This window comes from Treponema sp. R80B11-R83G3 (assembly GCF_054786115.1).
Window position 1 is genome coordinate 1 of record NZ_BDHF01000030.1, and the last position, 57,671, is coordinate 57,671.

A 57,671-nucleotide genomic window follows, 5' to 3' on the forward strand; every position below is an offset into this window, starting at 1 on the left:
GCCCACATGGGGGCTTGATATTGCCGCAAGCAGATTTATAAAAGGAGAAATAGACGCGCTTCGCAAGAAAGGGGCGGCTATTATTTTAATTTCAACTAATTTGGACGAAATTATCGAACTTGCGGACAGAATAATTGTAATGTACAGGGGAAAGGCAACGGGGGAGTTTATCAATAATCAGAATAACGCTATTAAAGAATTAATTGGAAATTGCATGCAGGGACTTGGAGCGGCTTCATGAGAAAGAAAGTCTTTTTTTTATTTGCAATTTCTCTTTTAACCGTATTTTTACTGATATTCATTCTTAGCGATTCGCCCGTAAAAACCCTGTATTTCTTCTTTATCGGACCGTTCAGAAATTTATACAATTTTGGCAATCTGCTTAACGCAGCAATTCCAATGATTTTAGGAGCGTTAGGAATAATAATCGCCATGAAAGCCGGAAACCTCAACCTCGGCGGCGAGGGGCAGGTGTATTTGGGAGCCTTTACGACAACCGCCGCCGCTCTCTCTCTTGAGCGGTTTGGGGTAACGGGAGCGGTTGCCGCTGTGGCAGCAGGAGTCCTTGCCTCCGGCGTACTTTCGGCGTTCAGCGGCTTTTGTAAGGCAAAATGGAAAACTCCCGAAATTATTACAACCTTCCTTCTCTCATGCGCGGTTATCCCGATTATCAATTTTCTTGTTACAGGCCCTTTTCTTGACCCGGAAACGTCTCTCATATCGACAAAAAAAATTGCCGAAAATATGCGGTTTCCCCAAATTTTAAAACCGTCAAATTTAAGCTCAAGTATTTTTATCGCCATTATCTTTGTTTTTATAGTCAACTTTTTTCTTTACAAGACAAAAACAGGCTATGAATTCAGAATAGCGGGAAAAAATGAAATGTTCGCGCGTTACGGGGGGATAAATACAAAACTAAACACAGTCATTGTAATGGCAATGAGCGGCGCATTATACGGATTGGCGGGAAGCTTCGCTGTCCTTGGAACGCATTATGCCGTAATTAAGGAATTTTCCACGGGGCTAGGCTGGAGCGGCTTGACAGTAGCGTTAATCGCGAATTTTTCCCCCATTGCCGTGATACCTTGTTCGCTATTCCTTGCATGGACTGAAACAGGGGCAAGAATCGCGATGCAGAATACGGGAATAACCTATGAAATCTCATACATAATACAGGCTGTGATTTTCTTTTTATCAACAAGTTTAGTCGTTAAAAATATTTTTGATAGCAAGAGGAAAAAATAAAATGGCGATTTTCCCCGTTCTTAAAAGCACGTTAAATTTAATGATCCCGATATTTTTTGCGGCCTTTGGAGGGCTTTTCCCCGCTCTTGCCGGAACTTTAAACATCGCCCTTGAAGGATTATTGCTGTCAGGCGCGTTTTGTTCTTTGGCGGTATTTCACTTTTCAGGCAGCATAACCGCAGCCGTTTTGTCCGCTATTTTTACGGCAACTGTTTTATCGGCGTTACATTCGTTAGCTGTTTTTAAACTTCGCGCGGATTTGTTTATTTCAGGACTTGCGATAAATTTATTTTCAAGCGGGTTATGCGTAATTCTTTCCGATAAATTATTCGGTACGAAAGGAGTAATCACGGTAAATAACTCAGGCGGCTTGTTAATGTTGTATTCTGCTTTAGGTATTATTCTGCTTGTAATTTCACATATCGCTATTTATAAAACCCCCTTCGGTTACAGGCTTCGCGCCTGCGAAAGAAGCGCCGACTCGCTTGTAAGTCTTGGAATAAAACCCGTATTTTACCAAACGACCGCGTTTTTAATATCCGGTTTTTTCTGCGGCATAGGCGGTTCATTTTTAAGCCTCAATCTTGGCGCGTTTGTTCCCGGAATGTCCGCCGGCAAAGGCTGGATCGCCCTCGCCGTAATTTTCCTTGGCGTAAAAAAACCGGCAGGACTCCTTGCCGCCGCTTTTGTTTTCGCGCTCGCCGAATGTTTTTCTAACTACGCTCAGGGTTTTTGGAACATACCTGCCGGCTTTATCCTCGCGTTTCCATATATTTGTACGCTAATCGCCATGATAGCGGTCTCAGTGATTCCCTATAAAAAGGTGCAATAGTAATAATATTTTCACTGTAAAAAGGTGTGAATATGTTAATATATTCACTGTAAAAAGGTACAATAATACCAATATATTCCCTGTAAAAAGGTGTAAATATGTTAATATATTCACCATAAAAAGGTGCTATAATACCTATATATTACATATAAAAAAGTTAAATAATACTGATATATTCCCTATAAAAAGGTGCAAGTTTTTATATTTTATCCCTTGAAAAAGGTGCAAAAGTATAATACAATGCAAATATGCAAAGAAAAGTAATAAAATCCTTGCTGGAATGGAAAAATTCTCCTGACAGAAAACCGTTACTGCTGAAAGGAGCCAGGCAGACGGGTAAAACATGGCTGATGAAAGAATTCGGAAAAACCGCTTACAGGAATACGGCGTATATTGATTTTTTTAATAACCAACAAGCGCGAAATGTTTTTGAAGGCGATCTTAAACCGCTGCGCATTATAGAAGAATTGGGGTTTATCTCAGGCGAATCTATAAGCCCGGGGGAAACCCTTGTTATTTTTGATGAGATTCAGGAATGTAACAGGGCGCTTAATTCCCTTAAATATTTCTGCGAAGAAGCGCCTGAATATCACATAATGTCTGCGGGCAGTTTTCTTGGCATTGCGCTGCACAATGACGAATCTTTTCCTGTTGGGAAGACCGATAACATTACGCTATATCCGATGACATTTTCCGAATTTCTTGCCGCACTGAATGAACAACAGCTTTTAACCGCGCTAGAAAAACAAAAGCCGCGTTTTACAGCTTTAGTTAAAAACGATCTGTCAAAGTATCTTAAATATTATTTTTATGTAGGCGGCATGCCCGAAGTAGTGCTTGCTTTTACAAAAGAAAAAAATTTTAATACGATACGGTCGATTCAAAATAAAATCATCAGCGGTTATGAAGATGATTTTTCTAAACATATTGATATGAGATCCGCTGAAAAAGTTACTCGCCTGTGGAATTCTATTCCGCGCCAATTGGCAAGAGCGGCAAAAAAATTTATTTACAACGACGTAAAACCCAACGCTAAATCACGCGATTACCGTTCAGGGTTATTTTGGCTTACCAAATGCGCTCTGGCTTATGAGGTGAACCGTATCGCTCTGCCTCACTATCCGCTTGCAAGTTACGCTGAACCTGAACATTTTAAATTGTACATGCTTGATATAGGGCTTCTCTCCGCGATGGCTGGTCTTGACATTGGCGCTTTTCTTGAGCGCGATGCGGTGCTCTTTGATCATTTTTACGGGGCGCTTGCGGAACAATATATACTTGGAGAGTTAAAAGCGCTTTCCGGCATGCCTTTATATTATTGGGCGCGGGAAGGTTCCGCTAAAGCGGAATTAGATTTTATCATTCAGATTGGAAACAAAGTTATCCCTATCGAGGTAAAGGCGGAAAAAAATCTAAAGGCAAAAAGCTTAAAATTATTTATTGATACTTATCATCCCCAAATTGCGATTCGTTTTTCCATGTCTGATTTGGGGCAAAGTAATTATTCAGGATGCGTTATTTACGATATTCCATTGTATATGGTTGGCGAATTCCTCACGTTAATAGGCCGGTTTGAGTGATTTGTTTTCATTTGTGATCCGCGTATTGTTAAACATTAAGTTATTAATTTTAAAAAGGCCGGATTATTGTGTTACTTTAAGATAGTTCAGTTTTTATATATAAAAATACACGTCCGTTGGACGCGAATCCTCCGTTGGGGAAAAACGCCCTTGAGGGCAAATAGTAAATTTTTAAAAGGAGTTATCAAGATGAAAAAGTTACTTATCGTTGTCCTTTTCTGCTTGCTTTGCACGCCGCTGTTTGCCCAGGTGGGTATGGCAGGCGCAAAACCTGAAAGTGAACTTGCTTCTTCCGTGGATATTGAATTATTGCAGACCGCTTATACTTTGGCTAAATTCGGTTATAACGCCAAATCATCGTCTGCCCTTATTTGCGCTGCGGAAATCATAGCGCAAACGCAAACCCAGTCATTGGGCAGTAAGGGTATTGCAAAGGATGAAACGGGTGATGCCGATAAAAAAACTGGCAAACCTGAATATACCGTCGCTAATCTGCTTGCTGACGGCAAAAAATTTGCCGCAATGAACAAGAAAACGAAAAGAACCATGCTTGCATGGGCCGCATCAGTTAAAAAAACCATGAAAAGCAAAACCAAAGACGCTATAAGCGGTCCAAAATACCTATATGATAAAGTAGGCGCCGACGGTCAGATTACGTATAAGCTTGCGTTCGAGGCCAATAAACTTGCCGAGGTTCTTGTTTGCGGAGACGGAGACACCGATCTTGATCTTTATGTTTTTGATCAAAACAATGACCTTATTGTCTATGACGAAGGTTATTTTGATGATTGTTATGTCAAGTTTGTTCCAAAAAATACGATGAACTTCAATATTGTTGTAAAAAACAGGGGGGCATGTTTATAACAGGTTTGAATTATTGATTAATTAAAAAACGGTATAACAGGCAAATTTTAAAGGGCTTTCGTGTTTCGGAAACCCTTTAAGTTTGCCGTATTTTTGGACGGCGTTTGCAATGAGCAATTAGCAATTAGCAATGCACGGTCACTGAACTTGTCGATGTGACCAGAGAGCAAAGAGCAATTACCAAAGAGCGAAGTTAGCAATCATAGCGGCTTGCCAAAAGACTGCGCCCACAAACAACGAAATTGCTCATTGCTAAGCGAAGTTAGCAATCATAGCGGCTTGCCAAAAGACTGCGCCCACAAACAACGAAATTGCTCATTGCTAATTGTTCATTGCTCATTGAAACAACACTCCTTCATGATTTTCGTGAGAAACACTTTCGGTAAAATACACATTTTTTCAATATATGCCCCATTGAATTTCACAATATTTACTGATAAAATAAGCAAAAGCAAAAAAGAGAGGGTTTCATGCTGAACATCGGTCAAATTCACCGAAAAGAATATGATCTTGAAAAAGAAAACTCAACTCCTGTTGTTTTCGCGGAATCTCCGGGAAGAATTCATTTTTTAGGAGAGCAGGGCGAGTCAAAGTCGGGAATTTTCCTTTCCGCAGCCGTAGATCGGTATATTCATCTTGCCGTAAGCCCGAGAAAAGACAATTCTTTTCGTTTTTTTGCCGCTAATATTGATGAACGCAAAAGAACTACTGTCGCAGGCTTGAAATTCAAACGCGAAGACAGATGGGCTAACTACTTAAAGCCTGCAATTTACCTTTTTATTGAATTAGGTTGCCAGATGAAGGGGCTTAATTTCTCTTTTTACGGCAATATTCCCCAAAATATCGGACTTGCGTCCTCAATCGCGGTAGAAACAGCCGCCGCAACGGCGCTTAGAAGCCTTTTGCGCGTTCAGATAAACGATGAAGATTTTGCGCGTAAATTAAAAGAAGCGCATGAAAAAATTTTTGGAGGTTCCGCAGAGCTAGCGGATTATCTTGTCTGTTTTTTGACGCGCAAAGATCAATTTTTATTTTTTGATTCGTCAAAAAACGAAGTAAAACTGATAAAATCGCCGTTTGCCAATTTTCGCTTTATACTTGTGGATTCCCGCGTTCCCAGAATGGGCGCCCAGAAAGAAATTGCCTCCCGACAGGATGATATTTTAAAAGGGCTTGAGTTTCTTTCACAAAAACATGACGGCGCAGGCTTTAAAGATTACGCGTCAGGCGATCTTCTTGAAGTGCTTGGAAGTTTTCCCGAGCAGATCAGGCGCAGATGCATGCACATTGTCGAGGAAATACACAGGGTAAATGACGCGGCGGACGCGCTTGAACGCGCCGATCTGGCTTCATTCGCGAAAATAATATACCATTCCCATGAGAGCCTTAGGGATCTGTACGAAATAAGCTGTCCTGAAATTGACTGGCTTGTAAAGCGGGCGCAGGAGATAGAAGGGTCTGCAGGTTCGCGGATGATCGGTATTGGTTTTGGCGGATGCACGTATACCATTATCCGCCGTGAGCTTGTTGAAGAATTTAAGAGGCGGCTTGAAGATTACGAGCGTATTTTCGGGTTTAGGCCGGCGATTTACGAAGTTAAATTGGCTACAAGGGCAAGGGTAATCTCTGAGCCGGTTGTCGAAACTAGGCGCAGTATTGCGACTACAACCGGTTCCCGTACTGTACGCAAGAGGGTTTATGCGAATACTGCTAACAAATGACGATGGAATCTCTTCTCAAGGGATAAGACTGTTAGAGAAAGCTTTACGCAACGCGGGGCACAGGGTTTTTACTGTCGCTCCCCATCATAACCGTTCAGGCTGTTCCCATTCCATTGAATTTTTAAAGGGCCCTTTAAGGTTATCAGAGATAGAGGAAGACACTTGGTCGTGTTCAGGTACGCCCGTGGACTGCATTATAACCGCCCTTTTGGGAGGAATCCCCGAAATCTGCATTTCTACCGAAGGAACCGCGCTCAATATGGAAAGAGCGCCGGATCTCATCCTGTCCGGGATTAACGCGGGAGCGAATTTGGGGACTGATATTATCTATTCGGGAACCGCGTCCGCCGCAAGGCAGGGCAGTTTTTTCGGTATACCGTCCGTAGCGTTGTCTTTAGTCGAAAACGATCTTCCCTGGCAGTGGGATTCGGTCGTTTCTTATATTACGGAAAAACTTATTTTGATTATGGGTTACTGGAAAGCCGGCACCTTCGTGAATGTAAATTTTCCAAATATTGAAAAAAAACCCGCGATGCTTGTTCCTTCTTTTCCTTCTATGAGGTATTATAATGACAGGATAGTTACTTTCATTTCCCCGAGGGGAAGCAGGTATTGTTTCGCGAAACCGGGTAAGGTTGACAACGTGCCTGAGGAAGGTTCCGATTGGGATGAGGTTTTAAAAGGGAACGCCGCGTTTTGTGTGGTTATGTCTCAACCGGCAATCGCGGCGGGATAATGGGGGGAATCATGGCTGCTCAGGAAAGCGGCGTTGGCGAATTGTCTGAAGAAGAAGAAAAATCCGGCGCGGATGAAAAAATTCTTGAAGGAGTGCGCCTTTACAGGGAGAAAAACTGGGAGAAGGCTTTAAAAGAATTTTTGTCAAAGGACACTTCATCTTTCAGTTTTGAAGAAAAAATGGAACATGCCTATTACCTCGGATTGTGTTACACGAAACTTAAAAATTATGAAAAAGCTTTAGTTTCCCTTGAACAGGTTGTAACGTCGGAACGGCATATCTTGCGCGTATTTCAATGCAGAATGATGCTTGCGTATATTTATGTGATAACCAAGCGCGTTAAAATGGCGGAATATGAACTTCACAAACTGCAATCCAGCGGGCTTGAATCTCCGTTACTCTACAATACGCTTGCCTATGCCGCATGGGCGCAAAAACGCCATAAGAGCGCGATAGATCTTTACGAAAAAACCCTTGAAATTGATTCAAATAACGCGACAGCGATGAACAGCATGGGCTTTATTCTGGCCGATACGGGACTGGATATTATGCGCGCCCTCCGCCTGTGCAGAAAGGCGGTTGATTACAGGCCCCACAGCGCGGCATATCTTGACTCCCTTGGCTGGGCTTACTACAAAAGCGGCGAAGTTGTAGAAGCGCGCACATGGCTGCGCAGGGCGCTTGATATAGCCCCCAATGAAGAAGAAATAAAAAGGCACTTTAAAATAGTGACGGGAGAAAAGCTGTGAGAAACCCCTTTTTTTTTACGGCGTTTTTTCTTGTTGTATCAGTTTTGTACGCGCAGGACGACCCCATTATTCGTCAAAACCCTCCCCCCGGCGGAACAGGCCCCGCCGCTCTTGCCGCGGCGGAAGAGTTCAGGATTGGAGTGCAAGCCTACTACCGTTTTTCGTATAACGAAGCGATTTATTCTTTTGAACGCGCCCTTTCCTTCCTTCCTAATGCGCCGATGACTCTTGACTGGCTTGGAAAGGCGTACTACCGTTCAGGTTTTGAAGAAATCGCGCTAAGGCAATGGCGCGCCGCTCTTGATCTTTACGGCAGGAACTCAGGCGTTGGTATGTTGCTTAACGCCCGGATAGAGACAGTCGCCAACAGGCGTTTTCTTAAGTCCATTCCGGATGGCGATAAAATACGTTATGTGAACTCAGGGCGTTTTCCCGGGAAAATAGAAGATACGGTTCTTTACCGTCAGCCGACATCGATCTTGGCGAATAACGACGGCAGCGTATGGGTAGCCGCTTACGGCAGTAATGAAATTTTAAAAATAGACGTAAACGGGTTAATAAGGGATCGCAAACGCGGTCATTTTAACGGTTTCGACCGTCCCTATGATTTGGCTCGAGGGCTTGATGGCCGTATGTATGTGTCAGAATTCCGCGGCAGCAGGGTGAGTATTCTTAACAGTAACGGAGACTGGCAGGCGTATATCGGCTCAAGGGGATTGGGCGACGGCCAATTTGTCGGCCCCCAGCACCTAACGGTTGACGAAGACGGTTATCTGTATGTGGTCGATTACGGTAACAGCAGAATTTCAAAATTTGATCCTGACGGCGCGTTTATTCTTTCGTTTGGGAAAAAGAGCGCGGTTTTTCCCGGCTTGCTTTCACCTACAGGCATTGCCGCCTATAACAATAAAATTTATGTCGCCGAAAGCGCGGCAAAAGTAATTTATATGTTTGATCCCAACGGTAATTATCTGGGACGTTTGTCTGCGGAAGGCTTGAAAGGCCCTGAAAGCCTGAGGTTTCTTTCTGACGGCACCATACTTGCCGCAGATGGCAACAGAATTGTGCAGATAAACCCCGATTCCGCGATTGTCCGCGAGTTGGGGCTTGCCGGAGGGGAGCGTGTTCGCGTAACGTGCGCTGAAATGGACAGTAACGGCAGCATACTCACGGCAAATTTCAACGCGGGCGAAGTCAATGTAATGACCCGTTTTGACGATTTAGCTTCCGGTTTATTTGTGCAGATACGCAATATTGACGCTGGCAATTTCCCCAAAGTAATCGTGGAACTTACCGTAGAAGACAGACTGCGCCGCCCAATCATGGGTCTTGATAACAATAATTTCCTTCTTACGGAAAATGGCGTACCCACGGCGGAACAGATATTGTACGCGCCCGGCTACCGCTATCGCGGCGCTGATATTTCCCTCTTAGTGGAACGGTCTGACGCGACGGCGCGTATGCGTGACGATCTTGGCGCGGCCTCCCGTGACATAAACCGCGCCGTACAGGAAATGGGTAACACAAAAATAGTTTCGGTTATTTCCGCCGCAGAACAGCCCCGCAGAGAACAACACGCCAATTCCCTTGAAAACGCGGTACGGGGCGCGGCAGGCAATACCAGCAGATGGCGTTTTGATCTTGGCCTCCGCCTCGCCGCGACAGATCTTATGACAAATGTTCCAGCCGCCCCCAAAAGGTCGGTTGTATATATCGGCTCAGGCAATTTAGGCGATTTGGCGTATGAGCAAAACGGTCTTTCAGAAATGGCGGCCTTTCTTGCGAATAACGGCATAGTATTTAACGCCATAATAATCGGCGGCGGTCAAGTTTCCACGGCAATAGAGTACCTGTGCAATGAAACAGGCGGCAGGGCGATGCCCCTTTACCGACCCCAAGGCATTGGCGAGCTAATCAAAAGCACGGCGGATACCCCGTGCGGCCTTTACACTTTTACGTATAATTCACGCCTTCCCACGGACTTTGGAAGAGCATGGCTTCCTATTGAGGTTGAAGTCTATTTAATGGAAAGGTCGGGGCGTGATAATATTGGGTATTTCGCGCCGCTGGAATAGTGGAAGGAAGATTTTTTACCACGAACCAACACGAACAAAGAGCTATCTAAGCCTGAGCTTCACGATAAGATAACGGACAAAAACCCCACTCCCCATTCCCTACTCCCCACTCCCTATACTTTGTGATCTTAGTGTGAGTTCTTCGGAATAAAACATTGAATTATTATTAAAAACATGGTATATTATTGTATATTCGGAGAGTATACAATGAAAAAATTTGCGGTATTTATTACATTGACGTTTTTTCTCGCGGCGGGGCTTTTTGCTCAGCAAAAATTCGCTCTTGTTATCGGTAACGGGGCGTATACTAATATTACTAAGCTCAACAATCCTGTGAATGATGCCAATGACATGGCTGTCGCCCTTCAGGGGCTTGGCTTTACCGTGGAGAAGGTGTTGAACGGGAACCTGTCCCAAATGGAAAACGGGATAGTGAACCTTAAAAAAAGGTTGAAGGGGTCGAAAAATTCTTATGGCTTTTTCTTTTACGCGGGGCACGGGGTGCAGTCCAATGGAGAAAACTACCTGATACCCGTTGACGCTAATATTCAAAGTGAAAGTTTTCTCCGCAGGCAGTCGATTTCCGTGCAGGAAATGCTTGACGAACTGAACGACGCGGGAAACGATTTGAACGTTGTAGTCCTTGACGCTTGCAGAGACAACCCCTTCGCATGGAAGCGCTCCGGCAGCAGGGGCTTGCAAGTGGTGGGCAATCAGCCTGCGGACAGCATCATCGTGTTCGCGACAAGCGCGGGTTCCACCGCCTCTGACGGCACGGGCAGGAACGGTCTTTTTACCGGCCACTTGCTGGAACGCCTAAAAACCCCCGGCATTGAAGTAGCCGAAGTATTCCGTCTGACAATGGGCGACGTAGTCCGTGCCAGCGGCAGCCAACAGCGCCCCGCTGTCTATAACCAGTTTGCGGGTCAAGCCTATCTCGGCAGTAAGCCGCAAGTAGCGACAACGACGACAACCACACAACCGCAACAGACTGCTACGCAACCAGCGCAAACCATGCAGTCAACCACCAACCAGCAGTCTGCGTCCCTCCCCGCCGGCATGGTACGCATAAACGGTGGAACCTTCACAATGGGCAGTCCCGCAAATGAGCCAAGCCGTTCCAGTAATGAAGGTCCTCAGCATCAGGTGACGGTGAGCAGTTTTTACATGGGGAAGTACGAAGTAACGCAGAAGGAGTATCAGGAAGTGATGGGGACAAATCCCAGTAATTTTAAAGGGGACAATCTGCCTGTGGAACAAGTAAGCTGGTATGATGCGGTAGAGTACTGCAACAAGAGGAGCCAGAAAGAAGGATTAACTCCAGCGTATACCAGAAATGGTGATAACGTAACATGGAATAAGAACGCCAACGGCTACCGTCTGCCTACAGAAGCTGAATGGGAATACGCCTGCAGGGCGGGGACGACAACGCCGTTCAGTACCGGGAACAACGTCACAACAAGTCAGGCGAATTACGATGGAAACAATCCGTATAATAATAACGCGAAAGGGGAATACAGGCAAAAGACAATGGCAGTTGGGAGTTTTTCTCCAAACGCATTGGGTTTGTACGATATGCACGGGAACGTATGGGAATGGTGCTGGGACTGGTATGGAAATTATTCAAGCGGGTCGCAGACCGATCCTATTGGTACGTCCTCGGGGTCTTACCGTGTGGGGCGCGGCGGGAGTTGGTACAATTCGGCGGAGGACGTTCGTTCCGGTTATCGGTTCAACTACTACGCCCCCTACGACAGGGGCAGCGGCATCGGCTTCCGGCTGGTGCGCCCCTGAGTTCTGCATCAGCAATACAGGCGACATGCCCAAGCCGTAGCGACACGGAGTGGAGCGAAGGCGTGGGCATGGAGCGGGGAGTGCGAAAGAAGAAAGAAAAGTGAAGAAAGAAAAAAGGGAAGATTGTTGTTAGTGAGAACACGCAAACGTACCTGCTACCGCTTTTTCATAGTGCCGTTATGCGACATTTATACGCTAGGGACGGTGTAGTGGCGTAGCATACCTATTTAGTTTTAGGAAAATACCGAATACCAGGAAAGTCTTTGAAGTATTTATCACAAGAAAATATTATCGCTGAATAATGCAATGATGTTGCGTAAATAATACTATCAGCCATAGGCAGTTTATGTTTCCGGCTTATTTCTGCGGCAGAAAGGCTTATACCGGCATTAAGTTCAATTACAGTACCTGTCTGCATATATGAAACCACATCCAATGAGATATTCAAGCCAACAGGAAGAATCAACAACATTCATAAAACTCTATCAGCCTCTTCACGTATATCTGATGTATCAATCTTATGTAATGTTCCGCGCAAAGACGCTATAGAAGGTACAACCCGCTTTTGGGTACGGTTTTGCATAAATTCATAAAGGAGTGAGCTAATAGTCTGCTGCTCAACCATAGGTTTCAAGGTTTGATAGACAGCATCGTCAACAGTTATGGTTAATTCATGTAACATATTATTATTTTACTACGGAATTGTTCTTATGTCCAGTACCCGCTTTAACAAACAAAAACTAAAAGTACACGTAAACGTATCAGGTACCGCTTTTTCATACGCATAGCCCTCAGACAATAACCCTTTTGTGCTCTTTGTACCTTTGTGTTCTTAGTGTGAATTCCTTTCAAATAAACTTCCCATTTTCCATAACCGCCATTCTGTCGCAAAGGTACTCCACGGCATCCTTGTTATGCGAAATAAAAAGAATCGTGAGCCTCATGCTTTTGTGCAGTTCCCTGAAAAGGTTTAGTATCTGAGCGCCGGCTGATACGTCAAGGGAACTGATCGCTTCGTCGGCGATTAATAGGCGCGGGGAAGTCATCAGGGCGCGGGCGATGCAGATACGCTGTTTTTGACCGCCGCTTAACTCGTGAACACTGCGTGTTTTGTAGGACGGGTCAAGGCCGACGCGCAGTAACATTCTGTCGATTTTGCGCCTGCGTTCTTCTTTGTTTCCTATTCTGTGAATAATTAGCGGTTCTTCCATAAGCCAGCCGATGTTTTTGCAGGGATTTAAAGACGCGCCCGTCTCCTGAAAAACCATCTGAATCGGCGGCGGTTTTTCCTGCTCCTGCCCGTCAAGCAAAATTTCTCCCTCATAATCGATAAGTTTTAAAATACAACGCGCCAAAGTTGTTTTGCCGCAGCCTGATTTGCCCGTAAGGCCGAAAATTTCTCCCTGACGCAGTTCAAGATTTATGTTTTTAAGGACGGGCTTTATTTCTTTTTTTCCGAAAAGACCGAACCTTTTGCTGATATAGGCGCATGAGAGGTTACGGATTGAAAGCAGGGGAGTGTCAGGCATTAGGTTCTCCTGACGAGGGATAATAGCAGTGGACCTTCGCGCCGTTAATTTCTTTTTGAGGAGGGAAATTTTGCGAACAGATACTCTGGGCTTTCTCGCAACGGGGAGCGAAAGGGCAGCCGGAAAAACTGTCATATATCGAAGGAACTTTGCCGTGAATACTGTTCAGTTTTTTGCCGCGCTTTTCTTTTTCGGGAATTGCTTTTAATAGTGCGTTTGTATAAGGATGAAGCGGGGAGAAAAGAGCGCCTGATTGCCCTTCCTCAATGATTTTTCCCGCGTACATGACAAGGAAGCGGTTGCAAAATTGCCGTATTATCGAAAGATCGTGCGATATTATTAAAACGGAAGTTTTATATTTGCGGTTCATTTCAGCTAACAGGGAAAGAATGCGCTGTTGGCTTTCCATGTCAAGCGCGCTTGACGGCTCGTCAGCTAATAAGAGGCGGGGGCGGCGGATTACGGCGATTGCCGTCATTACGCGCTGGCACATTCCGCCTGAAAGCTGGTGAGGGAAAGCGTCGAATATTTTTTCAGGCTCATCAAAGCCCAGAGAGGCGAGCGTTTCAAGCGCTTGAGACTTGTTCGCTTCTTTGTCGGTACTGCCTGCAAGTTCAAGCATTTCCGTAATTTGCCCGCCTATCATCATCAGCGGATTAAGCGACTGCCTTATATCCTGAAAAATTACGGAGATTTCTTTTCCTCTTATGTAGCACAGTTCTTTTTCGCCCAGGGAAGTAAGCGGTATGTGATTGAGAATTATTTCGCCGCCTAGAATTTTTACAGGTTGGGGCAGAAGGTTTGGAATTGACAGGGCAGTCATGCTCTTGCCGCAGCCGGATTCTCCTGCAAGGCCGACAATTTCCCCTTCATCAATTGAAAAACTGACATCCTTCAGTATTTGAAAAATTTTGCCGTCCTTTTTTATTCCGGCGGCCAGGTTATTCACTTCCAATAAACGCGGCACGTTAGCCCCCGAACCTTTTGCGAATACCTTCGCCTAACAGGTGAAAAGCGATAACCGTAAGCATTATAAAAATGCCGGGGGCTATGGCGCACCACGGGGCGTTGAAAAACCATGCTTGCGCCTCAAACAACATACGCCCCCATGAAGGCTCAGGCGGCTGGATGCCCATTCCAAGGTAGCTCATTGCGGCTTCCGCGAGAATCGCGTTTGACAGCCCCAGTACCGAAGCGGAAAGGAGCGATGGGGCAAGATTAGGCAGAATATGAATGAACGTTATGCGAAAAAAACCAGCGCCGAGAATTTTTTCCGCATGTATAAAAGAAGCGTCTTTGTACTGCAATGCCCCTGTTCGCATAACGCGGGTGTAACTCGGCGTAAAAAGAATTAGCAGCGCGATAAAAAGGCTGAATTGGCTGTTGTCCATTACCGCGACTAGAAGGAGGGCAAGGACTATTCCGGGAAAAGAGTTAAGCGCGTCAATAATACGCATTATAATTTCGCCTGTAATTCCGCCAATGTAGCCCGCCAAAAGACCAAGCAAACTTCCCAAAGCTGCGGCTCCCGTTACGGTACATAATGCGAGGAGCAGGGAATTTCTCCCCCCCGCCATGATGCGCGAAAAAATATCCCTGCCAAAATTGTCAGTTCCAAGCAAATGCCCGGCGGACGGAGGCATAAGGCGTTTTGAATAATCCATTTGGTTGTAATTATACGGAACCCAGATAAGGCTAAGTAAAGACATTGTAACAATGACAACGCCGATAACTGCTCCGATTTTCAGATTAAATATATTCATCTGATATCCCTTGCCTCTCTGATCCTTGGGTCGATAATCATAATCGCAATGTCCGCAAGAGTGTTAGCTGTAATGATAATAAACGCTATGTAAACCATAAGGGATTGAATTAACGGGTAGTCTCTGGAACTGATTGCCGTAATTAAAAGTCTGCCGATTCCGGGAATTGTAAAGACCTGCTCAATGATGATGCTGCCTGAAAAAACTTCCGCGATTATCATGGCGAATATGGTGACGGCGGGAAGAAGAGCGTTTTTTAAAACGTGGCGGCGCAGAATATAAAGCCAGCTGGCGCCCTTGCTTCTTGCCGTTGTCACATAGTCGCTTCGCAGTTGCGCAAAGAGCGAGCCTCTTAAAAATTTGACAAGAATAGCGGCGTTTGGGAGAGCGATTGCAAGGGAGGGAAAGCAAAGACAGCGGATAAAGCCGAGAAAGTTTTCATTGTAACTTATATATTCGCCGGGAATAAAAAGTTTTAGGCCGAAACCGAAGAAAAAAATAAAAAGCAGCCCCATAAAAAAGTTAGGAGCGCTTAATCCGGCGGCGGTGAGAAAATTTACAACACTATCAAGTATGCCCCCTTCGCGGTTTACGGTTAAAAGCGAGACAGGTATGGAAATGAGCAAAATAAAAAAAAGCGAAAGCAGGGCTAAAGTTACTGTGACGGGAATGCGCTGTGAAATCAAAGTAGAAACCGCCTCTCCCCGGAAACTTAAAGATGTTCCCGCTTTGCCTGAAAGAAAGCCTGATAGCCAATCAAGATAGCGAATGACAACATTTCTGTTAAGCCCCATTTCTTCGCGTAATGCGGATAATTGTTCCTGTGAAGAATTAATTCCGGCAAGGAAACTAGCCGGATCACCGCGAATAACGCTAAAGGCGAGAAAGCATAAAATTGAAACAAGAAATACCGTAATTAAAGCAATAACGATTCTTCTAAAAATAAAATTCAATTATTAGGCATCCTGTAAATCGAAGAAAAGTCAACCACTAGTAACGGATAATTTTTCGCTCCCGCAAAAGCGCCTGCGCGGAAAACTTTATAGTAAAGAATATCCTGTATAAAGACGCTTGCGGCGTTTCCTGCAATTATTCCCTGCGCGCTTTTGTAAAGCTGTTTTCTTCTCGCTTCATTTGTTTCCGTAAGTATCGCATCATAAGTTTTGTCAAATTCTCCGTTTGAAAAATTAATAAAATTGCCGCTGTTATCTGATCTGTAACGCGCAAGGAAATTACGCGCGGAAACAACCGGGCTGTCCAGTGAAATAATAGTCGCCTGATAACTGCGTCCCCTGTAAACGTCAGAAAGCCATGTATTCCAGTCTACAAGTTTAACGGACGCGTCAATTCCAATTTTATCGAGCTGGTTTACAATTACCTGCGCGGTATCGACATGCATGGAGTACTCGGAAGCCACGGTAATTTCAAGCGAAGGTTTGCGCGTGTCATTGAAACCCGCCTCAGCAAGAAGCGTTTGCGCCGTTTGCGGATCATACGGGTAACTAAGGGAGGCGTCATAGTAAGTTGATAATCCGGGAATTATGGGACTGCCCGAAGGAGAGCCTTTTCCAAAAAAAGCGCCGTCAATTATTCCCTGAATGTCTATGCCGTAATTTATAGCCTTACGCACGCGAGTATCATCAAGAGGGGGAGCGGAGTTGTTAAGCGCAAGAAGCTGTACCGCCGCCGAATAACTGTCAATAACGTCAAAATTTCTGTGGTCGAGCTGGGCTGCAAAAGAGCCTACAAGATTCGCGCCGTCAATATTGCCGCTTCGCAATGCAATCATCAACGCTTCAACATTCGCGTAGAACACAATTGTTACTTTATCAAGACGAGGCACGTCCTGCGGCTGTGCAAGATGTCTCTGCCAATAACCGTCAAATTTTTTTAACACAAGGTCTCTCTGCGAAGTAAAACTTTCAATTATAAAGGGACCTGTCCCAATAACATTTTTTTCGCGGTCATTATTATCCTTTTTGACAATTCCAACCGTTAAAAAAGGAATAAACTCAGGGTCGGGAGCTTTAAGGGTTACCTTTACGTTTTTATCCGAGATAATTTCTACATTATTTATCCTGTCCAGCCCGTTGAAGCCGGCGGCTGCCGCCGTGTCCAGACTGAACTTGACATCGGCGGCAGTTACAATCGAACCGTCATGAAAACGAACGCCGTCTCTAAGAATGAAAGTGTAAACAAGCGAGTCACGATCCGTTGTCCATGACTCGGCGGCACAGGGAAGCATGCTCCCGTCGGTATCAGGCTTTACAAGCCCTTCAAAAACATTGAAAAGAATGCTTCTGCCGTCCGCCGTGTCATTTTTAGTATTAAGCGGGTCGAGAGTTTTTGGTTCGGTAGTAAAGCCGTAACGCAACTGCGCCGTATCGTCATTTTTATTTTTACGGCAGGAAGGAAACATGGCTATTATAGCCGTTAATAAAAAAAACGCGAATATTGATATTTTATTTTTGTACATAAAAACTCCTTATTATTATGTTAAGCGATTATACTAAAAATACTGATATAATTCTACATTGTCAACCTTTCGCGTCTCCTCGTACCATCTGCGGTTCAAAGCCCGAGCAAACTATTCTGTTCTTCATGCAGGACATGCACTTTACCGCATCGTCGCCGGTGCAGATTTTATCATCGTACAGGGCATAGAGTTTTCTGAACGCGGTGGGCGTTAAATTGGGCATAAAAACATTCGCGCCGGCTTCTAGGGCAAGTTCCCTGCCGTTAGGTGTAATTGTACCCATCGCGGTGGTGGCGGGAATTAGCGCTTTGGGCAAGGTAAGCCGCGTGATGGCGAGCATTTTCAGGCAGAGGGTGAGATTTCCAGCGGGTTGTGAGGCGAAAGGAGTGTCTTTTTGCGGGATAAAAGGGCCTATGCCGACCATTTGCGGCTGTAATTCTTCAAGAAAGCGAATGTCCGCAAGCAGGCACTCAGGCGTTTGATAGGGAGTTCCCACCATAAACCCGGCTCCCACCTGATAGCCTATTTTTTTGAGGTTGTGCAGACACTGTTTGCGGTTTTCAAGGCTCATGGAAGACGGGTGAAGTTTCGCGTAATGCTCGTCATCGGCGGTTTCATGGCGTAAAAGAAAACGGTTTGCCCCCGCTCTGAAAAAAGTTTCATAGTCGCTTTGCGGCCATTCGCCGATGGAGAGGGTAATCGCGTTATCGGGAAATTCCTTCCGTATTGCGGATACAATTTCCGTTACACGCTCAGCCGTAAACCACGGATCTTCGCCGCCCTGCAGGACAAATGTTTTAATCCCCAATTTGTCTCCGGCGCGGCAACATTCAAGGATTTCTTCAAAAGAAAGCCTGTAACGTTCAAGTTTCGAGTTTGAACGGCGAAGCCCGCAGTAATAACAGTCATTTTTGCAGTAATTAGTAAACTCGATTAGCCCGCGAATATATACGCTCTTGCCGTAGTGAGCCTCGCGCACTTTTCGCGCCTGCGCAAAAAGCGCCTCAATTTCATCATTGTCTTCTGACGTGATTATCCGCAGTATATCTCTATCATTCATATTATTCTTTTTTTACGTTCATGTTGGTTATTATCCTTCATCATTAATATCAAGCATCGCCGTGCATCGCTTTAAAATTCCATTCATGTGGGCGATAGTTATGCCGTAATTTGTAAACGGGATATTTTGCTCTTCGGAATGTTTGCGCCGGTAGTGCATTTCGCGCTCGTTTAGCATGCACGCTCCGCAGTGAATGACAACCTTGTAAGCAGACAGATCCTGCGGAAAATCGCCTCCCGAACAAAAACTGAATTCCGGCTCTTTTTTAGAGTGGTTTCTAATCCAGCGCGGCAATTTCACGGTACCGATGTCATCGCATTGGCGGTGGTGGGTGCAGCCTTCGCAGATAAGCACTTTGTCGCCGTCTTGCAGATTGTCAAGGGCGGCGGCTCCTTTGACGGCAGTTTTTAAAAAGCCCTTGTAGCGGGCGAATAAAATTGAAAATGAAGTGAGGGGTATCTCCTGCGGCACAATGGCGGAAACCTGCGCGAACGCCTGGCTGTCCGTGATTACAAGGGACGGCGTTTTGCCGATGTCGGCGAGCGTCTGCCGCAATTCAGTTTCTCGCACGGTGATCGCGTTTGCGCCCGCTTCTAAAATGTCGCGTATCATCTGCTGTTGGGGAAGAATCAACCGTCCCTTGGGAGCGGCCTTGTCAATGGGGATTACAAGGACTAAAAAATCATTTGGTTTGATTAAATCCGCGACCAGTCTTTGTTCCGGTTCTTTTTCAAGAGCCAACGCCGCGATTTTTTCTTTTAACTGATTAATGTTAAAGCCCGTCTTCGCGCTTACGGGAAGAATTTCACTCTCGGACGCCATCGACATGGAATCGGCATTACAAAGATCGCATTTATTAAGCGCGATTATATAGGGGATTTTTTTTTCATTAAAAAGCGCGGTTAACTCCGCTTCGACGGCGGATAGGGCAGAATCGGGCGGAAGTTCCCCATCAATGACCAGAACCGCCGCGTCCGTTTTATTTAGAACCTGTTTAGTCCTGTTTACCCTCATTTCTCCAAGTTTGCCCTCGTCGTCAAAACCGGGAGTGTCGATAATAACAACCGGCCCCAGCGGAAGCAGTTCCATTGCCTTGAAAACAGGGTCTGTCGTCGTACCCTTCATATCGCTTACAATGGCAAGATTTTGCCCTGTAACCGCGTTTACAAGGCTGGATTTCCCGGCGTTTCTTCTGCCAAAAAACGCGATATGCAGTCGGTTTGAAGACGGCGTTTCGTTCATACTCATAAGGCCATTATCTCAAATTTTTCTATAAATATAAAGGTATGTTTTATGCCGATAATAAGTAATATGATAAATTTGTTCTTTTTCCTGAAGTTTAAGTCCCAATTACGGAGAACTAGGCCGGATATTGTCAGCCATGTTGACGAATCCCTTGTAAGGGCGATAAGCGACGCGGGCGGGAAAATCACAGGCGACCGATTTGTAATTTCCGCAGTTTTTAACGAAGATACGATTGGTTTTTGGCTGGATATGTATATTTTGATTGAAAATCTGAAGATAAGTGTCGAGTCCTCGCAAGAGTTCTTCGGTTATTCGCTATTAATTAGCGGCAAATACCCTGATTCCCCCGAATTGCTTTGCCGTTTTTTAGCCGGAATAAGCGGCGTTTTTGTCGATGATAAGGCCGCAAAAAAATTGATACCATACGCTTCTTTTGATAAGCCTTCCGAGTGGCTGAAAAGAATAAAAAAACGAAAATACGGCTGCGGCAGTTATTTTAGAATTAATAAATTAAAAGTTTTTAAGAAACCGCCCATCAATGAAATTGATTTACAACCCAATATAATTAATGCCTTTGAACAGGGAAAGGGCATGAATACATTAACGCTTTGCCCGTTCTATTTACAGATACGCGGCGTGTTGTATGAGTATTATAATAATTTAAACAATACTTTTCCCGCATTAACTATTTGTTTTGACAGTATCGGGATTGGTTCTCTTGTCGATATATGGTCTTTGAATATCCGTTCGTTAGTTTCAGGGCAATCTACCGATGAAATTGACAACCTTTGGGAATTCCTTTTCAGGGAACGCATACGAGATGAAGTGTCGGAATATATAATACGTTGCGTCAGAAGGTATCTGTTGCTGATTTTTGATCTTTATATTGAAGCGGCCTGTAAAAGAAAAAAAACTCCCGTATTATTACTGGAAAATGTTCATCTTGCGGAAAACAGCGCGATGTCTTTATTGATTGACGCGTTAGCTGAAATAAACCAACGAAACGCCCAAAAATTATTAGTTTTAGGAACGGGCGAGGACGGCATATCGCAAGATAAATTAAAACAGTGGGAAGTAATTTTTAATAATGTCACAAAGGTTAACGGAATTAAGGTGAACGCGATATATTATCCGAAACTTTCGATAGATCTATGGGAGATTATCTACGCCATATCGCTTTTCAGCCGATATTTTTCCCCAGAACTTTTTCAACGGTTATTTGAGGAAGAAGATAAGAATCCCGTAATGATTACCAAAGCTTTTTCAATACTTCATAAAATGGGCATAATAGACAATCTTCGCGAACCGCGCCTAATAAACAGGCTTTTTGAAGAACACGCATTTAAAGTTTTAAATGATAAAGCCGCAAGAATTAAAGAAATAGTCCGCAAACGTCTTTTAAACTGGGCGGCAAGAAGAAATTTAAATCCCTGTTTTCGCTTGTTGACAATTATCGCAAGTCTTGACGGCATAAAACAGATCGACGAACTGTTACTGTTAAAATCATTTTCTTCTGATATTGTAAATAAAACAATTATGGCGATAGAAACGGCGATGAATAACGGACAATTTGAACAGATGGTTGACGCAAAAGCCGCCGCTATAAGGCATATTTATAAAACGTCAAAAGCGCTAATTACAGGCAATGAAAAAGAGATAGAAACGACATTTACTGATAATCCGCTGGACAGTTTAAGCACGTTATACGATCTGTTCCCCGTGCTTAAAACGCAGATACTTGTTAATCACAGCGGTTATCATTTTGGGCGGCATGACGAGAAAGGCGCGGCGGAAAAAGCAAAAGAGGCTATTTTACTAGGGCAGAGTAAGAATTCATTCTGTCTGCCCCAGGCATACCGGCTTTTCTCGCTTGTATGCCTTTCCAAACAGCAGGTAAATGAAACGATTGAATACCTTGGATTCGCCCTATCAAACGCTGAAAAAGCCGGCAATTACCATGAAATGTCGTTATCCGCATATTATTCCGCCGCCGCCCAATTCTTGCATGGAGACGTTTTTCACGCCGCCGATCTCGCAAACAGATCCATTAAGCAATCGCTTGCCGCAGGCCGTCCTGATTGGGCGGATCGCTCGCGTTTTTTGGAAGGGCGTATAGAATTTGATCTTGGCCATTACCGGCAAGCCCACGATATTTTTGACGGTTTATTAAAGGAGCCATATGGCAGCATGACATGTGAAAAAGAAAACCTAATGGCGGCGTGGATTTACCGTTCAAAAATATATTTTGACAATCCAAACATACCTAAACCCGAACCTGCGAATCACGATGCTGATTTATTTGAAATTGAAGCGGCTTATCTTGCCGGAAATTATAAAAGAGCGGTTGAACTTTCATCTTCACATAACAATCCTTTTTTGGAAGAAAATTATCTTTATACCGAACAGGCGGACTGGCGCAGCGGTTTCGCCCAATGCGAACATCTGTATTTTACCCACGGTGAAATTCAAAGCAGAATGATTTCACTTTTTCATTCCCTAGCCTTAAGCCGCCTGTCACACGACGGATGCGAAGAGGCTCTTCATGAAATGCAAAATATTCTCCGCGATGAAAAACTCTGCGAAATGGACCCTTGGGACGCTTTTTATTTTTACGCGAAGTACCGTATTCTTGTGCAAGCGGAAGCCAGTCTAGTAGACATGAGCACCGCCGTCAGCATGGCATTTAAGCGCCTACAACGCCGCGCCGGCCGGATAGACGACAACGAAACCCGCCGCCAATACCTGAATGGCTCCCGCTGGAACCGCGAATTAAGCATGGCAGCGAAAGAATTTAAGCTGATTTAGCAATTAGCAATGAGCAATTAGGAATGAGCAATTAGCAATTAGCAGTTAGCAATTAGCAGTTAGCAATTAGTAATGAGGAATTAGCAATTAGGAATGAGCAATTAGCAATTAGGAATGAGTAATTAGCAATTAGCTTAAAAATCCTTTTAAAGACAAGGAATTTTACCTTACTTGACACTTTTTTATAAAAGTGATAAACAGAGAAAAGCCGCTTTTAGGCGGCAGTGTTGTTAAGGCGGCATAGCTCAGTTGGTAGAGCAAACGGCTCATATCCGTTGGGTCATAGGTCCGAGTCCTATTGCCGCTAAAACACAAAACCACGGAGGGTAGGATAGCGGCTATTCCGCCTGGTTTGGGACCAGGATGTCGGGGGTTCAAATCCCCCCCTTCCGATAAATTTATCAGTAATTGAAAAATAAATTATTATTGAAAAATTCTTTAAAACTAAAAGATCGGGGGATTTGAACCGTAGCGTTCCGTGAAAAATTCCAAGGCGCAAGCCTTGCCAGAAAAATTCCGGCGCATGGACGCGCCGGGGAACGCGCAGGCGGGGGTTCCAGTCGCTGACAGGATGTCGGCGACTGGAACCCCAAATCCCCCCTTCCGACAAGAGTGATTGTTTTTTATTGAGAAAATATACATATAATAAATTAGATGCTATTCTTCTTGAAATTTTGTTTGAAAATATTATTGAAAAGACTATTGACAATATGATGTTTTTTTGAAAATATGGGATATTGGGGGAATTGTATGAAGAAATATATTTTTATAGTTTTTTTCTTTAGTATCACATTTTCATTGTCTGCATTTGATCGCTCATTAAATGGAAGTTGGGGACTTATTACAGATGGAGAGAAAATTGAATTTATAAGGTTTAATAATAATGAAGTAATAATTATTAATACATTGTTTCGTGCTACTGATTATAAGGAAATTGATGATACTATTTATATTGATGATTTTGAAGGTGATTCTGTTATAATACAGTATTATCGTCTATCACCGACAAAATTGTTATTTATTATGTGGAATACGGATAATATTACGCAATCAATAAGTTTAATATTATCAAAATTAGGATGAAAAATAGTATAATTTTATATAGATAAATATATGAAGCATTGCCTTATTTCCTCCCTTCCCTCCATATAAGATTATAATTAAATGTATCGTTTAATATGGCCATTTTTCTTCTATAATAATTATTACCAATTCAGGAGGGTTAAATATTCTAGGAAGTAATGGGCTAATGGAAAGCCCCCTGCTTATAATATGCGTTGTATTTCCATGAATATAAATTCCGCCGCCATATTTTGGGAAAAACCCTTGATTGGGCGCGTATAATCCATTAATCATATTAGGAATTATAACTTGCCCTCCGTGCGTATGTCCTGATAAAATTAAATCAAATGAGTATTTTTTATAATCTTCAATCAGTTCGGGGCGATGCGCTATTAATATTTTATATAATTGTATTTTATCTAATTCCCTAAACGCGCTTTCCATACTTTCCTTTTGATTATAATTAGGCGTTTCATATTTTTTCTTATAAGGGTCATCTATTCCCGCAATAACTATTTCAGTGTTATTTATTTCAATTATTGTATAGTTATCTGATAAAATAATTACCCCATAAGACGCAAGTACTTCCCTGATTTTCCGTATATTACGGCTCATATATTCATGATTGCCGGTAACATAAAAAATAGGCGCAATTCCGGAAATTCCCGCTAATAATAATTTTGTTCCGGCCATTGGGGCAACATCGTCAAAAATATCACCGGATAATACTATTAAATCGGGATTAATCTCCTTAACTTTATTGATTAGTATGCTTTGATCTTTTCCATGAATCGTACTATGTAAGTCGGAGATTAAGACAATTTTTAAGCTCTTCTGTTCTTCCAATAGGGGCGTTTCTACCTGATAAGTCTTTGTAGATATTGTGGTACACGAAGTAATTAAATAAATAATTACAATCATCAAAAGAATAAATATTTTTTTTATGTATGATATTTTCATATATTTATTTTAAAATATTTTACATAATTTTGTCAATAAACATTGCACATAACAACAGATTTACCGCCATTTCTTTACGCTGTTTAAATATTCAATAACCCTTAACCCGTCAACCGCTCCTGATACAGGCGCGTGACGCGGGTCTTTAACGCAAGAGAGCGCGTCTTTTAACATATTGGCGAAGTAACCGGTCTGCCCTGAAAAAACTTCGCCAGTATTTTTAAGGGAGCGGAATTTTTCGGCGTAGGGGCTTGGGACGCTTTCCATGACTTCAAATACGCCGTTACCGACGCGTAATCTGCCCTTTTCGCAGGAAAAATCAATCTCAAAAACTAAATGATCGCGTCCTGCGCCTATTTCCAGTAACAGGGGGATAGGAGGCTCTTTTTCCCTGTTTAGCGAACCTTCAAGCCATGCGGTTCCATTTCGTGAAGTCAGTTTCGCGCCCCAACTTCGGCGGTGTTTCAATATGGTGTCCGTAAGGAACATTATCGCGTCAGCAAGGTGGGTTCCGTCATGCCAAAGCGCGTCTACAAGGCGGGTAGTTTTTCCCATGTAAAGAACGGCGCGGACGCATAAAAGCGTTCCCAATTTTCCCTCTTTAAGAATTTCTTTTGCGCGGATATAATCTTGCGAGTAACGCCGTTCATGGTTTGTGATGATAATTGGAGCGCCTCTTTGCGCAAGACGCGCTATTTTCCGCGCTTTTCCAATATTATCCGCAAGCGGCTTTTCACAGATTACTACAGGAACTTGCATTTCTGCGGCAAGACGGCAGTAATAATAGTGGCTGTCTGGGTGCGTGGCAATTACTAGGATTTGCGGCTTGTGGATACTAAGCATTTGCGGCGCGTCCGCAAAGACGGGAACCTGCCATTTTTCGGCAAAAGACGCGCGTCTTTCTTCATTTGTGTCGCAGCCAGCGGCAAGAGCGAGGTCTCCATTAGCGGAAATTGCCCCCGCGTGGGTGCATGGCTTTTCACGTAACGCGTCTTCTTCAAGCAGGGAGGCTATCCGCCCAAGCCCGACAATGACTGCTTTTATTTTTTCCATAAGATCAATTTTCAGCCTTAATTTTTTTATCGTGCCTTGAGTTCAGGACGGAGTACATTACGGGGGTAACAAAGATCGTCATAAACGTGCTTACGATAAGGCCTCCGACAAATGTTTTCCCAATCGGCTGAATGGTATCCGCGCCGGCTCCAGGGAAAAACGCGATTGGGGCCATTCCAAGGATTGTTGTAAGGCTTGTCATTAAAATCGGGCGCAAACGCCTTCTTCCGGCTTCCAGACACGCTTCGCGCACTTTCATGCCGCGGGCGCGCAGCGTGTTTGTGTAATCTACTAAAACAATTCCGTTATTTACGACAACTCCGACAAGGGCGATAATGCCGACAACGGAGAACATCGTCATCGCCTGTCCGCCTAACTTGTAAATCCATATAACTCCGATAAACAACAGCGGTATCGAAAAGAAAATAATTAGCGGATCGACAAAAGATTCAAACTGGCTCGCCATGACTCCAAAAACTAAAAAGATAGCGACGGCCACTATTAGCACATAACGAGACGTATAAGATTGAATATCGTTCGCTTCCCCAAGGAAACGCACCGTCACGCCCTCCCTCTGAACAAGCCGCTGATTTACCGTTTCTATAAGGAGTTTTTGCATATCGGTAGCGGCGATTCCAGGCCCTAGTCCCCCCGTTATGCGAATAACGCGCTCTTGTTTTTCGCGCCGTATTGAAGAAGGCGCCCTTCCTTCGTTTATTCTTGCCACGTTGGAAAGCGACACCCGCGCCCCGCTTCGGCTGATTACGGAAATCGCGTCAAGATTTGGAAAGCCTTGCCTGTCTTCGTTTCTTAAACGCACTTGTACGTCTATAAGCCGCCGGCCATTGCTCATTGTGGTTGCGGCATATCCGTCCATTGCCGTTAGGATTTCGGACGCTATTGCGGAAATAGACAAACCAAAACTTGACGCGCGGTCGCGGTCAATCTCTATCTGCAACTGCGGGGCGCCTTCATCGACATTTACTGTAGGATTTTCTATATCAGGCAGATAATTCATAATAATATGTTGAATATCCTGGGCAGTATCCATTAACAGCGCGTAATTTTTTGAGCTGACGGCAATTTCAATTGGAGAGGTGCTTCCTATGCCGCGCCCAGCCCTAAAACTTATCCGCGTTCCGGGAATTGAATTAAGGTAGGGGGTAAGTTTTTTCATAATCGTATCGGGCGTGTCTATTTGCCTTGCGGGAGGGGGAAGCGTGATCTGTATCGACCCCTGGTTATTTCCGCTTCGAGTCGCCGTCAGGACAAGGTTATTGTAACCTTTCACCTCACGCTTGACAATATCCTCAATGTCGAATAACACTTTTTCAGTAACGTCAATGGCGGTTCCACGGGGCATCATGACGTTGAGCGTTACATTGTCGTCGGTGCGCATACGGACATACATATTCATTCCAATTCCGCTGAATTGAAAAAGCGAAAAGACAAGAATAAGAACGACAAGAGCGATAATTATAAGCCTGTGTGAGAGGCAGTAATCAAGGGCAATGCGGTAATTTTTTTCCATAAACAGCAGGGCAGATTCAATTTTCTCGTCTATTATACTCAATATTTTGTTTTTTATCGGTTTTTGTATCCGTGTTTCAATCTTTAAAATGGAACCTGAAAGGCTTGGAACGAGGGTAACCGCGACAACAATAGAAACAGTCAATGTTATTACCACCGTAAAAATAAGATCGTTGAACATAAGCCCCATTTCTTTAAGGTCATTTTTATAAATGATAAGCGGGACAAATACGCATAGGGTAGTGGCGGTCGAGGCTGTTATGGCGCGTAACATCTCTCTGCTTCCCAAAATCGCTGCGACTGATGACTTGGCCCCGCGCTCACGGTAATTATGGATATTTTCAAGAATAACGATGGAAGCGTCAAGCGTCATGCCCATGCCCATAATAAGCCCTGTCATTGTCATAAGGTTCAATGTAAAGCCGAAAATTGACATTGACATAAGGGTGAGCAGCATGGAAATGGGAATTGAAAGCCCTATGATTATAGTCGCCTTTATGTTACGCAAAAATAAAAGAAGTATGAACATGGCAAGAACGCCGCCTTGAATGGCGTTATTATAAACTTGGCTCATTGTGGCGCGAATCATCGTCGTGTTATCTGAAAGAACCGCAAGCGTTATGCCCTGCGGAAGAGTGGCGTTAATCTCGGCAAGCGCGGCCTGTACCCTGTCGGACACTTTTACCTGATTACTGCCGCTTTCGCTCGTTACCTGAATATAAACTCCGCTCTGTCCGTTTACGCTAACCCTTGACGCGTTGTCATTGTAACCCATAAAAACGTCGGCTACGTCTTCAACGCGGATAATCTGATAACGGGCTGTTTGTCCCGTTCCCGAAATTGGCACGGATTTTACCGCCAGCCTTTTTATCTGATCGACGCTGACCAATTCTTCCTGAGTCATAATTTGGTACTCGCGAGTGCCGCGCCTTAAATTGCCGCCTGAAGAAAGCACGTTTTGCCCATTTAACGAAGTTGAGATGTCATTTAACGTAAGGTTAAAAGCCGCAAGCCTGTTAAGCGAAACTTCTACTTTTACAATCTGCGTAGTGCCGCCTGTTACTTCAGCAGCCGCTACGCCCTCGATTCTTTCTATACTGGACTGGATTTCATCTTCCGCAAAAATACGCAGTTGATCCGGCGGATAATTTCCCCTTACGATTAGGCGCATAATCGGCAGAGTGCTCATGTCAAAACGGCGCACAGTAGGGGTTTGAACCCCGTCAGGCAGCGAATTGACAAGCCTGTTAAGAAGTATTTGCGCGTCGTTAGCCGCTTTATCCATGTTTGTCCCATAAGCGAATTCCAAATTGATAAAACTCGCTTCAAACTGTGAATTGCTTGTCATATTGACAAGCCCCCTTGATGAAGATAGGGAGCGCTCGAGCCGTTCCGTAACATTGCGTTCAATATCTTGCGGCCCCGCGCCGGGGAAACGGGTATATATGGAAAGAACGGGACTCGCTATGGAAGGGTAGAGGTCAAGCGCTAGATTTGCGAGTAACGTAAAGGCTATTCCGATGGTAAGGGCGAACAGTATCACGACTGTTACGGGACGTTTTACCGAATATTCACTTATTGTCATATAACCCCCGTTATTCCGTAATTCTTACAAGATCGCCGTCTGAAAGAAAATTCTGCCCCGCGCTTACGACATTTTCCCCCATGCTCAAGCCGCCTAATATTTCAAAAAAGTCTTCGTTATCAATACCCAATGTTACTTCGCGCCGCCTCGCTATATTGTTTTCGTCTACTGTAAAAACAATCCATGAACCGTAGGTATTTATGACGGAAGTTCTTTGAATAACGGGAACATCGACTTTACGGCTTGTAATTAGGCTGATAGTGGCGAACATTCCCGCTTTTATTCGCGGATCGGGAGCCAGAAACCGCAGGCGTATTCTTAACGTTCTGCTTGCGGGGTCAATTACCGGATTAATTTCAATAACTTCGGCGTTAAATGTCTCGCCGCTTATAGCTTCAAGCCAAAGCTGGGCGCGCATTCCCTGCCTGACTGAAGAGACAAACCTCTCCGGCACAAAAGTTTCAACTAACAACGATGACAAATCTCCGACCGTGTAAACGGGAGACTGGGTTGTAAGCGTGTCGCCTATGCTGTAGGGAGCCTGTAAAATGGTTCCCGAAACGGTAGAAACAACAGGGCTTCGCGAATAAACTTCTCCCGGTCTTGAAGGGTCTACCATCGCGACAATCTGCCCGCTTGAAACCCTGTCACCAATGCCAAGCCTTGTATCGACGAGTTTTCCGCCGACTGTGGGGTAGATGGTCACCTGGTTACGCGCTAAGATTTCGCCGTTTATGATAACGCTTTTTTCGATAGTGCCGGCGGAAATAGGGGTAACGCGGACAGTAGTAGCGTTACGTGAAGACCCGCTCCCCGGATTGCCGCTGGAGTTGCCGGCGCTGCTAGCGCTGCTAGCGCTTACAGAACTGCCCGTTCCCTGCGCCTGAGCGGAAGTTTTTGCCTTTAACGGAACAAGAAATTTAAGCGCGATAAGGACGGCAAACAACGCGATAAGCGAAATAATAGCAATGGTGATTATTTTAGATTTTTTCACTTGACACTCCATAAGTTTGAATAAGATTTTTCCAGTCGATATTCAGGGCTGATGAAAGATCCAGAATCATATTAAAATATGAAAGCTCCGTTTGCAATAAACGCTGTCTCGCGTTTGCCATATTGTTGCGCGCGTCCTGTAATGTTAAAGATTCAACCGTTCCGTTATTAAACCCCCGTTCCGTTAGCTGATAACTTCTCTGAGACGCGGTAAGGCTTTGGCGTGCGATTAGTATGCTGTCCCATGAATTGCGTAATAGGGCGCATAGCGAGCGCACTTGAGTTTTTGCGGAATTTTCCGCAGATGCAAGGTCAAGTTTTGCTTTTTCTATAGAGTCAGACGCTTTTGATACAGCCTGATCTTTTGCCGTCCCGGGAATCCACGGGTCAATCGGTATGCTAAGACGGGCGGTAGCACTTAAGGTGTCAGAAAACGGATCAAAGTTAGAACTGCCCCATTCCACCGATAAATTTAAAGAAGGGGCTTTAGATTGCAATAATGTTTGCTTTTGCGCTAATGACAGCCTTTCAATTTCCTGATTCGCCCTTATAATGTCGGGCCGCTTTGGAAGATACTCATTTATAAGCGGTTCCGCGTCCGCTTCAATCTTTACGATTTTAACTTCACCTAACAGTATTGTGTCTTCATCGGACAATCCAAGAGTGGCTAGAAAATCCGACATATTGTTTTTGTGCGCGATTTTTGCCGCGCTTAAATTGTACCGCGCGTTTTCCAGCGTAAGACTGCTCTGTATAAGGGAAAGCTCCCCTACAAGCCCGTTCCTGAATGAAACCTCGCTTCTTGCGTACTGCCTTTGCGCAAGATTAAATATTTCTTCAAGAAGCAGAAGGTTGTTTCTTTCGGCGACAAGCGAAAAAAACAATTTGGTAATTTGAATTGATAGTTGATTTTTCGCATCCTCATATTTTAATATATTCCCCTGATGAGCCAATTTAATATTTTTCAGCGCGTAAGGGATTCCCACATTCAAGCCAAGGCTGACGCCAAGGCCGACGCTGTAATTAAAACCCGAGCCGGAAGGGACAACCTCGCCTAAAAGATTGTTTCTGTACCCTGCGCTTGCGTTTGCGCTAATCGATGGAAAAATTTCCGACCAAAGATTTTTTTCCGAATAGCCGCTTGCAGTAAGATCAATCTCAGTCTTTTTCAATGAAAGATTGTTTTCCAGCGCAAGATTAACGGCGTCTTCAAGCCCCAACTCAACAGCCTGTGCGGGTATGTAAAAGAGGAAAAAAGTAAAAAAAAGATAAATTATGGGCAGAACAGACGACTTCAGACGCGAAAACCTCCTCAGAAGAATTAACCACGAACCACACGAACATCACGAACTTTTTGTCCGTATCTTGTTGTTGTTCGTGTTGGTTCGTGTGGTTCGTGGTAGAAACTTTTCTTTTTGGTCCACCTCCAGACCTGTGTATTATTATAATCTAAATAAGAAAGTAATAAAAGACGTTAAAGGTTACATTTCTGGCAAGTGTTTCCAGTAGCGTTTGGGCATGAATTGCCGCTGTAAATCGGTGTTTTTGCGGTCTTCGTTGTTAATTGTTTTGTGGTAGTGCTTCCAAAGCTCTTCCCATTCGTCGTTTTCGGCGCATGGAATGCCTTCAATGGATTCTTCTAAAATGTCGATTTTTGCCTTATCTCCCGGCTTGCGTCCAAGGCGCAAACTTCTCTTTTCATCAATAATTGCCCAGGGGGTATCTCCAAAACGGGCGGTAAAAAACTCTCCAAGGCAGGGAAGGACAAAATGATCAGTATCGCATTTTGCAACGTACTGTCCGTCTTCATTCACGGAAAACCGCAAAAGCCCCATCATCCTGTGAACTTCAATCTGTACTCTGTTTGCCGTGGTTAGCACTGTTAACACATCGGCGTTTGCGCGGTTATTCGCCGCTCTTTCCGCCGCGCGGCGTTTGTCATCCGTACCGTTAAAATTTTGCGCGGCGGATAAAATTCCTTTGCCAAAGGAGATTATTTCTTTTTCTATGGGAAGCTCGCTGATCCACGCCATAATAATGCCGTTAAAAGCGTTAGCTGACAATTCAAAGAGGTTTCGCGCTGTTTCTTCCAACTGCGAAACATTAAATTCATTGGAAAAATAAAAAGTGACAAAATCAATGTCCGCTTTATTAAGCCGCTGTGTCTGTTCATTTGCGGTAAGCTCAAGTAATTTTTCTTCACTGAAAACATAAGGCGCGCCGCTTATATTGGAAAAAACTTTAGCAAGGCTCATTCTCATATTAAAACTCGAAAAGCGGCAGTTGAAGCCCCTCGCCGTCAGCGTCTGAGAGCAGGCGGCGGATACGGGCGGGATCGTCAGGTTTGTCGATATACGCGCCGCCTGCGGATAAAAAATAACGGGCGCGTTTTAAAGTCGCCCCCATCCTGTGAAGGTTTTCTATTGTCAAAGCGCGGGAACGCCGGCTTTCTATTATACGCCGCGCCGTTTTAGCGCCGATGCCGGGAATGCGCAGCAAGGTTTCGTAATCGGCGCTGTTTATTTCAATTGGGAAAAAATCCAAATTTTTTAACGCCCACGCGGTTTTAGGGTCGATATGCGCGTCAAGGAAAGGCTGGTCTTCAGTTAAAATTTCCTTGGCTTCAAAATGGTAAAAGCGTAAAAGCCAGTCCGCCTGATACAAGCGGTGTTCCCTTACAAGCGGCGGGCCGGAAGTTTCAGGAAGGCGCGGGTCAAAAATATTTTCTTTATTCGCGTAACTGCCCGGATGAATAAACGCCGAATAGTACACACGCTTTAATGAAAATTTATTATAGAGCGAACTTGTCAAATTGATGATCTGCCTGTCGTCCTCGTTTGTAGCGCCGACAATAAGTTGAGTGCTTTGACCTGCCGGAGCGAATTGAATATCCGATGTTTTTCCCTGCGGAAGAAATTTGCTTTTATGTTTAGCCTCTTCCATTTCACTGCTTAAACAGGAGAAATCATTCATCGCTCCGATAATCGCTTTTTTTGATTTTTCAGGCGCGAGGCATTGAAGGCTTTTTTCAGTTGGAAGCTCGATATTGACGCTTAACCTGTCGGCCCACTTTCCCGCCTCGCGGATCATTTTATCGCCCGTGCCGGGAATTAATTTTAAGTGGATATAGCCGCCAAAGCCCATTTCCGTCCTGAGAGTTTTCGCGGTATCGGTCAGTTTTTCCATTACGATGTCGGGGTCGGCGAAAATTCCCGACGACAGAAAAAGCCCTTCGATATAGTTGCGTTTATAAAATTCGCAAGTTAATTCAGCTAACTCCCTGACTGTAAAACTTGCCCTTTTAATGTCGGCGGAAGCGCGGTTGACGCAGTACGCGCAGTCGTATTTGCAAACATTGGAAAACAAAACCTTTAGCAAACTGACGCAGCGCCCGTCCCCAGTCCAACTGTGGCATACTCCCATAGGCAGGCTGGTACCGAACTTTTTCCCGCCCTTGCCGGTAAAGCCGCTGCTTCCCGAAGTGGCGCAGGACGCGTCGTACTTTGCAGCGCCTGAGAGAACTGAAATTTTTTCGTGCAGGTCCTGAGCCATATAAAGACTATACAGGTGTTTAGGATTGTTGTCAAGGGGGAAGAAGAGAAGAATTTTACCACGAACCACACGAACACCGCGAACCTTTAGTTTCATATCTAGTCGCTGTTCGTGTAGATTCAAAAATTGGAAAATTCCCAAAAAAAGCGTTGACAAATAATTATAAATGATATAATGTAGATATTAAATATAAGTGATCCTGACACTGAGACTAAGAGCGTTTTTATTAACGCGATTACTCAAAGTAAAAGGCGTTATGTCTCATGTCATGAGATTAGTGCGCCTTTTCAGGCGCTTTTTTTATGTTAAGGAGGTATGAGACATGGAAAGCAGAGTCGCAATAATAGCGATAATTGTTGAAAACACGGAGAGCGCTGAAAAACTTAACGGAATATTGCATGAATACGCGCAGTACCTAATAGGGCGAATGGGCATTCCCTATCACAAAAAAAATGTAAACATCATCAGCGTTGCCATTGACGCGCCGCAAGATACAATCAGCGCTATTTCGGGGAAAATCGGCAGGCTTGACGGAGTGAGCGCGCAAGTAGTGTATTCAAAATGAAGTGATTGTTATGTATAACGCCGCTTCGATGAGCGCCGATGAATTTATTTGCCATGAGGAAATTAAGGCTACTGTTGATTGGGTAGGGGAAAACAAACACAACGGGAATTTAATTCGCCAGCTAATGCAAAAAGCGTCTGAAAACAAGGGATTAAACCACCGCGAGGCGGCTCTTGTTTTGGAAGCGGGCGATAAAGACGAAATTTTCCGTCTTGCGAGGCGGATAAAAGAGGCGTTTTACGGGAACAGAATAGTTCTTTTCGCGCCGTTGTACCTTTCCAATTATTGCGTAAATGGCTGTTTGTACTGCCCTTATCATTCTCAAAACAAAACGATGGCGCGAAAAAAACTTTCACAGGACGAAATCCGCAGGGAGGCGATTGCTTTACAGGATATGGGGCATAAACGCCTTGCCATAGAATCGGGAGAAGACCCGGTTAATAACCCCATTGAATATATCGTCGAGTCAATAGAAACGATATACGGCATAAAGCATAAAAACGGCTCGATACGCCGCTTGAATGTGAATATTGCCGCCACAACAACAGATAATTATAAACTGCTTAAAGACGCGGGTATCGGAACATATATTCTGTTTCAGGAAACATATAACAGGGAAAGGTATAAAGAACTGCACCCGTCAGGTCCAAAATCTGATTATAACTGGCACACCGAAGCTATGGACAGGGCAATGCAAGGCGGAATAGACGATGTGGGACTGGGAGTTTTATTCGGTCTTGGCCAGTATCTTTACGATTTTATAGCGATACTTATGCACGCCGAACATTTGGAAGCGGCGCAAGGCGTAGGCCCCCATACCATAAGCGTTCCGCGCATACGCGCCGCCGAGGGAATAAACCCCGGTTCCTTCAGACACGGCATAGATGACGATACTTTTGCAAGGATCGCCGCGTGTCTGCGGATCAGCGTCCCCTATACGGGAATTATTGTCTCAACAAGGGAAAGCGAAGAATGCAGGAAAAAAGTTTTGGAACTTGGAGTATCCCAAATCAGCGGCGGTTCGCGCACCAGCGTCGGCGGTTATGAAAAAGAGGAAGAGGGTAACACAAAACAATTTAAAGTCAACGATAACCGCCCTCTTGACGAAGTGGTAAACTGGCTTATAAAAGATAAATTTATACCCAGTTTTTGTACGGCTTGCTACCGCGAAGGGCGCACCGGCGACCGCTTTATGTCGCTTTGCAAATCAGGACAGATACAAAACTGCTGTCTGCCCAACGCGCTTATGACTTTGCAGGAGTACCTGATTGATTACGCTGCAAGCGGCACAAGAGACGCCGGGGAAGAATTAATAAAGAGCGAGATTGAAAATATACCGAATGAAAAAATGCGCAAGCTTGTTGTTAATCATTTGGAAGAAATTAAACGGGGAAGAAGGGATTTTAGAGTATGAGTTTAACAATTTGTTCAGAACAAACAAGGAAAGAAGGTTTACAGCTTATAACCGCCTCGGACAAAGGCGATATTGAAGCCGTAAAATCATTACTCAAGAAGGATGTTTATATCCACGCGCAGGACAGGGAAGGCAGATGCGCCCTTGTGGCCGCCGCTTACAAAAATAATCTTGAAATTGCCGATTTGCTGATTGCCGCCGGCGCGGATGTTAACATGAAAGACGATACCCTGCAAAGCGCCTATTTAATTTCAACCTCCGATGGATATACGGAGTTACTGAAGAAAACTCTCAAAGCCGGAGCGGATGTCTACAGTACGGACAGTTACAACGGAACAGGGCTTATCCGCGCCGCCGACCGAGGTCATGTTGAAATAATAAGAGAACTTTTAAAAACGGACATCCGCGTTAATCATATTAACAGGATTGGGTGGACGGCGTTACTTGAGGCAATCATATTGGGAGACGGAGGAAAGCGGCATACTGAGGTTGTGCGTCTTTTGGTTGATTCCGGCGCGGATGTTAATTTGCCGGATAAAGACGGAGTCACTCCGTTGGCGCACGCTAAAAATAAAAGTTTTACCGGCATTATTAAGATATTGGAAAATTCAGGGGCAAAGAGTTTACTCTCCTCTTAAATCCGCTCCGTATATTTCCGTATAAGTTAATTTTCCGCTAATACGCTGCGATCTCATCAAACTAATCCGGTTTACGGGATAGACAATTTCCTGTTTGGGGATAACAATAGGCAGTTCATGTTTTATTTCCCTGCCAAGAGTAATGTGCGGGTTAAAAGGCCTGTTGTCAAATTGTACGCCCTTAGAAATTAAATCATTCGTAATACGCCCTCTGATTGTTTTTAGAATGTCAAGACGCTTATCATTATTATCAGTCCCTATCCACCATAGTTCTTTATTACTGTGCTTAAAACAGCCTGCCGTGGTGAAAGTTAGCGTAAATGGCGCGGTGGACTGCATAAGCGATTTTTCAATCGCGGAAGTTAAAAGCGGTATTGTCTCATCGGGAGTCTCGCCGATAAAGACAAGCGTTAGGTGAATATTTTCTGGCAGTGAAAAATTTCCTTTTATTGACAGACCTTTAATTTTTTCCTGTACATGGAGAATCTGTTTTTTTACTTTTTCATCACAGTTTACCGATATAAAAAGTCTTTGCATACCGTTTTCTCCTTAAAGGCTTTTTTCGCGTTGCGGCAGTATTGTTAAATATACCCCCGCGAGAACCAGCGCCGCTCCCGCCCCTTGAAGAAGTGTAAGCCTTTCATGCAGGACGATGAATCCTGAAATTACCGTTACTACCGGAATTAAATTGATAAACACGGACGTTGTAGACACTCCCAGCACTTCCATCGCGTGTGCGTAGAGCCAGTACCCGATAGCGGAACAGCCAAGAGCCAGAAATAGCACATGAAGCATAACAGGCAATGTGGGATGTCCCCAGTTTTTGTATTCCAGCATGGCAAATGGAAGCAGTCCCAAAAAGCCGAAAAAATTTTGCCAGAATACGATGTAGAGGCGGGGGCGTTTTCTGTCGAATAGTGGCCGTGTAAGCAGGCTGTAGAAAACCCAGCACAACGCCGCTCCCCCCATGTAAACATAACCGGATATGCTCCCAGAAATAGAAAAAGAAACTCCCGCGACAAACGCGACTCCGGCGATAGAAATAAACGCCCCCAACCACGATTGCCAGCCAAGACTCGGCGTGTTATCATTTGGCACATTGTCAAACTTATTACTGTCCGTGTTTTTTGTTTTTAATGATAATTTTGCCACGAGCCAATCGGCGATCATTGTAAGCACGGGAATTGCCGCCGTGATAATGGAAGCCTCCGATGCCGTAACCCGCATCACGCCGTTGTTTTCAAAGAAGAAATAAAAAGTAACCCCCGCCAAACCTGAGCCTATTAATAATGGCATATCCGATTTAAGCGTCTTGTTTGAGCTTTGCCACCCTGAGGAAAATCGGTACATTAAAAAAAGCACCGCAATGGCGATGGCGAAACGCACGGCTCCCAGCGTCATGGGCGGAAAAACCGGCAGAGATTCTTTAATGGAAATAAATGAAAATCCCCATAATAAAACGCAGGCTATTATGGAAAGGATCGCGGGCTTCCTACTCAATATTACACCCTTAAATTTTTTTTCCCCGAAAAGGATTCACAGGTACTTGGTTCCATTATATCCCGGAGCAGGCGGGTGTTGTCTACCACTGTTAAGCCCCGTGCGCGTGATTAGTTGTTGGGTTAATATGTATGCCTTTTAAAACCACGGAAATCAATTTTTGTTTTTTACAACGAACCACACGAACAGGGAGCGAACCGAGGGATTTGAGCATTCCACCGATAAGCACGTAAAAGGAAGTGGAATTAAGGGTTTTTGTCCGTTATCTTATCGTAAACTATGTCTCTGGTTTTCGTACAAAAACCTCTGCTCTCTCTTTATTTCTACTAAACGCATATTTATAGTAAATTTCATCGCTCTCGCTTCGCTCCCTGTTCGTGTGGTTCGTGGTTGAAAATTGATTTCCGTGCTTTTAAAATGTTTAGACTGGAAATTCAGGAAATTTTACGGTATTATTTTTATATGAAAACTATATCCAAAACAACTATATTCTGCGTGCTCCTTCTTGTCTGCGCTTCTTTAGGTAATGCTCAAACAAAAGGGAAACAACAAACTGCGGCGCAAAAACAAAACGATACTGAAATGGTAAACCTGAACACTGCCGTCGGAGATTTTTCAACATACATTGCCGGGCGACTTCCCAAAAACACGCTTACTGCGGTCGCTATTACAGATTCGCCGGTACAAAGGCTTGGCAATTATGTCGCCGATAAACTCACAGATTCGCTCTTAAACGGTTCTGGCATACGTCTGGTAAGCCGTCAGGATATTGACCGTGTTTTTTCCGAACAAAATATCCAAACCGGCAGTTTTAATGACGATACCACTGCAAAAATAGGCCATAATCTTGGGTGGCGCAGTATTATTTATGGAAGGATAGAACCGTTGCAGGAAGCCTACAGCCTTTCATTGCGGGCTGTGGACGTGGAAACAGGAGAACTGCGCGGAAGTAAAAGCTACATATTGGACGGCGGCGATCCTATTCTGATAAATCTTGTGAATCCCAACATAACGATAAAGAAGCTGACCGACAGGGAAGCGCTGTTACAGCCGTTTGACGGCAAACGGAACAACTTTACATTGAACGTTACCGCGAATAAATCCGTATATTACGACAGCGAGGAGTTATATATTACCCTGCGCTCAAGCGAAGACTGTTATTTTGTAATATACCATTTGGACATAGACAACAATATGCAGATCATCTATCCCAACTTTTGGGAGAAGGACAAGAATTTTCTTAAAGCCAATACCACAAGAGTCATCCCCGAAAACACCAGCTTCGCGCTTCACGCTCCCTACGGCGAGGAACGGCTTCTTGTATACGCGTCTGTCCGCCCTTTCAACATTCCCGAAGACCAGTACAGTTCAAAGCCCGTTACCAAAGACTACCTAGCGTCCCCGCAGGCTCTATGGCGAATTGAAAGCGGCGGCGGCGGCTCCAAAGCATTGTCAGTAGTCCCGAAAGGAGCGACCGCGCAGATCAGTTATACGATATTGCCTGGAAAATAGGGAACAATTAGCAATGAGCAATTAGCAATGAGCAGTTAGCAGTGAGCAATGAGCAATTAGCAATTAGCAGTGAGCAATTAGCAATGAGCAGTGAGCAATGAGCAATGAGCAATGAGCAGTGTTGTTGTTCGTTATTTTTGCGTATACCACACGAAGAGCGTGGAAACAACAAAATTGCTCATTGCTAATTTTTAATTGCTCATTAATAATTGCTCACTGCTCACTGCTCACTGTTTACTTCGTCTCCGCCACCACAAAATCCCTGTAGCCCGGCGGCGCAAGGTAATAGGGGTGTTGCACGTCCTTCATTCCCGGTACTGTCTTCTTCACGTAGTCGCCCAATTCCTGTATGGTGATTTTACTGTTCTTGTCCGCGTCAGCCGCGCCTGAAAGCCCCTGTAACAATACGTGGGTGAACAAGCCCATCTTTGCGTTGTCCCATTCCCATGACTGCTCGGTCTTGCTTGATGACGTGAAGACCACAGGGGAATCGTCCTTTAGGCTGTTGATCAATGTCTCATTGTCCACGCTACCCATCTGTTTACCCTGCAACCCGCCTGAAAAACACGAGTCGATAAACACCAGCTTTTGACCGGGGAAGCGCAACACGTCCTGCAATTCGCTGTTGGGGATAATCCGCGACCTCTGCGGCGCCCCGTTTTGGTTAAACGTCATGTTTGTCGGCATGAAGAAAAAACTCCCCTGATCGTCCGTGCCTCCGTGGCCTGACAGGAACAGAATCATTACGTCGTTCTGTCCCGCGTCGCGTAGGAAGCCCATGCCGTCAATTATATTATCCCTGGTCGGTTCCTTATCGCCGCCGTCCGCGATGACAAGGCTTTTTACTGAAGCGTAGCGTTTGCCTTCCTGCGCCTTGAACGCGCTTACAATGCCCTTCGCGTCGTTTGCGGCGTATTTAAGGCTTGGTATCGAGTTATCCGCGTATTTGCTCACCCCGATGGAAAGTATGTACAGGTTGGGAAGGTTTTTCTGAGATGTCGAGTAACTTACTGTCGTAATGGCGCGGCCTTCGGAGTAGCCGTTAAACGCGAGGACTTCGATTGTGTTATCGCCCGGATCAAGAGGAACGTCCAGATTGAAACTAGTTTTCTTTTTATTTGCATTGCCGTCCGCCAGCACGGCGAGCTTTGCTATTGCCGTAACGCCCTTTGATCCAGCCGGAGTAACACCCAAATCGCGGGCCACTATCTTGCCGTTTACTTTCACGGTAAGGTACTGTATGCTCTGCACCCCGCCGTCCACTGAGACGGAAATGCTTGCACGTGTTGAGTTTGCGCTGGAGGGAGTTGAGATTGTTACCGAAGGTGGGGCGATGCTTGCGTCCTGCACGGTAGCGGTTGCGCCGGTTTGTTTAATTGCAGCAAGGTAGGCGTTTCTGTCGCCTGAAAGAGCAAGAGCGACAAGAGCGGGCTTGTAGAATGTAGCCCTGTATTGATCGATGCCGTAGACATTATTTGCCACACGGACATTGAGGTACTGGTCGCCGTTAGGCGATGCGTTGTAGTAGCCTTCGGGGGTGATGACTACCCATTCGCCGTCTTTGAAGGAAACGAACTGTACAATTTCTTTACCGGTGGCAACGTCCCAGATGCGGGTGGTAGTGTCATATGAGCCTGAAACAAGGGTTTTACCATCGGGGCTGAACGCTACGGACCACACACTAGATGAATGGCCCGACAGGGTGCGGAGCTCACGGCCTGTACCTGCGTCCCAGAGTTTTACCGTATTATCAGTTGAACCTGAAACAACGGTTTTACCGTCAGGTCTGAACGCTACGGAACCCACAAAACCTGAATGGCCCGACAAAGTGCGGAGCTCACGGCCCGTGCCTGCGTCCCAGAGTTTTACCGTCTTATCATCTGACCCTGAAACAACTGTTTTACCGTCGGGGCTGAACGCTACGGAATTCACATAACCTGTTGAATGGCCCGACAGGGTGCGGATCTCACGGCCCGTGCCTGCGTCCCAGAGTTTTACCGTAGCCCATGAACCTGAAACAAGAGTTTTACCGTCAGGGCTGAACGCTACGGAAGTCACAGAATGTTGTGGTGAATGGACTGGCAGGGTGAGGAGCTCACGGCCTGTGCCTGCGTCCCAGAGTTTTACCCTCCAATCCTTTGAACCTGAAACAATGGTTTTACCGTCGGGGCTGAACGCTACGGAACTCACATAATCTGAATTACCCGACAGGGTGCGGATCAAGCGGCCAGTACCTGCGTCCCAGAGTTTTACCGTCTTATCACCTGATCCTGAAACAACTGTTTTACCGTCTGGGCTGAACGCTACGGAACTCACATAATCTGAATGGCTCGACAGGGTGCGTATTGCACGGCCCGTGCCTGTGTCCCAGAGTTTTACCGTCTTATCATATGATCCTGAAACAACTGTTTTACCGTCAGGGCTGAACGCTACGGAAAACACACTATCTGAATGACCCGACAGGGTGCGGATTTCACGGCCAGTACCTGCGTCCCAGAGTTTTACCGTATTATCACCTGATCCTGAAACAACGGTTTTACCGTCAGGGCTGAACGCTGCGGAACCCACATAATTCGCATTATACGGCAGGGTGCGGATCTCGCGGCCTGTATCTGCGTCCCAGAGTTTTATCGTCTTATCATTTGACCCTGAAAAAAGAGTTTTACCGTCGGGGCTGAACGCTACGGATACCACAGCACTTGAATGACCCGACAGGGTGCGGATCTCACGGCCCGTGCCTGCGTCCCAGAGTTTTATAGTATTATCCCATGATCCTGAAACAACGGTTTTCCCGTCGGGGCTGAACGCTACAGAACACACAGTACTTGAATGACCCGACAGGGTGCGGATCTCACGGCCCGTGCCTGCGTCCCAGAGTTTTACCGTATTATCAACTGATCCTGAAACAACTGTTTTACCATCTGGGCTGAACGCTACGGAACGCACAGATAATGAATGACCCGACAGGGTACGGAGTTCACGGCCCATGCCCACATCCCAGAGTTTTACCGTCTTATCATCTGATCCTGAAACAACGGTTTTCCCGTCGGGGCTGAACGCTACGGAATAAACAGTTGATATATGCCCCAACTGCGGGAACACCGCCACGTCCTGCGCATTGAGCGCGGTAGCGGCACATAAGGCGCATAGCAGAAATAAAACTTTTTTTTGCATTATGAACTCCTTGAACAATTAGCAATGAGCAGTGAGCAATGTTATTGTTTGCTATCTTTGCGTATACCATCACGATGAGCTTAGAAACAACAAAATTGCTCACTGCTCATTGCTCACTACTCACTGTTAATTGATAATACCACAAGCGGAGATTTTCTGTCCAGAAACGGGGGAGAGTGGGGGTAGGGAGTTACAGTCCAGAGGGGAAATTGGAAAAAACATTGACGATGTTTCTTTTTTATATTATCATTTAATAGTGAGGGTTTTTAAAGGCAGAAGGTTTTCCAAGTTTGCAGAAAAAGAGGGTATAACGGACAATGAACTTAAAAATATTGTATACAATATTCTTGAGACCGGAAAAGCTGACGCAGACTTGGGAGGAGGAGTTTATAATGTCCGTTTAGCCCGTCAGGGGGAAGGAAAATCAGGCGGTTTTAGGGTTATCGTATTTTTTAAGAGTGGTGAGCGGACATTTTTTCATTATATTTTTGCAAAATCCGCCCGGAGCAATATCAGCCGGAAAGAACTCAAGTGGTTTAAGGAACTTGCTCGTGATGCCCTTTCAATGACCGATGAGCAGATTAATAAACGGCTGCAAGCAGGTACGTTATATGAAATATGAGGAGTAAATATGGAAAAGAAATATCAAAGTGACATAATGGAAGCAATACACGAGGAAGCCCAAGCGCTTTTTGAAGCTGGCGCAATAGATGAAAATCGTATGTCCGAATATGACCATGCCTGCCTCATTTCAAAACCAAACAAATCTTCCAAAGCTGTAAATCCTGACCTTCCGGCAAAAGGGATACAGCCGGTGACACAGTTGGCTTGACAGAATAAGGGAAACGTGGTATATTTATAAATGACAGGATCCCCCGCACATCCTAACAGTGTGTCCCATGGGGGAGCGTTTTTTTATGAAGCAGGTAAAACCATTTCTTTCATAATTATTTGCTTCATCCCGATTGAATTTAAAATTATTAAAAGAATACAGGAACTTGTCAAAAATATCATTTATACTATCGTTGTTTTGATTTGCTTTTTTATTAAATAACGGAAATATCAAAACCTCTACTTCTGTTCCATCTAATAATAATAAACAGGTTACTTGAGTGATCCAATTACGCTGTAGTATGCGTCTTTGGCATTACCGTACGAGTCAAATAAAAGCGGCAATCCGGCGGATCGCCAGCTTCTATTGTCAGTAACGCCCCAAAATGACACGCGTTCAATGATGTCGCTGAATTCCAGATATACTTTAAAGTATTGGCCGTATAGTTCCGCCTGTTTCTTTAACCCGTTAGTCCTTTTATCTCCTGTAATTAAATCTTGTTTTTTAGTCCCTTGACCGTATGATTCAAAATCCTGATAAGTTATTATCAAAACATCAAGCTCACTGACGGAAATTTTTACACCTAATGGCTTAAACAGGTTCAATGTGTTTTTTATCGCGCTTGCCGACACGTTAATATTGTGATGTTCCTGCATTCCTATGCCTTCAATAAGAAGCCGTGTTTCATTTGGGTACGCCGTTTTATAACGCCCATTCACTTCCTTTACCATATCGCGAATCAATGTCGCTTTGTCAACCTGATCGGTGTTGTAGTCGTTGTAATATAAAATCGCGACAGGATCCGCCAAACGGGCGGCAAGAAATCCTTCGTATACAAAATCCGATCCTATAGTTTTAAACCAGGGATTATTGGTCCGCATTGACGTTTTCCAGTCTGTAGAATAACCGCCGTCAGGAAAGGCTTCGTTAAGCACGTCCCATGAATATATTTTTCCGCGAAAATGCCCTGTTACGTCAGTGATATATTGCTTCATGTCTTCCAATGCGGTTGCAGGGCTGATATTTTGCTGCCATTGCGGAATCTGACTGTGCCAAAGAAGAGTGTGTCCTATAACTTTAAAACCGGACGCTATGGCGGCATCTACCATACGATCCGCAACAGTAAAATTGTAAGAACCTTTTTCTGTTGAAAGTTGGGCGGGTTTCATGTGGTTTTCCGCAGTAAGCGCGTTATAATGGCGGATAAGCGCCAAATTAGTTACCTCTGATGAAGATACGTCGGATGGATTAAAAATATTACCGAACATAAATCTCTCCGTAAAAAGATTCTTCATAGGAGGAAGAAAGGATATATGCATATTTTCGCCTTTTATATTATCATTTTTCTTTTCGTTCAAGTCTTTGCACCCGGTAAGCATCAACCCAAAAAATAATAATGCCAAGAGTTTTATTTTCATTTTAATTTCTCTAATACACGGATAACTTTATCAGCTTCATTTATCTGTACCGGCTACACGTCCTTAGGCCTTGTATCCTTCACCCTTACCGCTTTGCCCTCAGAAATAGGCAGGCTGCCGCTTTCGTGCAATTCCACCCTAGGGCTAATCGAGATTGACGCTTGAAGAGTATCCTTGATCTTTTCCTTAAGCGCGTTTAAGGGGCGGGTGTCGTCCATGAAAGTGTCGGCGCTTACTTCTGTTTTTACGGTCAGCCTGTCCAACGCGCCTTCTTTTTCTACGACGATAAGGTAGTTGTTGCCCACTTCCTTCATGCCCATAATCACTTCTTCAATCTGGCTTGGGAAGACGTTTACCCCGTTTATGATAAGCATATCGTCGCTTCTCCCCGTTATGCGATGGAGTCTGCGGTGGGTTCTTCCGCACTTGCACGGCTCCGTATAAAAAGAAGTAAGGTCTCTTGTGCGGTAACGCAAAATAGGAGTGGCTTCTCTGCAGAGGATTGTAAGGACAAGTTCGCCAATTTCGCCGTCTTTGACCGGCTCAAGAGTATCGGGATTTACAATCTCCGCGATGTATCCGTCTTCCCAGATGTGAAGCCCGGCCTTGCACTGACATTCAAAAGCGACGCCGGGGCCGTTCATTTCTGAAAGACCGTAAGAATTGTAAACGTCGATTTTTAATAGCGCCTCAATGCGCCGCCTTGTGTCCTCGGAGTAAGGCTCGGCTCCCGCAAACGCGCGTTTTAGGAAGAGGCTTTCCCGCGAAACGCCCGCTTCTTTCATCTTTGTTTCAAGGTGCAAAAGGAAACTGGGAGTCGCGTGGACCACGGTCGTCCCATAATCCTGCATCATTCTGAACTGACGAGCCGTGTTTCCCGCTCCAGCCGGTATCACAAGCATCCCTACTTCTTCACCGCCTTGGTGCAGGCCAAGTCCGCCAGTGAAAAGGCCGTAGGTTATCATGTTTTGAAACACGTCGCTTTCATTACAGCCAGTCCCATAGATGCATCTGGCCATATAATTCGCCCACTGTTTAATGTCATCTCTGCTGAAATAAATCGTCGTGGGCGTGCCTGTAGTCCCGCTTGAAGCGTGAAGGCGTATAACTTTTTCTTTTGGAATACTTAAAAATCCGTAAGGAAACCCGTCCCTTAAATCGTCTTTTGTAGTAAAAGGAATTTTGTTAAGATCATTAAGCGACTTAACGTCATCGGGGCTTTTTATCCCTGCTTTTGAAAGACGCTCCTTATAAAAAGGTGCCCGCAGAGCATAGCCAATCTCTGTTTTTAATTTTGCAAGTTGTAACTCTTCCAATGAAGAGCGCGGCATTTTTTCTATTTCCGGTTGCCAGTATTGAAAATCACTCATATTAAACTCCAGTTTCCTGACAGGCGGACTGTCCTAGTTTGAAGGCTTTTGCGTTTGCCTGGGCGGTCTTTTCGTCTTTTTTTGAAAAGACTTCGGTGATTGTTTTTTCTAGGCTTATTGCTTTTAATGGCAGAAAGCACGAAGCAGCTCCAACCATGACGGTATTTACGGCTTTTGCAAGCCCGGCTTCTTTCGCAAGAGCCGCCGTTTGAATAATCCGCCACTTTGGAAGTTTTTTTACCGTGGCATGAATACCGTTGATGTCGGGATAATCCGCGATATTATTAAAAGGTTCCGCAGCGGTAATAAGGATGCCGTCCGGTTTGAGATATGACACATAACGCAGGCTTTCAAGCGGCTCCATGGAAATTATTAAATCCGCGCCGCCCTTTGGCACAAGATCACCCGCTATTTTATTTTTTGCGATTCGCAAGGAAGCAAGAACCGCCCCTCCCCTTTGAGCCATGCCGTGCACTTCGCTCTGGCGCACCTCAAGACCTTCGCTGACCGCCGCTTGGGCAATAATGGAGGCGACGGAAAGGACTCCCTGTCCCCCGACTCCGGCTAAAATTACATCATACTTCATAAAGATATTATCGCTAAAAAAAGGAAAAAATACTAGTAGGGATGCTAGTATTTTAAATTTACTCAATATCCTTTCCGCAATGCGGACACTTTTTATTTTTTCTGTATATTTCTTCCATAAAGCCAGAACAAATTATGCCGCTGGGCAGGGCTATTATCATTATTCCAAGCAAAGAAATAATTGCGCCGCATATTTTTCCGACAATCGTTACAAGGTAAAAATCTCCGTACCAAACCGTAGTAATGGTGGAAATAGCCCACCATGTTGTTTCTATTATATCGGGAAATACGTCAGGCTGAGCAGGGCTTTCGGCATAGTACATTATTGTAGCCGAAATAAAAATCATAATAATTGTTAATACGATAGTAGAGATTAATTTTTCTTTTTCTTTCTTTAAAACTTTTCCAATAATGCTCATCGCTTCGCTGTATCTGCCTAATTTAAAAATCCTGAACATTCGCAGTATTCTTAATACTCTTAAAAACCGAAGATCGACCCCAACTATAAACGGAAGATAGAATGGCAATATCGCCGCCAAATCAATTAACGCCGCGAAAGAAAAAATAAATTTTAAATAATAAAACTTTGATTCTGGGTACAAAAAATTTGATGTCCATAATCTTAATAAATATTCAATTGTAAAAATAATGATTGAAAATATTTCAAAATAATAAAAGAATAATTGATAACGTTCATTTATGGAATTTATAGAGGCCGCCACAACGGCGAATATATTTAAGCAAATAAGAATAATAATTGATATGTCAAATATTTTACTGGCAATATCCCCTTCTTCGGCGGGTTCTATTATTTCAAATATGCGTTTTTTAATCATGCTCGATCTCCAATTAAATTATAACGCTGGAGCGCTGTTTACGGAAGCTCTAATTTTATTGATTTTTTTTATAGTCTTAATAATGCATTTATTCAGGTTCTTTTCAGTATCAGAAGTCCAAAATCTAAGAACAGTCCAACCGTTTTTTTTATAAAATTTATTTACCTCTATGTCTCTTGCGATATTACGTTTTATTTTCTTTTGCCAATAATCCGAATATGATGATAAAAGCGCTTCTTGTGATGGAAAATGTTTCTTTTTCCAATCGTTTCCATGCCAAAAATCACCGTCAATGAAAATTGCAATTTTATATTTTTTAATCGCGATATCGGGAGTCCCAAAAAGCCCCCTGACATTTTTCCGATACCTGATGCCCCACTTCCATAAAGCCTTACGAAAAAATATTTCCGGCTTTGTCTCAGTACTGCGGATATGCGACATACATTTATGGCGCTGTTCCGGGGTTAATCTGTCCACTTAAACGCCTGTTTCCATTTCATTAGGATTTGTTCTATAAATTGACAATTTCATCAAATACCAAATGAATAAACGTGTCAATATGCCGTTTTTCCCGCCTTTTTATCAAAAATTCACAAGTTTTGACTGGAAAAATTCAAAATTCTAAGATATATTTCTTCTATAAACGATATCTTCCATAAAAAATGCGCGGAAACTGAAAAAAGGGGTAAGTTATGAATGAGCAATTTTCAATTAGCAATGAGAAATTAACAATGAGCGAAGTTAGCGAGCGCAGCGGCTTGTCAAAACGCAGCGCACACAAACAACGACATTGCTCATTGCTCATTGCTAATTGCTCATTATTCTTTTCCCATTGCTCATTGCTCATTGCTCATTGCTCACTGCTCATTGCTAATTGTCTCCTTGCTCATTGTTTCATGCGATTTGTTCACCGGCCCTAAAGTTGACATGTACAAAGAAGTAAGCGATAGAGTGGATTGGGCGGCTGCCCCTAAGCTGGATGTAAGGATGGAATACCCATCTGACTGGGGGACAAGTAACCCTCCGCAGGGCAGCATCACTATGGTAAAAGACATTCGTAAGGGCTACGAGTTCAGCGTGGAGTTTACCCCCGACACGGCGTATACCCTCAAGTCATGGCTGGCATATCCTACGGACAAACTGAATGAATTGGGCAACTGGCTGGAAGATACGTCTCTTATCACTACGTCGGACAATTTAACGCTTAAACTCGGCGAGATAATTCTTCCTGAAGTTACAGAGATAAACGCGCGGGGCGGGACTTTTACGTTTACCATAAACATCACCGACCCTGTAACCATTATCCCCTGGTGCGAGATGCCGCCCCGTATTACAAGGGCTGAGCCTCGTACCGCTACTGGCGCGTCTGTTTCAAGGGCAAGCGCGATAACAATTTATTTTACAAGCGCGTTGAATAACAATTCCGAAACAGGTACGGTTAAATTCGCGACCATTGATCCCGAAGCGGATAATGTCGCGCCTGATGACATTGAAAAAACCAACGGCATCTGGATAGAGGCTGTATTGGAAAACGGCGATGGCGCTACACAATACAATTATGATGATGGCAAATTCCTCTGGTACGAACAACCCAAGTTTGTAGCGGAAAGCGGTTTTTTTATGATTACTATAACCCCAAAATCAACCCTGCCGCCTGGAAACAGCAAGATGACGGTAAAAGTCAAGGGCATAAAAGATATTGACGACGCGGTAATGGACGGCATTTATTCATTTTCTTGGATAACGAAAGGAAGCTCGGATATTGATTTCTGGAGCGCGGAATATAATAGCGATTCAGGCAGCATTGATATTGATTATTCAGTACCGGAAACTTATGTCGTGAGAACATACTACCGTCTGGACGGCGGATCAAAGACCGAGTTTACAGGCAAGAAAATAAATTCTGTATCCGGCCCCGGCTATTCAGGCATACGCGAAGGGAGGCAGGCAAGCGGCATACAAGAATACGAAATTATTGTCGAACTGTATGAAGATGACGCGTTAGCTGATTTTACTTCCTTTAAAATATGGAACATCCCCGGCATGAGCACTAAATATGATACAAGACCCGACCCTGTAATTGACGACAGAATAATGACAATCAGCACGGCAGCTGAACTTGCCGCCATGAAGGATAATTTAAGCGGGCAGTACGTGCTTTCCAATGACATTAATGTTACCGGCGACTGGGCGCCGATTGGCAAATTCGACAATGATAATCCCAAACAGTCATTTACCGGCAAGTTCTACGGCAACGGGCATACCGTTACCCTAAACGGAGGTTTTAGCGGCGAACTATTATGCTATGGTCTTTTCGGTTGCGCGCAAAACGCCGTAATCCGCGATTTCACGTTAGAGTATAAAAACCCGTCCCCCATAACCCCAGACTTTGGTTTTTTTAGTATTGAAATGCAAGGGGCGACGATGACAGGTGAAGGTATAATAATTGGCAGTGTAGCGGGATTCCTCATAAAAACCGAAGTCTGCAATATAATCACTTCGGGCAGGGCGCTTGCCGTTGATGCCCCCGCTAGTAATGCTCTTATTAACATTGTTGCAGTGGGCGGTATCGCTGGCATGATTGAAGGTGAGGGCAGAATTGAAAACTGCCGCGCCGCGCTTTCGACTGCGTATACCTCAAAAGGGCACACAGGGGAAGTCAACACAGGCGCGATAGCCGGAACGGCCTCCAAAGTCTTGCTTACTACTCCCAATCCTGAAGATTCCGGACTGATTCTTAACGGAGTAACCATTGTTGCGGATGTCAGCGCCAACAAAGGTTCGTATGGCGGCGGAATAACTATTGGCGGCGCTTTTGGCGGCAATACGCAAATCACATTGAGCGATATTAAGTTTACTGCTGGGAAGACCGTTTCAGTTAAAACTTCAGATTCCATTGCCGTATGCGGAGGTATAGTAGGGTCATTCACGAAGGGAACCATGGAAGGATGTTTGTTTTTGGGTAATATAGATTTCACTGGCGCGACAGAAGGTGGGAGACCTCAGACTATAGAAGATAACATATGTATCGGCGGGCTTGCAGGGAGAAATGACGATGGCAATGAAGATGACGAGCCTGGCATATACGATTTCAACGACTGCCAGATACGGGGGAATATCAATTTCAGGGGCGTCAGTATTGGTCCATTAACAGTCGGCGGTATTTTTGGAACTTCAAATAAATATGTTTCTGATTCAATAATAAATATAACCGACTGCTTCTTTGAGGGTGGGGAGATAACTATGGAAGAAGAGGCAACTGCTCCCTTTTTCGCTGTGGGCGGCTTTATCGGAACTATGGGAGGAGGGAAGAATAATCCTGATCCCGCTCATAACATAAACAACTCCGGCACTCTTCAAGGACAAATCAGCATTAATAATGTCAACGGAGCTGTCGAAGTCGGAGGCTTTACCAGCCATTTTACCGGAACGATTTCCAAATGTTTCAGCAAGATAGATATTAATGTTAAAAGCAAGAATAGCGGACTTTGCAGCATCGGCGGTTTTATTGGTATTTTATACTCCAATGCTAGTATTAACAGCTGTTACGCGACAGGAAACGTAAGTGTAATAGCCGAAAGCGTAGATAAAGGACAACAAATGAATTATTCTTCATCACCCCCATCTGTTGGCGGACTGGTTGGTAATAGTAAAGGAACAATTGATGACAGCTATGCCCTGGGCAATGTTGTGTTGTCTGATAGCGGAAACTTTGGTACTACATCTGCCGGCGGTCTTGTAGGCCGTATTGATAATGACGACAGTAGCAGTAGCAAGATAGCATACTGTTTCAGCGCCGGTCGGGTAAGCGCCCAATCCAAATATACCGTGGCAAACTCAGGCGGTATTACCGGGTTTATCACTAGGACGATCAACAATACGATCCAAAATACGGCAGCTTTGAGCGCAAGTGTTACCGCAAGGGGCGACACGAAATTTGCGGCGCGGATTTGTGGGAGTTTAGATGGCGATTCAATTTCTCCACTTATTAATAACTACGCGCTTAAATCAATGGCTGTTAAAAAAGGCGCGTATAACGACACTGATTTGACAGATGTTACTCTATCTGTAGGATTGAACGCCAAGGATGGCGCCGACACGGCTTCCAGTGCCTTCTTAAATCAAGCTTTCTGGAGTACGACATTGAGCTTTACCTCAGTTTGGGATTTTAGCCGTGTCGCAAGAGACGGCTATCCAAGGTTAGCGTGGGAAAAATGAGGGAAATATGAAAAATTATCAATTACCAATTAGCAATGAACAATTAACAATTAACAATGAGCAATTAGCAATTAGCAATGTTAGCAAGCGCAGCGGCTTGTCAAAACGCAGCGCGCGCAAACAACGACATTGCTCATTGCTCACTGCTAATTGCTCATTATCAACTGCTCACTGCTCACTGCTCACTGCTCATTGTTCATCGCTCTTTGCTCATTGTTCATTGTTTCCTGCGATTTATTCACAGGCCCAAAAGTCAACATGTATAATGAAGTCAGTAAAATAGTGGATTGGTCAAACGCGCCCAAGCTGAATGTAAGGATTGACTATCCGCCAGAATGGGGGACAAGCAACCCTCCGCGCGGCGACATCACTCCGACAAGAGATATTCGCAAGGGCTACGAGTTCAGCGTGGAGTTTACGGTTACCCCCGGCAGTTTATATATGGTTAAGTCATGGCAGGTATTCTATACGTCCGAGTTGTATGATCCCGAGCTTGGCAACTGGCTGGAAGACACGTCTCTTATCACTCAAGTTACGCCGCTTGATGAAAACGAAGTAACGTATACTACAGAAGATAACAGGACTTATAAATTTATCATAAATACAACCGAACCTGTAACCCTTGTCCCCTGGTGCGAAATGTCTACCCGTATTACCAAAACCACCCCGCATAACCGCCTAGACCCGCCTGTTTCAAGGGCAAGCGGCATAGTGATTTATTTTAACGGCGCGTTAAATGCCGATACGGTCAAATTCGCCGATGCGGAAAATGAAGACGGCATCTGGATTACTTCTAAACAGGCTGATAGTACTGCGGAAGCGCCCAATAAAGACGGGGACAAATACCTCTGGTATTATCCGCCAGTGTATACCGTCTCAAACGGATTTTTTATGATAACTATGGACGTTAAAACAACTTTACCGCCGGAAAACAGTTTAATGACTGTAAAAGTCAAGGGCATTAAGGATACTGACGGCGCGGAGGTTGACGAATATTCATTTTCATGGATGACGCGTGACCGTTCCGATGTTAGTACATGGAGCGCGGAATATAAACATAGCGATAATAATAATTCAGGCCCCATCGAGATTGAATACGAGGCAGATAATTCCTATGAAGTTAAAACATTTTACCGGCTGGACAAGGGAGCAAAAAAAGAATTTACAGGTAATAAGATCGATTATGTGTCCGGTCTTGATGATTCAGGAATACGCGAAAGGAGGCAGGCAAGCGGCATACAGGAATACGAGATTTTTATCGAACTGAATAAAGACGGCAAAGTGACTGATTTTACTTCTTTTAAAATATGGAACATCCCCGGCATGAAAGTGAGCAATACATACCCGATGGTGGAAGTCAGGACTACTGCGGAACTTGCCGACATAGGTGATAATTTAAGCGGACAGTACGTGCTTGCCAATGACATTACCGTTACCGGCGCATGGACTCCAATTGGCGCAAATACAAGTCCCTTTACCGGCAAGCTCTACGGCAACGGGAATACTGTTACTATGAAAAACGGTTTTGCCGCCAACTCCGCCGCTGACATAGGCCTGTTCGGCGTTATATCCGGCGGTCTTATCAACGGTCTGACAGTCGTGTATGAAAACGTTACTGTAAACTCAGGAGTCAATGTTGGCGGCATTGCGGGGCAGATACAAAACGGAACGAGCATACTTAACTGCGCCGTAAAAAGCGCGTCCGTTACTGATACGCTTACCCTTACAAAAAGCGGCAACGATGGCGCATATCTTGGCGGGATAACGGGCAAGGCAACAGATAGCTTCATCAGTAACTGTCTTGCGGGTTTGAATGTAAAATTAACCCGTAGTGGCGGCATTGGCAATGTCGGAGCGGTTGCGGGTTTTACCAACGGGGGAAGCGGCGGCAGTATCACAATTGACATAAGTTCTCCATGGGAAGACTCTGATAATATTATCATTGATCATCAGGCGATTGACAAAGTAACGGTTACCGCTAAAGTGAGCGGCATCACGAGCGGCGGCACTTTAAATATTGGCGGCGCGGTAGGTTGCAGTTTAGGCAACACCATGAATAATGTTATTGTTTCGGGCGAGGTTTCGTTCGGCAGAACCTCCATTACCGGCGGCACCGTTGTAGGCGGAGTTACAGGTTACGCGGAAAATTCAAACATGGAAGCCTGCTATTTTACGAGTTTTGCGGACAAAGCCATCAGCGGCACAATCGATGATTTGAAAAATATATATGTGCAACTAGGCGGACTTATTGGCCGTTATGAAACTAACATCGGCGAAGTCTATATCAACAATTGCCTTGTACGGGGAAACATCGAAATTAACGAAAATAATTACAGCGGAAATAGATTCGGCAGCGGAATAGAAATCGGCGGCGTTTTGGGCGTCTCAGAGTACGCGGAAGGCAAAGTTAATATAACAAACAGCTTTTTTGAAGAAGGGAATATAGAGGCAAATTGTTCTTCAAGCTCAATCCAGGCAGGGGGGTTTTGCGGTACTTTTTATGAGGGAGCAAAAGTACAAACTGACAACAGCCATTATCTTAATAACTGCGGCGTAATGTCTGGAACTGTTGCCATTAATGTAAAAAACTACGGAAGATATATTACTGTCGGCGGCTTTACTTCAACAATATGGTTAAAAGGCAATACGTCAAACTGTTTCAGCCGCGCAAATGTTATTTCCAAAGGATGTGGCAACAACGATGAGGAAAATGGCATTTCAGATGATGGAGACAATCCTTATACTTACACGCATCAAGCAGGCGGTTTTGCCGGAGGTCTCGCTGCCGGGTCTACGCTAACTTCATGTTATGCGACCGGAACTGTCCAAGCGGAGCATAGTGGTAATAGAGATTTATCTGCCGGCGGACTTGTAGGCAATTCCGGCGGGACGATAGAGAACTGTTACGCGCTGGGGAATGTGCTGGCGGATAAAATCGCCGGAGACAATTCCGATTATCATAGCTACGCTGGAGGGTTGGTAGGTTCAACTTATGGCGGAGGGATAGTACAGAATTCCTTTAGCGCTGGGCAGGTAATTGCCCAATCCAAAGAAAGTCAAGCTTTTGCCGGTGGAGTTGTCGGGAATTTATGGGAAACTACTATTAAAAACACGGCGGCTTTGGGCAAGAGTGTTACCGCCTTGGGTGACGGCAGAAGCGCGGGGCGTATTACAAGTTATTCTACGGGCGCTAATAACTACGCGCTTAAAACAATGTCCATTGAAGAGGACGACTATGACTCAATTAGCCCGGATACACGAGAAGCCAATGAGGGTGAGGACTATTCGCTCGCTCCTTATGACACCACCCGTGACGGTAAAGACACGGACGCAAACGTTTTCTTTACTCAGGATTTCTGGCGAACATTATTTGAAGATTTAAGTAAATGGGATTTTAGCCGTGCCGCAAAAGACGGTTATCCAAGACTGAAAAATATTGAGGGGCAGTGATGAAAAAATATAAATTAGCAATTAGCGATGAACAATTAACAATTAGCAATGAACAATTAGCAATTAGCGAAGTTAGCAAGCGCAGCGGCTTGCCAAAACGCAGCACGCGCAAACAACGACATTGCTCATTGCTCATTGCTCATTGCTCATTATTCATAACTCATTGCTCATTACTCATTGCCTCATTGCTCATTGTTTCTTGCGATTTATTCACCGGCCCCAAAGTTGATCTCTTTCAACAAATTAAAGGTGAAATTGATTGGGACAACGCCCCCAAACTGACGGTAAGGATTGACTATCCTTCCGCATGGGGAATAAGTAACCCTATTAGGGGAGACATCACCCCGACAACGGATCTTCGCAAGGGCTATGAATTCAGCGTGACGTTTACCCCCGGCAGCGCTTATGCCCTTAAATCGTGGCAAGTGTATTACACCTCAGATCTGGACAAAGTTTCAGGACAGCCGGAACAGCGGGGCAACTGGCTCGATGACCCCAGCTTTATCGAAGAAGAAGGCATTGAACCGATTACAGATTCAAGCGAGGTAAAGCTTCCTACTGTTGACGCGGATGACGACGCGCGGGGCGGGACTTTTAAATTTACCATATATACAACCGAACCTGTAACCCTTGTCCCCTGGTGCGATCCGCAGTTACGTATTACAAAAACCACCCCGTACAACCGCCTCGACCCGCCTGTTTCAAGGGCGACTGCAATAGTGATTTATTTTAACGGCGCGATTGACGACAAAACAGTCAAGTTCGCGGAAACTAAAACCGCCGATGGCATCTGGATTGAATCTGTGCAGGACGGCGATCCTGACGCTACGCTGACAAATAACGAATATGGCTGGTACAATGACCCTGAATGCGTCGCCTCAAACGGTCTTTTTATGATAATTATAACTCCTAAAACCATGTCGCCTGAAAACAGTAAGATGACGGTAAAACTAAATGGCATAACGGATATGTACGGCAACGCGATGATAGGTAGCGGTTTATTTTCATGGAAAACTATAAGCAGTTCAAGTAATGTCCATGTTGATTCATGGAGCGCGGTATATGAATATGACGAGGTTAAAAAGTCTGGCAACATCAAAGTTAATTACGCCCAAACAGGGGCTGACAGAGTTGAAACAAACTACCGATTGAACAAAGGGCAAAACATTCCATTTGAAGAAACAATTATCAGCGTACCCGGTCCCGACGATTCCGGCATCCGCGAAGGGAGGCAAATCAGCGGCATAAGGGAATACGAGATTTTTATTGAACTGTATGAAGGAGACGCGGTAGCTGATTTTGTTTCCTTTAAAATATGGAACTTCCCCGACATGGTAGTGAGCAATGACAATCCGGTTTATGAGGTGATTAACGCGGCAAGCGCTTTGAATTCTGACAACCGAACTGTGGGTCTTGCGAATCTTGTCCTGAATGACGCGACTAAGCAGTATGTGCTTGCCAACGACATCAACATTATAAGTACATGGGCTCCGATTGGCAGCGATGCCGTTCCATTCAAAGGCAAGTTTTATGGTAATGGACGCACTATAACCTTAAACAACGGTTTTAGCGGTGATGGAGACTTAGGTCTTTTTGGCTATGCGCAAGACGCGACAATCCGCGATTTAACATTAGCGTACAACAATCAAGACGAAAATCAAGACGAAATTAACGTAGCGGCAAGCCTTTCTACTCCATTTGAAATGTATGAAACTAATATTAATAATGATTATGATAATGATGGACAGCCAGATCCAGAGAGTTCTTTTCCTTTTGATTTTACAGCTTTAAGGGTTGGAGGATTAGCGGGACACCTTAAAAATTCTGAAGTCTGCAATATAATCACTTCGGGCGGGACCATTAAAGTTAAATCCAAGCCCTGCGGCGGCATTATCACTCTTCCATTCGGTGAAGATGGAGCGGACACGGATTTTCCTGACGGCGGCGTTTTACTTGGCGGCATCGCGGGCTATGTTGAGGGCGGCACAGTCTTAAACTGCCGCGCAGCACTTTCGACACAATTTACTCCTGGCAGCAGCGCGACATTTTTTGCCGTGACTGGTGCGATAGCTGGAATAGCCGTTAAAGGCAGTATAGATGAAGTGACCATTGCCGCGAATGTCAACGCCGATATTATTGATTTTATAGGAACAGTTGGCGGCGCTGTGGGTATAAGCCAACGAAACACCTTGACAGATATTACATTTTCCGCCGGGGCAGTTTCATTTTTCGGAAATCCTATGCTGAGCGTTTGTGCGGGTATTGTAGGAATGTCCTCAATGGTAACCATGGAAAGGTGTTCATTTTTAGGTAATATAACAGTAAACACCAACGCCGATGTAACTATTGGCGGACTGGTAGGAAATAATGAAACAAATTCAGGAAGAATCAGTAACTGCCTAGTACAAGGGAACATCAATTTAACCGGCAACGGCAGCCCGACAGTCGGAGGTTTCCTTGGAGTTTCAAAAAACAGAAACAATTTTACAATAGAAAACTGCTTCTTTAATGGCGGAAACATAACGGTAACAGGGACTAATAATAAGCGTCCCGATATAGGCGGTTTTTGCGGAAGTTTGGGTGGCATACCTAACCCTAACATAATAAACTGCGGCGTTCTTTCAGGAACCTTAACCGCTAATGTTACCGGAATACTCAGAGTCGGAGGTTTTATAAGCTACATAGATGGAAGTATTTCCGACAGTTTCAGCAGAATGGATATTGTTGTGAATAGTAATAGTACATCAGCTTGCAGAGTTGGCGGGTTTTCTGGTATGTTAGCTTCCAGCACAAGTACAATTGATAGATGTTTCGCAACAGGAACCGTAAGCGTAGTAACCGTAAGCACGAATTCTCCTCTTGATGGCTCAAACACGCCCGGACAACCGTCTGCCGGCGGTCTGGTGGGTTCTTGTCAGGGGACGATAACAAACAGCTATGCCCTGGGCAA

Annotated in this window: 45 protein-coding genes, 2 tRNA genes and 1 pseudogene (1 of these 48 running past the window's edge); 24 read left to right on the forward strand and 24 right to left on the reverse strand. The window is 44.6% G+C overall.

The genetic code is table 11. The features are described from left to right. The 10 genes and pseudogenes from ACYVRH_RS05940 to ACYVRH_RS05985 form a co-directional block, all read left to right on the forward strand. Window positions 1–241, forward strand: a pseudogene (locus ACYVRH_RS05940) (heme ABC transporter ATP-binding protein); the annotation flags it as partial. Then, on the forward strand, window positions 238–1,245 hold the full coding sequence (locus ACYVRH_RS05945) for an ABC transporter permease (RefSeq protein WP_461256009.1): 1,008 nt from the start codon (window positions 238–240) through the stop codon (window positions 1,243–1,245). The pseudogene ACYVRH_RS05940 and the gene ACYVRH_RS05945, both read left to right, overlap by 4 nt. A 1-nt stretch (window position 1,246) precedes the next feature. Beyond that, complete coding sequence (locus tag ACYVRH_RS05950) at window positions 1,247–2,077, forward strand: ABC transporter permease (RefSeq protein ID WP_461256010.1); 831 nt, start codon at window positions 1,247–1,249, stop codon at window positions 2,075–2,077. Window positions 2,078–2,325: 248 nt separating this feature from the next. Further along, the gene (locus ACYVRH_RS05955; protein ID WP_461256011.1) at window positions 2,326–3,657 is read left to right on the forward strand and encodes an ATP-binding protein; all 1,332 of its coding nucleotides are present in this window, start codon (window positions 2,326–2,328) and stop codon (window positions 3,655–3,657) included. A gap of 189 nt (window positions 3,658–3,846) precedes the next feature. Beyond that, a complete protein-coding gene (locus ACYVRH_RS05960; RefSeq protein WP_461256012.1) occupies window positions 3,847–4,521 on the forward strand; it encodes a hypothetical protein in 675 nt (224 codons plus the stop codon). Window positions 4,522–4,991: 470 nt separating this feature from the next. Further along, window positions 4,992–6,242, forward strand: coding sequence for a galactokinase (locus ACYVRH_RS05965; protein WP_461256013.1), 1,251 nt, complete (start codon window positions 4,992–4,994; stop codon window positions 6,240–6,242). Then, window positions 6,220–6,978 carry a 5'/3'-nucleotidase SurE gene (surE, locus tag ACYVRH_RS05970; protein ID WP_461256014.1) on the forward strand — a complete coding sequence of 253 codons (759 nt, stop codon included), beginning with the start codon at window positions 6,220–6,222 and terminating at the stop codon, window positions 6,976–6,978. The genes ACYVRH_RS05965 and surE overlap by 23 nt, the downstream gene beginning before the upstream one ends. 11 nt (window positions 6,979–6,989) lie before the next feature. Continuing rightward, window positions 6,990–7,727: a tetratricopeptide repeat protein gene (locus tag ACYVRH_RS05975; RefSeq protein ID WP_461256015.1), complete on the forward strand. Its 738-nt coding sequence runs from the start codon at window positions 6,990–6,992 to the stop codon at window positions 7,725–7,727. Further along, a complete protein-coding gene (locus ACYVRH_RS05980) occupies window positions 7,724–9,802 on the forward strand; it encodes a 6-bladed beta-propeller (protein ID WP_461256016.1) in 2,079 nt (692 codons plus the stop codon). The genes ACYVRH_RS05975 and ACYVRH_RS05980 overlap by 4 nt, the downstream gene beginning before the upstream one ends. Window positions 9,803–10,009: 207 nt before the next feature. Continuing rightward, entirely contained in the window at window positions 10,010–11,596 is a 1,587-nt protein-coding gene (locus ACYVRH_RS05985) for an SUMF1/EgtB/PvdO family nonheme iron enzyme (RefSeq protein ID WP_461256017.1), read from the forward strand. A gap of 223 nt (window positions 11,597–11,819) precedes the next feature. Here the strand turns inward: ACYVRH_RS05985 and ACYVRH_RS05990 are convergent, their stop codons facing one another. The 9 genes from ACYVRH_RS05990 to hydF all read right to left on the reverse strand — a co-directional run bounded on the left by ACYVRH_RS05990 (window position 11,820) and on the right by hydF (window position 19,672). Next, a complete protein-coding gene (locus ACYVRH_RS05990) occupies window positions 11,820–12,068 on the reverse strand; it encodes a PIN domain-containing protein (RefSeq protein WP_461256018.1) in 249 nt (82 codons plus the stop codon). Beyond that, window positions 12,069–12,278 (reverse strand): hypothetical protein, encoded by a 210-nt coding sequence (locus ACYVRH_RS05995; RefSeq protein WP_461256019.1) that lies wholly within the window; start codon window positions 12,276–12,278, stop codon window positions 12,069–12,071. It lies immediately after the preceding gene. Between the two features lie 166 nt (window positions 12,279–12,444). Next, entirely contained in the window at window positions 12,445–13,125 is a 681-nt protein-coding gene (locus tag ACYVRH_RS06000) for an ABC transporter ATP-binding protein (protein WP_461256020.1), read from the reverse strand. Beyond that, window positions 13,118–14,092, reverse strand: coding sequence for an ABC transporter ATP-binding protein (locus tag ACYVRH_RS06005; RefSeq protein WP_461256021.1), 975 nt, complete (start codon window positions 14,090–14,092; stop codon window positions 13,118–13,120). The genes ACYVRH_RS06000 and ACYVRH_RS06005 overlap by 8 nt, the downstream gene beginning before the upstream one ends. A gap of 1 nt (window position 14,093) precedes the next feature. Continuing rightward, window positions 14,094–14,888: an ABC transporter permease gene (locus ACYVRH_RS06010; RefSeq protein WP_461256022.1), complete on the reverse strand. Its 795-nt coding sequence runs from the start codon at window positions 14,886–14,888 to the stop codon at window positions 14,094–14,096. Continuing rightward, window positions 14,885–15,841, reverse strand: coding sequence for an ABC transporter permease (locus ACYVRH_RS06015; RefSeq protein WP_461256023.1), 957 nt, complete (start codon window positions 15,839–15,841; stop codon window positions 14,885–14,887). The genes ACYVRH_RS06010 and ACYVRH_RS06015 overlap by 4 nt, the downstream gene beginning before the upstream one ends. Then, window positions 15,838–17,364, reverse strand: a complete 1,527-nt coding sequence (locus ACYVRH_RS06020; RefSeq protein ID WP_461256024.1) for an ABC transporter substrate-binding protein — start codon at window positions 17,362–17,364, stop codon at window positions 15,838–15,840. Before ACYVRH_RS06020 ends, ACYVRH_RS06015 begins: the two co-directional genes overlap by 4 nt. Before the next feature lie 61 nt (window positions 17,365–17,425). After that, window positions 17,426–18,424, reverse strand: a complete 999-nt coding sequence (gene hydE, locus ACYVRH_RS06025) for a [FeFe] hydrogenase H-cluster radical SAM maturase HydE (protein WP_461256025.1) — start codon at window positions 18,422–18,424, stop codon at window positions 17,426–17,428. A gap of 30 nt (window positions 18,425–18,454) precedes the next feature. Further along, window positions 18,455–19,672 carry a [FeFe] hydrogenase H-cluster maturation GTPase HydF gene (gene hydF / locus ACYVRH_RS06030; RefSeq protein ID WP_461256026.1) on the reverse strand — a complete coding sequence of 406 codons (1,218 nt, stop codon included), beginning with the start codon at window positions 19,670–19,672 and terminating at the stop codon, window positions 18,455–18,457. 45 nt (window positions 19,673–19,717) lie between these two features. On the opposite strand from hydF, the gene ACYVRH_RS06035 reads away from it, so the two are divergent. From ACYVRH_RS06035 to ACYVRH_RS06050, 4 genes are all read left to right on the forward strand, one after another. After that, window positions 19,718–22,474, forward strand: coding sequence for a hypothetical protein (locus tag ACYVRH_RS06035; RefSeq protein ID WP_461256027.1), 2,757 nt, complete (start codon window positions 19,718–19,720; stop codon window positions 22,472–22,474). 234 nt (window positions 22,475–22,708) lie between these two features. Further along, window positions 22,709–22,781 (forward strand) — tRNA-Met (locus ACYVRH_RS06040). 13 nt (window positions 22,782–22,794) lie between these two features. Continuing rightward, a tRNA-Pro gene (locus tag ACYVRH_RS06045) sits at window positions 22,795–22,867 on the forward strand. A gap of 357 nt (window positions 22,868–23,224) precedes the next feature. Further along, the gene (locus ACYVRH_RS06050; protein ID WP_461256028.1) at window positions 23,225–23,557 is read left to right on the forward strand and encodes a hypothetical protein; all 333 of its coding nucleotides are present in this window, start codon (window positions 23,225–23,227) and stop codon (window positions 23,555–23,557) included. A gap of 90 nt (window positions 23,558–23,647) precedes the next feature. Here the strand turns inward: ACYVRH_RS06050 and ACYVRH_RS06055 are convergent, their stop codons facing one another. The 7 genes from ACYVRH_RS06055 to ACYVRH_RS06085 form a co-directional block, all read right to left on the reverse strand. Then, window positions 23,648–24,496: a metallophosphoesterase gene (locus ACYVRH_RS06055; RefSeq protein WP_461256029.1), complete on the reverse strand. Its 849-nt coding sequence runs from the start codon at window positions 24,494–24,496 to the stop codon at window positions 23,648–23,650. Window positions 24,497–24,556: 60 nt separating this feature from the next. Further along, on the reverse strand, window positions 24,557–25,549 hold the full coding sequence (locus tag ACYVRH_RS06060) for a Gfo/Idh/MocA family protein (RefSeq protein ID WP_461256030.1): 993 nt from the start codon (window positions 25,547–25,549) through the stop codon (window positions 24,557–24,559). A gap of 4 nt (window positions 25,550–25,553) precedes the next feature. Next, window positions 25,554–28,664 carry an efflux RND transporter permease subunit gene (locus ACYVRH_RS06065; protein WP_461256031.1) on the reverse strand — a complete coding sequence of 1,037 codons (3,111 nt, stop codon included), beginning with the start codon at window positions 28,662–28,664 and terminating at the stop codon, window positions 25,554–25,556. 10 nt (window positions 28,665–28,674) lie between these two features. Then, window positions 28,675–29,658: an efflux RND transporter periplasmic adaptor subunit gene (locus ACYVRH_RS06070; RefSeq protein ID WP_461256032.1), complete on the reverse strand. Its 984-nt coding sequence runs from the start codon at window positions 29,656–29,658 to the stop codon at window positions 28,675–28,677. Continuing rightward, a complete protein-coding gene (locus ACYVRH_RS06075) occupies window positions 29,645–30,877 on the reverse strand; it encodes a TolC family protein (RefSeq protein WP_461256033.1) in 1,233 nt (410 codons plus the stop codon). Before ACYVRH_RS06075 ends, ACYVRH_RS06070 begins: the two co-directional genes overlap by 14 nt. Window positions 30,878–31,138: 261 nt before the next feature. Next, the gene (locus tag ACYVRH_RS06080) at window positions 31,139–31,912 is read right to left on the reverse strand and encodes a TIGR03915 family putative DNA repair protein (protein ID WP_461256034.1); all 774 of its coding nucleotides are present in this window, start codon (window positions 31,910–31,912) and stop codon (window positions 31,139–31,141) included. 7 nt (window positions 31,913–31,919) lie between these two features. Beyond that, a complete protein-coding gene (locus ACYVRH_RS06085) occupies window positions 31,920–33,305 on the reverse strand; it encodes a putative DNA modification/repair radical SAM protein (RefSeq protein ID WP_461256035.1) in 1,386 nt (461 codons plus the stop codon). A 226-nt stretch (window positions 33,306–33,531) separates the two neighbouring features. Between ACYVRH_RS06085 and ACYVRH_RS06090 the strand changes: the two genes are divergently transcribed. Genes ACYVRH_RS06090 through ACYVRH_RS06100 form a run of 3 tightly spaced genes read left to right on the forward strand, consistent with a single transcriptional unit; the run spans window position 33,532 to window position 35,826 of the window. Further along, window positions 33,532–33,774 (forward strand): TM1266 family iron-only hydrogenase system putative regulator, encoded by a 243-nt coding sequence (locus ACYVRH_RS06090; protein WP_461256036.1) that lies wholly within the window; start codon window positions 33,532–33,534, stop codon window positions 33,772–33,774. A 10-nt stretch (window positions 33,775–33,784) separates the two neighbouring features. Next, complete coding sequence (hydG, locus tag ACYVRH_RS06095; protein ID WP_461256037.1) at window positions 33,785–35,188, forward strand: [FeFe] hydrogenase H-cluster radical SAM maturase HydG; 1,404 nt, start codon at window positions 33,785–33,787, stop codon at window positions 35,186–35,188. Then, the gene (locus ACYVRH_RS06100; RefSeq protein WP_461256038.1) at window positions 35,185–35,826 is read left to right on the forward strand and encodes an ankyrin repeat domain-containing protein; all 642 of its coding nucleotides are present in this window, start codon (window positions 35,185–35,187) and stop codon (window positions 35,824–35,826) included. Before hydG ends, ACYVRH_RS06100 begins: the two co-directional genes overlap by 4 nt. On the opposite strand, the gene thpR is transcribed toward ACYVRH_RS06100, so the two are convergent. Both thpR and ACYVRH_RS06110 read right to left on the reverse strand, forming a co-directional pair. After that, window positions 35,812–36,363, reverse strand: a complete 552-nt coding sequence (thpR, locus tag ACYVRH_RS06105) for an RNA 2',3'-cyclic phosphodiesterase (RefSeq protein ID WP_461256039.1) — start codon at window positions 36,361–36,363, stop codon at window positions 35,812–35,814. The genes ACYVRH_RS06100 and thpR overlap by 15 nt on opposite strands. Window positions 36,364–36,375: 12 nt before the next feature. Continuing rightward, window positions 36,376–37,326 (reverse strand): DMT family transporter, encoded by a 951-nt coding sequence (locus ACYVRH_RS06110; RefSeq protein WP_461256040.1) that lies wholly within the window; start codon window positions 37,324–37,326, stop codon window positions 36,376–36,378. 462 nt (window positions 37,327–37,788) lie between these two features. Between ACYVRH_RS06110 and ACYVRH_RS06115 the strand changes: the two genes are divergently transcribed. Next, window positions 37,789–38,838 carry a DUF4384 domain-containing protein gene (locus ACYVRH_RS06115; RefSeq protein ID WP_461256041.1) on the forward strand — a complete coding sequence of 350 codons (1,050 nt, stop codon included), beginning with the start codon at window positions 37,789–37,791 and terminating at the stop codon, window positions 38,836–38,838. Window positions 38,839–39,072: 234 nt separating this feature from the next. Here ACYVRH_RS06115 and ACYVRH_RS06120 read toward each other — a convergent pair whose 3' ends face one another. Further along, window positions 39,073–42,012, reverse strand: coding sequence for a WD40 domain-containing protein (locus ACYVRH_RS06120; RefSeq protein WP_461256042.1), 2,940 nt, complete (start codon window positions 42,010–42,012; stop codon window positions 39,073–39,075). A 256-nt stretch (window positions 42,013–42,268) separates the two neighbouring features. Between ACYVRH_RS06120 and ACYVRH_RS06125 the strand changes: the two genes are divergently transcribed. Both ACYVRH_RS06125 and ACYVRH_RS06130 read left to right on the forward strand, forming a co-directional pair. Further along, window positions 42,269–42,634: a type II toxin-antitoxin system RelE/ParE family toxin gene (locus ACYVRH_RS06125; RefSeq protein ID WP_461256043.1), complete on the forward strand. Its 366-nt coding sequence runs from the start codon at window positions 42,269–42,271 to the stop codon at window positions 42,632–42,634. Between the two features lie 9 nt (window positions 42,635–42,643). Next, window positions 42,644–42,844, forward strand: coding sequence for a hypothetical protein (locus ACYVRH_RS06130; protein ID WP_461256044.1), 201 nt, complete (start codon window positions 42,644–42,646; stop codon window positions 42,842–42,844). Window positions 42,845–43,116: 272 nt separating this feature from the next. On the opposite strand, the gene ACYVRH_RS06135 is transcribed toward ACYVRH_RS06130, so the two are convergent. The 5 genes from ACYVRH_RS06135 to ACYVRH_RS06155 are packed head-to-tail and all read right to left on the reverse strand — an operon-like array spanning window position 43,117 to window position 47,530. After that, window positions 43,117–44,262 carry an endo-1,4-beta-xylanase gene (locus ACYVRH_RS06135; protein ID WP_461256045.1) on the reverse strand — a complete coding sequence of 382 codons (1,146 nt, stop codon included), beginning with the start codon at window positions 44,260–44,262 and terminating at the stop codon, window positions 43,117–43,119. Window positions 44,263–44,315: 53 nt separating this feature from the next. Beyond that, window positions 44,316–45,632, reverse strand: coding sequence for a phenylacetate--CoA ligase family protein (locus ACYVRH_RS06140; protein ID WP_461256046.1), 1,317 nt, complete (start codon window positions 45,630–45,632; stop codon window positions 44,316–44,318). A gap of 1 nt (window position 45,633) precedes the next feature. Next, entirely contained in the window at window positions 45,634–46,218 is a 585-nt protein-coding gene (locus ACYVRH_RS06145; protein WP_461256047.1) for an indolepyruvate oxidoreductase subunit beta, read from the reverse strand. Window positions 46,219–46,276: 58 nt separating this feature from the next. Further along, window positions 46,277–47,053: an ion transporter gene (locus tag ACYVRH_RS06150; RefSeq protein ID WP_461256048.1), complete on the reverse strand. Its 777-nt coding sequence runs from the start codon at window positions 47,051–47,053 to the stop codon at window positions 46,277–46,279. A gap of 18 nt (window positions 47,054–47,071) precedes the next feature. After that, a complete protein-coding gene (locus tag ACYVRH_RS06155) occupies window positions 47,072–47,530 on the reverse strand; it encodes a very short patch repair endonuclease (RefSeq protein ID WP_461256049.1) in 459 nt (152 codons plus the stop codon). Window positions 47,531–47,980: 450 nt separating this feature from the next. Between ACYVRH_RS06155 and ACYVRH_RS06160 the strand changes: the two genes are divergently transcribed. The 4 genes in view from ACYVRH_RS06160 to ACYVRH_RS06175 are tightly spaced (at most 7 nt apart) and all read left to right on the forward strand, a layout consistent with a single transcriptional unit that may run on beyond the window. Continuing rightward, window positions 47,981–51,271, forward strand: coding sequence for a hypothetical protein (locus ACYVRH_RS06160; RefSeq protein WP_461256050.1), 3,291 nt, complete (start codon window positions 47,981–47,983; stop codon window positions 51,269–51,271). 7 nt (window positions 51,272–51,278) lie between these two features. Then, window positions 51,279–51,554 (forward strand): hypothetical protein, encoded by a 276-nt coding sequence (locus ACYVRH_RS06165; RefSeq protein WP_461256051.1) that lies wholly within the window; start codon window positions 51,279–51,281, stop codon window positions 51,552–51,554. Continuing rightward, entirely contained in the window at window positions 51,530–54,721 is a 3,192-nt protein-coding gene (locus ACYVRH_RS06170; protein WP_461256052.1) for a GLUG motif-containing protein, read from the forward strand. The genes ACYVRH_RS06165 and ACYVRH_RS06170 overlap by 25 nt, the downstream gene beginning before the upstream one ends. Next, window positions 54,721–57,671: the 5' portion of a GLUG motif-containing protein gene (locus tag ACYVRH_RS06175; RefSeq protein ID WP_461256053.1), read on the forward strand. It continues 514 nt past the right edge of the window; 2,951 of the gene's 3,465 nt are visible here — the first part of the coding sequence; its start codon is at window positions 54,721–54,723; its stop codon lies off the right edge, out of view. The genes ACYVRH_RS06170 and ACYVRH_RS06175 overlap by 1 nt, the downstream gene beginning before the upstream one ends.

Bases quoted from the DNA above. Each gene is read 5' to 3' on its own strand.
- ACYVRH_RS05945 (WP_461256009.1), top strand. From the start codon at position 238: ATGAGAAAGAAAGTCTTTTTTTTATTTGCAATTTCTCTTTTAACCGTA.
- ACYVRH_RS05950 (WP_461256010.1), top strand. From the start codon at position 1,247: ATGGCGATTTTCCCCGTTCTTAAAAGCACGTTAAATTTAATGATCCCG.
- ACYVRH_RS05955 (WP_461256011.1), top strand. From the start codon at position 2,326: ATGCAAAGAAAAGTAATAAAATCCTTGCTGGAATGGAAAAATTCTCCT.
- ACYVRH_RS05960 (WP_461256012.1), top strand. From the start codon at position 3,847: ATGAAAAAGTTACTTATCGTTGTCCTTTTCTGCTTGCTTTGCACGCCG.
- ACYVRH_RS05965 (WP_461256013.1), top strand. From the start codon at position 4,992: ATGCTGAACATCGGTCAAATTCACCGAAAAGAATATGATCTTGAAAAA.
- surE (WP_461256014.1), top strand. From the start codon at position 6,220: ATGCGAATACTGCTAACAAATGACGATGGAATCTCTTCTCAAGGGATA.
- ACYVRH_RS05975 (WP_461256015.1), top strand. From the start codon at position 6,990: ATGGCTGCTCAGGAAAGCGGCGTTGGCGAATTGTCTGAAGAAGAAGAA.
- ACYVRH_RS05985 (WP_461256017.1), top strand. From the start codon at position 10,010: ATGAAAAAATTTGCGGTATTTATTACATTGACGTTTTTTCTCGCGGCG.
- ACYVRH_RS05990 (WP_461256018.1), bottom strand. From the start codon at position 12,068: ATGTTGTTGATTCTTCCTGTTGGCTTGAATATCTCATTGGATGTGGTT.
- ACYVRH_RS05995 (WP_461256019.1), bottom strand. From the start codon at position 12,278: ATGTTACATGAATTAACCATAACTGTTGACGATGCTGTCTATCAAACC.
- ACYVRH_RS06000 (WP_461256020.1), bottom strand. From the start codon at position 13,125: ATGCCTGACACTCCCCTGCTTTCAATCCGTAACCTCTCATGCGCCTAT.
- ACYVRH_RS06010 (WP_461256022.1), bottom strand. From the start codon at position 14,888: ATGAATATATTTAATCTGAAAATCGGAGCAGTTATCGGCGTTGTCATT.
- ACYVRH_RS06020 (WP_461256024.1), bottom strand. From the start codon at position 17,364: ATGTACAAAAATAAAATATCAATATTCGCGTTTTTTTTATTAACGGCT.
- hydE (WP_461256025.1), bottom strand. From the start codon at position 18,424: ATGAATGATAGAGATATACTGCGGATAATCACGTCAGAAGACAATGAT.
- hydF (WP_461256026.1), bottom strand. From the start codon at position 19,672: ATGAGTATGAACGAAACGCCGTCTTCAAACCGACTGCATATCGCGTTT.
- ACYVRH_RS06035 (WP_461256027.1), top strand. From the start codon at position 19,718: ATGCCGATAATAAGTAATATGATAAATTTGTTCTTTTTCCTGAAGTTT.
- ACYVRH_RS06050 (WP_461256028.1), top strand. From the start codon at position 23,225: ATGAAGAAATATATTTTTATAGTTTTTTTCTTTAGTATCACATTTTCA.
- ACYVRH_RS06055 (WP_461256029.1), bottom strand. From the start codon at position 24,496: ATGAAAATATCATACATAAAAAAAATATTTATTCTTTTGATGATTGTA.
- ACYVRH_RS06060 (WP_461256030.1), bottom strand. From the start codon at position 25,549: ATGGAAAAAATAAAAGCAGTCATTGTCGGGCTTGGGCGGATAGCCTCC.
- ACYVRH_RS06065 (WP_461256031.1), bottom strand. From the start codon at position 28,664: ATGACAATAAGTGAATATTCGGTAAAACGTCCCGTAACAGTCGTGATA.
- ACYVRH_RS06080 (WP_461256034.1), bottom strand. From the start codon at position 31,912: ATGAGCCTTGCTAAAGTTTTTTCCAATATAAGCGGCGCGCCTTATGTT.
- ACYVRH_RS06085 (WP_461256035.1), bottom strand. From the start codon at position 33,305: ATGAAACTAAAGGTTCGCGGTGTTCGTGTGGTTCGTGGTAAAATTCTT.
- ACYVRH_RS06090 (WP_461256036.1), top strand. From the start codon at position 33,532: ATGGAAAGCAGAGTCGCAATAATAGCGATAATTGTTGAAAACACGGAG.
- hydG (WP_461256037.1), top strand. From the start codon at position 33,785: ATGTATAACGCCGCTTCGATGAGCGCCGATGAATTTATTTGCCATGAG.
- ACYVRH_RS06100 (WP_461256038.1), top strand. From the start codon at position 35,185: ATGAGTTTAACAATTTGTTCAGAACAAACAAGGAAAGAAGGTTTACAG.
- thpR (WP_461256039.1), bottom strand. From the start codon at position 36,363: ATGCAAAGACTTTTTATATCGGTAAACTGTGATGAAAAAGTAAAAAAA.
- ACYVRH_RS06115 (WP_461256041.1), top strand. From the start codon at position 37,789: ATGAAAACTATATCCAAAACAACTATATTCTGCGTGCTCCTTCTTGTC.
- ACYVRH_RS06120 (WP_461256042.1), bottom strand. From the start codon at position 42,012: ATGCAAAAAAAAGTTTTATTTCTGCTATGCGCCTTATGTGCCGCTACC.
- ACYVRH_RS06130 (WP_461256044.1), top strand. From the start codon at position 42,644: ATGGAAAAGAAATATCAAAGTGACATAATGGAAGCAATACACGAGGAA.
- ACYVRH_RS06135 (WP_461256045.1), bottom strand. From the start codon at position 44,262: ATGAAAATAAAACTCTTGGCATTATTATTTTTTGGGTTGATGCTTACC.
- ACYVRH_RS06140 (WP_461256046.1), bottom strand. From the start codon at position 45,632: ATGAGTGATTTTCAATACTGGCAACCGGAAATAGAAAAAATGCCGCGC.
- ACYVRH_RS06145 (WP_461256047.1), bottom strand. From the start codon at position 46,218: ATGAAGTATGATGTAATTTTAGCCGGAGTCGGGGGACAGGGAGTCCTT.
- ACYVRH_RS06150 (WP_461256048.1), bottom strand. From the start codon at position 47,053: ATGATTAAAAAACGCATATTTGAAATAATAGAACCCGCCGAAGAAGGG.
- ACYVRH_RS06160 (WP_461256050.1), top strand. From the start codon at position 47,981: ATGTACAAAGAAGTAAGCGATAGAGTGGATTGGGCGGCTGCCCCTAAG.
- ACYVRH_RS06165 (WP_461256051.1), top strand. From the start codon at position 51,279: ATGAAAAATTATCAATTACCAATTAGCAATGAACAATTAACAATTAAC.
- ACYVRH_RS06170 (WP_461256052.1), top strand. From the start codon at position 51,530: ATGTATAATGAAGTCAGTAAAATAGTGGATTGGTCAAACGCGCCCAAG.